Source organism: Acinetobacter sp. YH12112 (assembly GCF_013418945.1).
Classification (GTDB): Bacteria; Pseudomonadota; Gammaproteobacteria; order Pseudomonadales; family Moraxellaceae; genus Acinetobacter; species Acinetobacter indicus.
The window spans coordinates 57,305-99,034 of the sequence record NZ_VPBA01000009.1 but is presented as its reverse complement, the minus strand read 5'-3'; the positions used below and the strand labels follow the sequence as shown (position 1 = coordinate 99,034).

39 protein-coding genes, 1 tRNA gene and 1 pseudogene (1 of these 41 running past the window's edge) are annotated in these 41,730 nt (G+C 46.3%); 11 read left to right on the top strand and 30 right to left on the bottom strand.

Annotated elements, in window-relative coordinates; genetic code table 11:
• Nucleotides 1-189: 189 nt before the first annotated feature.
• Together FTU50_RS05300 and FTU50_RS05295 are read right to left on the bottom strand one after the other, a co-directional pair.
• Nucleotides 190-1,722, bottom strand: coding sequence for an aspartate aminotransferase family protein (locus tag FTU50_RS05300; RefSeq protein WP_180069549.1), 1,533 nt, complete (start codon nucleotides 1,720-1,722; stop codon nucleotides 190-192).
• A gap of 3 nt (nucleotides 1,723-1,725) precedes the next feature.
• Nucleotides 1,726-3,099 (bottom strand): diaminobutyrate--2-oxoglutarate transaminase, encoded by a 1,374-nt coding sequence (locus FTU50_RS05295; RefSeq protein WP_180069546.1) that lies wholly within the window; start codon nucleotides 3,097-3,099, stop codon nucleotides 1,726-1,728.
• Between the two features lie 468 nt (nucleotides 3,100-3,567).
• Here FTU50_RS05295 and FTU50_RS05290 point away from each other — a divergent pair, with 468 nt between their 5' ends.
• The gene (locus tag FTU50_RS05290) at nucleotides 3,568-4,272 is read left to right on the top strand and encodes an SIMPL domain-containing protein (RefSeq protein ID WP_016660052.1); all 705 of its coding nucleotides are present in this window, start codon (nucleotides 3,568-3,570) and stop codon (nucleotides 4,270-4,272) included.
• Between the two features lie 83 nt (nucleotides 4,273-4,355).
• On the opposite strand, the gene proB is transcribed toward FTU50_RS05290, so the two are convergent.
• Together proB and cgtA are read right to left on the bottom strand one after the other, a co-directional pair.
• Entirely contained in the window at nucleotides 4,356-5,489 is a 1,134-nt protein-coding gene (gene proB / locus FTU50_RS05285; RefSeq protein WP_005176735.1) for a glutamate 5-kinase, read from the bottom strand.
• A gap of 29 nt (nucleotides 5,490-5,518) precedes the next feature.
• Nucleotides 5,519-6,730, bottom strand: a complete 1,212-nt coding sequence (gene cgtA, locus FTU50_RS05280) for an Obg family GTPase CgtA (RefSeq protein ID WP_016660051.1) — start codon at nucleotides 6,728-6,730, stop codon at nucleotides 5,519-5,521.
• A 266-nt stretch (nucleotides 6,731-6,996) separates the two neighbouring features.
• Between cgtA and FTU50_RS05275 the strand changes: the two genes are divergently transcribed.
• Nucleotides 6,997-8,184: an MFS transporter gene (locus FTU50_RS05275; RefSeq protein WP_180069541.1), complete on the top strand. Its 1,188-nt coding sequence runs from the start codon at nucleotides 6,997-6,999 to the stop codon at nucleotides 8,182-8,184.
• 501 nt (nucleotides 8,185-8,685) lie between these two features.
• Here the strand turns inward: FTU50_RS05275 and FTU50_RS05270 are convergent.
• Nucleotides 8,686-9,060 carry a helix-turn-helix domain-containing protein gene (locus FTU50_RS05270; protein ID WP_016660049.1) on the bottom strand — a complete coding sequence of 125 codons (375 nt, stop codon included), beginning with the start codon at nucleotides 9,058-9,060 and terminating at the stop codon, nucleotides 8,686-8,688.
• A gap of 115 nt (nucleotides 9,061-9,175) precedes the next feature.
• Between FTU50_RS05270 and FTU50_RS05265 the strand changes: the two genes are divergently transcribed.
• On the top strand, nucleotides 9,176-10,027 hold the full coding sequence (locus tag FTU50_RS05265; RefSeq protein ID WP_075174753.1) for an SDR family oxidoreductase: 852 nt from the start codon (nucleotides 9,176-9,178) through the stop codon (nucleotides 10,025-10,027).
• A 13-nt stretch (nucleotides 10,028-10,040) separates the two neighbouring features.
• On the opposite strand, the gene FTU50_RS05260 is transcribed toward FTU50_RS05265, so the two are convergent.
• From FTU50_RS05260 to uvrB, 6 genes are all read right to left on the bottom strand, one after another.
• Nucleotides 10,041-10,715, bottom strand: coding sequence for a hypothetical protein (locus FTU50_RS05260; protein WP_075167800.1), 675 nt, complete (start codon nucleotides 10,713-10,715; stop codon nucleotides 10,041-10,043).
• Between the two features lie 13 nt (nucleotides 10,716-10,728).
• Nucleotides 10,729-11,439: an MFS transporter gene (locus FTU50_RS05255; protein ID WP_373685469.1), complete on the bottom strand. Its 711-nt coding sequence runs from the start codon at nucleotides 11,437-11,439 to the stop codon at nucleotides 10,729-10,731.
• 172 nt (nucleotides 11,440-11,611) lie between these two features.
• Entirely contained in the window at nucleotides 11,612-13,069 is a 1,458-nt protein-coding gene (locus FTU50_RS05250) for a glyceraldehyde-3-phosphate dehydrogenase (protein ID WP_075167798.1), read from the bottom strand.
• 268 nt (nucleotides 13,070-13,337) lie between these two features.
• Nucleotides 13,338-14,267, bottom strand: coding sequence for an EamA family transporter RarD (rarD, locus tag FTU50_RS05245; RefSeq protein WP_005176706.1), 930 nt, complete (start codon nucleotides 14,265-14,267; stop codon nucleotides 13,338-13,340).
• Nucleotides 14,268-14,400: 133 nt separating this feature from the next.
• Nucleotides 14,401-14,988: a lipocalin family protein gene (locus FTU50_RS05240; RefSeq protein ID WP_005176705.1), complete on the bottom strand. Its 588-nt coding sequence runs from the start codon at nucleotides 14,986-14,988 to the stop codon at nucleotides 14,401-14,403.
• Between the two features lie 124 nt (nucleotides 14,989-15,112).
• Nucleotides 15,113-17,134, bottom strand: a complete 2,022-nt coding sequence (gene uvrB, locus FTU50_RS05235) for an excinuclease ABC subunit UvrB (RefSeq protein ID WP_045795108.1) — start codon at nucleotides 17,132-17,134, stop codon at nucleotides 15,113-15,115.
• A gap of 309 nt (nucleotides 17,135-17,443) precedes the next feature.
• Between uvrB and FTU50_RS05230 the strand changes: the two genes are divergently transcribed.
• Together FTU50_RS05230 and FTU50_RS05225 are read left to right on the top strand one after the other, a co-directional pair.
• Nucleotides 17,444-18,223 carry a hypothetical protein gene (locus FTU50_RS05230; protein WP_045795109.1) on the top strand — a complete coding sequence of 260 codons (780 nt, stop codon included), beginning with the start codon at nucleotides 17,444-17,446 and terminating at the stop codon, nucleotides 18,221-18,223.
• A 159-nt stretch (nucleotides 18,224-18,382) separates the two neighbouring features.
• Nucleotides 18,383-19,832 (top strand): annotated as a pseudogene (locus tag FTU50_RS05225) (diguanylate cyclase domain-containing protein).
• A gap of 46 nt (nucleotides 19,833-19,878) precedes the next feature.
• On the opposite strand, the gene FTU50_RS05220 reads toward FTU50_RS05225, so the two are convergent.
• A complete protein-coding gene (locus tag FTU50_RS05220) occupies nucleotides 19,879-20,061 on the bottom strand; it encodes a hypothetical protein (RefSeq protein ID WP_005176699.1) in 183 nt (60 codons plus the stop codon).
• A gap of 219 nt (nucleotides 20,062-20,280) precedes the next feature.
• Here FTU50_RS05220 and FTU50_RS05215 point away from each other — a divergent pair, with 219 nt between their 5' ends.
• Nucleotides 20,281-21,516 (top strand): pyridoxal phosphate-dependent aminotransferase, encoded by a 1,236-nt coding sequence (locus FTU50_RS05215; RefSeq protein WP_005176698.1) that lies wholly within the window; start codon nucleotides 20,281-20,283, stop codon nucleotides 21,514-21,516.
• 96 nt (nucleotides 21,517-21,612) lie between these two features.
• On the opposite strand, the gene FTU50_RS05210 is transcribed toward FTU50_RS05215, so the two are convergent.
• Nucleotides 21,613-22,071, bottom strand: coding sequence for a hypothetical protein (locus tag FTU50_RS05210; RefSeq protein WP_180069538.1), 459 nt, complete (start codon nucleotides 22,069-22,071; stop codon nucleotides 21,613-21,615).
• A complete protein-coding gene (locus tag FTU50_RS05205) occupies nucleotides 22,049-22,315 on the bottom strand; it encodes a hypothetical protein (protein WP_143217969.1) in 267 nt (88 codons plus the stop codon). Before FTU50_RS05205 ends, FTU50_RS05210 begins: the two co-directional genes overlap by 23 nt.
• On the opposite strand from FTU50_RS05205, the gene FTU50_RS05200 reads away from it, so the two are divergent.
• A tRNA-Asn gene (locus FTU50_RS05200) sits at nucleotides 22,308-22,383 on the top strand. The genes FTU50_RS05205 and FTU50_RS05200 overlap by 8 nt on opposite strands.
• A 274-nt stretch (nucleotides 22,384-22,657) precedes the next feature.
• On the opposite strand, the gene FTU50_RS05195 is transcribed toward FTU50_RS05200, so the two are convergent.
• The 11 genes from FTU50_RS05195 to FTU50_RS05145 form a co-directional block, all read right to left on the bottom strand.
• Nucleotides 22,658-23,311: a tRNA-(ms[2]io[6]A)-hydroxylase gene (locus FTU50_RS05195; protein WP_005176696.1), complete on the bottom strand. Its 654-nt coding sequence runs from the start codon at nucleotides 23,309-23,311 to the stop codon at nucleotides 22,658-22,660.
• Nucleotides 23,312-23,326: 15 nt separating this feature from the next.
• Nucleotides 23,327-24,052, bottom strand: coding sequence for a pyridoxine 5'-phosphate synthase (pdxJ, locus tag FTU50_RS05190; RefSeq protein WP_075167797.1), 726 nt, complete (start codon nucleotides 24,050-24,052; stop codon nucleotides 23,327-23,329).
• Between the two features lie 13 nt (nucleotides 24,053-24,065).
• A complete protein-coding gene (gene recO, locus FTU50_RS05185) occupies nucleotides 24,066-24,776 on the bottom strand; it encodes a DNA repair protein RecO (protein WP_075167796.1) in 711 nt (236 codons plus the stop codon).
• A gap of 17 nt (nucleotides 24,777-24,793) precedes the next feature.
• Nucleotides 24,794-24,982, bottom strand: a complete 189-nt coding sequence (locus tag FTU50_RS05180; RefSeq protein WP_005176688.1) for an NF038104 family lipoprotein — start codon at nucleotides 24,980-24,982, stop codon at nucleotides 24,794-24,796.
• 21 nt (nucleotides 24,983-25,003) lie between these two features.
• Nucleotides 25,004-26,032, bottom strand: coding sequence for a GTPase Era (gene era, locus FTU50_RS05175; RefSeq protein ID WP_016660033.1), 1,029 nt, complete (start codon nucleotides 26,030-26,032; stop codon nucleotides 25,004-25,006).
• Nucleotides 26,029-26,730: a ribonuclease III gene (gene rnc, locus FTU50_RS05170; protein ID WP_005176685.1), complete on the bottom strand. Its 702-nt coding sequence runs from the start codon at nucleotides 26,728-26,730 to the stop codon at nucleotides 26,029-26,031. Before rnc ends, era begins: the two co-directional genes overlap by 4 nt.
• Nucleotides 26,702-27,073, bottom strand: a complete 372-nt coding sequence (locus FTU50_RS05165; protein ID WP_005176678.1) for a DUF4845 domain-containing protein — start codon at nucleotides 27,071-27,073, stop codon at nucleotides 26,702-26,704. The genes rnc and FTU50_RS05165 overlap by 29 nt, the downstream gene beginning before the upstream one ends.
• A 25-nt stretch (nucleotides 27,074-27,098) precedes the next feature.
• Nucleotides 27,099-27,926 (bottom strand): signal peptidase I, encoded by an 828-nt coding sequence (gene lepB / locus FTU50_RS05160; RefSeq protein ID WP_075174748.1) that lies wholly within the window; start codon nucleotides 27,924-27,926, stop codon nucleotides 27,099-27,101.
• Nucleotides 27,927-27,949: 23 nt separating this feature from the next.
• On the bottom strand, nucleotides 27,950-29,767 hold the full coding sequence (gene lepA / locus FTU50_RS05155; protein WP_005176673.1) for a translation elongation factor 4: 1,818 nt from the start codon (nucleotides 29,765-29,767) through the stop codon (nucleotides 27,950-27,952).
• 174 nt (nucleotides 29,768-29,941) lie between these two features.
• Nucleotides 29,942-30,403 carry a thioesterase family protein gene (locus FTU50_RS05150; RefSeq protein WP_005176672.1) on the bottom strand — a complete coding sequence of 154 codons (462 nt, stop codon included), beginning with the start codon at nucleotides 30,401-30,403 and terminating at the stop codon, nucleotides 29,942-29,944.
• 117 nt (nucleotides 30,404-30,520) lie between these two features.
• Nucleotides 30,521-31,906, bottom strand: coding sequence for a Do family serine endopeptidase (locus FTU50_RS05145; protein WP_104469870.1), 1,386 nt, complete (start codon nucleotides 31,904-31,906; stop codon nucleotides 30,521-30,523).
• 228 nt (nucleotides 31,907-32,134) lie between these two features.
• On the opposite strand from FTU50_RS05145, the gene nadB reads away from it, so the two are divergent.
• Complete coding sequence (gene nadB, locus FTU50_RS05140) at nucleotides 32,135-33,781, top strand: L-aspartate oxidase (protein ID WP_005176669.1); 1,647 nt, start codon at nucleotides 32,135-32,137, stop codon at nucleotides 33,779-33,781.
• Nucleotides 33,782-33,886: 105 nt separating this feature from the next.
• On the opposite strand, the gene mtlD is transcribed toward nadB, so the two are convergent.
• From mtlD to pabC, 5 genes are all read right to left on the bottom strand, one after another.
• Entirely contained in the window at nucleotides 33,887-36,031 is a 2,145-nt protein-coding gene (gene mtlD / locus FTU50_RS05135) for a bifunctional mannitol-1-phosphate dehydrogenase/phosphatase (protein WP_180046705.1), read from the bottom strand.
• Nucleotides 36,032-36,399: 368 nt separating this feature from the next.
• The gene (locus FTU50_RS05130) at nucleotides 36,400-36,819 is read right to left on the bottom strand and encodes a PaaI family thioesterase (RefSeq protein ID WP_005176662.1); all 420 of its coding nucleotides are present in this window, start codon (nucleotides 36,817-36,819) and stop codon (nucleotides 36,400-36,402) included.
• A gap of 61 nt (nucleotides 36,820-36,880) precedes the next feature.
• A complete protein-coding gene (gene tmk, locus FTU50_RS05125; RefSeq protein WP_005176660.1) occupies nucleotides 36,881-37,492 on the bottom strand; it encodes a dTMP kinase in 612 nt (203 codons plus the stop codon).
• Nucleotides 37,493-37,494: 2 nt separating this feature from the next.
• A complete protein-coding gene (gene mltG / locus FTU50_RS05120) occupies nucleotides 37,495-38,553 on the bottom strand; it encodes an endolytic transglycosylase MltG (protein WP_180046703.1) in 1,059 nt (352 codons plus the stop codon).
• Between the two features lies 1 nt (nucleotide 38,554).
• On the bottom strand, nucleotides 38,555-39,367 hold the full coding sequence (pabC, locus tag FTU50_RS05115) for an aminodeoxychorismate lyase (protein ID WP_180046702.1): 813 nt from the start codon (nucleotides 39,365-39,367) through the stop codon (nucleotides 38,555-38,557).
• Between the two features lie 161 nt (nucleotides 39,368-39,528).
• Here pabC and FTU50_RS05110 point away from each other — a divergent pair, with 161 nt between their 5' ends.
• From FTU50_RS05110 to cysT, 3 genes are all read left to right on the top strand, one after another.
• Nucleotides 39,529-40,539, top strand: coding sequence for a sulfate ABC transporter substrate-binding protein (locus FTU50_RS05110; RefSeq protein WP_104491649.1), 1,011 nt, complete (start codon nucleotides 39,529-39,531; stop codon nucleotides 40,537-40,539).
• Between the two features lie 47 nt (nucleotides 40,540-40,586).
• The gene (locus tag FTU50_RS05105; RefSeq protein ID WP_104472953.1) at nucleotides 40,587-41,192 is read left to right on the top strand and encodes an alpha/beta hydrolase; all 606 of its coding nucleotides are present in this window, start codon (nucleotides 40,587-40,589) and stop codon (nucleotides 41,190-41,192) included.
• Between the two features lie 83 nt (nucleotides 41,193-41,275).
• Nucleotides 41,276-41,730: the 5' portion of a sulfate ABC transporter permease subunit CysT gene (gene cysT / locus FTU50_RS05100; RefSeq protein WP_005176654.1), read on the top strand. Its footprint extends 379 nt past the window's final position; only the first 455 of its 834 coding nucleotides appear in the window; the start codon lies at nucleotides 41,276-41,278; its stop codon lies beyond the right edge, outside the window.

Genomic DNA, 41,730 nt, shown 5'->3' with positions numbered 1-41,730 from the left:
AATCCTGTCGCACAACAGGTTTAATTAGCTCATGAAATACGGTATTCTGATGTGACAAAACCTGAATCCTGGTCGTTAAAGTGTTTGTTTGCACTCATATTTTAACTGTTAGGACTCAGGTTTTTTTTATTTAAAGCAAACTATGGGACAGCAGTGCCCTGTAGGCCTCTCTTTCTTTGCAGCATGCGATTAAGCGATTGGTGGTGTATAAGTACCATCTGCAATTGAAGCTTTAATACGCTCTGCTTCTGCCAGCACAAGTGCCAATAGGTTTTTCACGTTATCTAATGTTGCAACCGGGCTTAACGTAGTCATTTTCAATGACTGAACCTGACCCACTTTGGTTACACCAATATTGGCTTCACCACGCGCAAACAGTTCATCTGCGACGTTCTGGTTCAAGGCATCGACAAATTCAGCCGGATAGCCTTCAGGCACCACACGGAACAACACCGATGCAAATTGCGGCTCTACCAGCAACTCAAGACCATCTGTTGCTTTAATATAAGCGGCAACATCACGGGTTAAATCCACACCATGATCAATCATTGAACCATAAAGCTCTTCGCCCAAGGCTTCAACCGTCATCCACAATTTCAAGGCATCAAAACGACGCGTGGTTTGCAGTGACTTCGATACCAGGTTTGGTACGCCGTGCTCTTCATCATATGCAGAGTTCAAGTACTCGGCTTCATAATGCATGAAACGGTAGTTGGCTTCGTCTTTTAACAAGAACGCACCGCATGAAATGGTCTGGAAATAATGCTTGTGGAAATCAAGCGTCACAGAATCCGACAATTCAATGCCATCGAGCATAGAACGATAGTCATTCGACAAAATCAGTGCACCACCCCACGCCGCGTCAATATGCATCCACGCGCCATATTTGTTGGTGATTTCACGAATTTCTTTTAATGGATCAATCGCACCCGCATCGGTTGTACCTGCGGTTGCCACCACACATGCCACAATTTTGCCTTCAGACTGAAGGTGTGCCATGGTTTTCTCAAGTGCAACCACATCCATCTGTGCATTGTCATTCACAGGAACGGTCACCACAGACTGGAAGCCCATGCCCATCATCGCCATGTTCTTTTGCACAGAGAAGTGTGCATTTTCAGAACAGATGACTTTGACATTACGCATTGCATCTACCGGTACACCATCACGCTGCACTGACCACGGCTTGCCGTTTTCGTCTTTCCAGTTTTTCGCGATGCAGGCATCACGCGCCAGCAGTACACCCATCAGGTTAGACTGCGTACCACCTGAAGTGAATACACCGGCCTGACCTGAACCGTAACCGACTTTTTGGCGTAACCAGTCAATCAGCTGCACTTCCATTAATGAACCGGCCGGGCTTTGATCCCATGAGTCCATGGACTGGTTAGTGGCGTTAATTAACACTTCTGCGATCTGGCTGGCCACCATGGTTGGACAGTGCAAATGCGCCAGTGAATGCGGATGGTGAACTTTCAAGCTCTTGTTCAGGAACAGCTCGACCATACGCTCTAAAGATTTCTGTACACCCAGACCTTCTTTCGATGGATTGAATGAAATGGCACTGCGTAGCTCTTTAATGCTACCACCGGTGTACATTTTATCGTTTTGCAACCATGCTGCGACGGCTTTTGTCGCCTGGTCCATTGCTGACTCATAGTCAGCAATAGATTGAGCATCATTGCAGAGTAAGGCTTTACGATGTTCTGCAAAATCTACCATGTATTATGCGCCTCGTACTGCTTTCAGTGCTTCAGCCACAGCTTTCTTGAAGCGGGCAATCACTTCTACACATTCTTCCTGATTAATGATCAGCGGGCAAAGTAAACGGATTACCGTACCACCACGACCGCCTTTTTCTAACAACAGTTTGTTGTCAAAACATGCAGCCTGAATTGCAGCAGCCAGTTGTGAATCTGCAGGATAAGCACCTAAACGGTCTTTTTCCTGACGTTCATCTACAATTTCAACACCAATCATTAAACCGCGGCCACGTACGTTACCGATACATGGGAATTCAACTGCCAGTTTTTTCAGTTCAGCTTGCAGGAAGTCGCCACGCTCTTGCGCATTTTGCGCCAGGTTTTGTTCTTTAATGGTGTTGATTGTCACCAGACCAGTACCCATTGCCAGCTGGTTACCACGGAAAGTACCGGTATGACCTGCTGGTTGCCAAGCATCAAACTTACGTTTAATCCCTAACACTGCCAGTGGCAAGCTACCACCAACCGCTTTCGACATAACCACTACGTCTGGTTCAATACCTGCATGTTCATAAGCAAACATTTTGCCTGAACGCGCAAAGCCTGCTTGAACTTCGTCAAGAATCAACACGATGTTGTGTTTTTCAGTCACTTCACGGATTTTTTTCAGCCATTTGGTAGGCGCAGTAACCACACCACCTTCACCCTGAATTGCTTCAAGAATTACAGCAGCCGGTTTGGTAACACCGCTTTCCACATCTTCAATGAAGTTTTCGAAATAGTAAGTCAGTGCATCCACACCTGCTTCACCGCCAAGACCCAACGGGCAACGGTATTCATGTGGATATGGCATAAATTGTACGCCCGGCATTAAACCGTTTACGGCATTCTTGGCAGACAGGTTACCTGTCATTGCCAGCGAACCGTGAGTCATACCGTGGTAGCCACCTGAGAAGCTGATTACAGAGCTACGGCCGGTAAATGTTTTTGCAAGCTTGATTGCTGCTTCTGTTGCATCTGCACCAGATGGACCACAGAACTGCAAGCAATACTCTTCTTTGCCACCTGGCAGGTAAGCAAGAAGCGCTTCAGTAAATGCATCTTTTAAAGGTGTAGTTAAATCTAAAGTATGTAAAGGAAGACCACTCGCGATGGTGTCTTGAATACTTTGAATCACCGCAGGATGATTATGGCCCAAAGCCAATGTACCTGCCCCAGCTAAACAATCCAGGTACGTCGTACCCTCAACATCGGTAACCCAGCAACCTTGTGCCTTCGCTATCGCTAACGGTAATTTACGAGGATAACTACGCACATTCGATTCCATCTGACTTTGGCGAGTCAAGTAGTATTCGTTTGTGGAATTGGTGGCAGGGTTTACAGAAGTAACGCTCATATCGAATTACCATCTCTGATATGGGTTGAAGAAATAAGTCGGGTGACTTGTGGTCCTTTGACTCGGTGCTTTATAAAAATCTAGTTAGATGATCTAGATAATATTCAATAACTAGGAGCGCGATGATACCTAATTTTTCGGGAAAATAAACCGCTTTTGGCATTTTATCGAGCTAATTTTATCGAAAAGTTCTATCGGTCTAACCATTAGATTGAATTATCATCTTACAATGTGACAGCAGAAAGAAAACCGCATTCTTGATATTTTTTTTAACCCTATGTAAGTTACACGCAGAATTAAACCCACTATTAAATATAACATACTGTTTTTAAATAAATAATCAAGCCATTCCTAGTCAGCAGATTTTATTATTTTTTTACAATCCCACCACAAACTCTGCAAAAATTAGCCATATTGCTTGGCTAAAATGCTTTGATAGATAAACACCTATAAAAACAGGACAAAATCATGCGTTTTATTACTCTCTCTAGTTGCCTATTGGCTGCTGCAGTTTCAGGTAGTGCCTTGGCGCAGACCACCGAAAAACTGAACTACAATCTGATCAATGTTCAGGCAGAAGCCAGCCGTCAGGTATCCAATGACCAGATGAACGCAGTGCTGTATATCGAGCGCAGTCATAAACAGCCTTCTGAACTGGCCAATCAGATCACCCAAATTATGAATCAGGCGATGGCCACAGCGCGAAAATATCCAACGGTTAAAGTAGAAAGTGGTTCACAGTCGACTTATCCGGTTTATGACAATGACAGTCAGAAACTGAAAGAATGGCGCGGTCGTGCCGAAATTCATCTGGAAAGTACCGATTTTAAAGCCGCCAGCCAGCTCATTGGTGAGCTGCAGCAGAGCCTGCAAACTCAATCGGTACATTTTAGTGTGTCAGATAGCCAGCGTAAGAAAGTCGAAAATGAGTTACTGGTCGAAGCTTCGAAAAACTTCCAGCAACGCGCGCAGTTATTGACCCAGGCCTGGAATAAATCAGGCTATCAGCTGGTCAATCTGAACATGAATACCAATAACTATACCCCGCGCCCGATTGCAATGCGCGCCAATACCGCCAAGTTTGCGGTGGCTGAAGCCGCACCTGCACCGGATATGGCTGCCGGTGAATCGAAGATGACGGTGAATGCCAACGGGACGATTCAGTTTAAGTAAATTGCTCGTTACCTCTATTTCCCAAATAAAAAATCCCGCTCGAAAGCGGGATTTTTGTATATCTTAAGTTGAATCTGTATGACTTAGTAAATCGCCATATGATTGCGATGAATCATCTCAAGCGAACGTGCTTCACCCAATACCTGATGCACTTTGTCCGAGGCCAGACCTTTAATAATGTCTGCTGAACGCGAGCTAAAGTTCACCCGCCCGACAGCCACTCGATGGCCTTGGCGATCTACGCATTCCACCACATCACCACGTTCGAAATGCCCTTCCACGGCGCGTACACCGACCGGTAACAGGCTACGATGATTTTCCTTGATGGCTTTTACCGCGCCTTCGTCCAGTACCAGACGGCCTGCGGTTTGCAGATGCGCCGCTAGCCATTGCTGATGGGCAGTGATACGGTCATTGTCGGTAATAAACAGCGTACCGAGCATTTCGCCATCCATCAGACGGGCCAGTACATTGTCACTTTCACCGCTGGCAATTAAGGTTGGACAGCCCGATTTGGCCGCTAAACGCGCAGCACGGACTTTGGTCAGCATACCGCCACGACCAAACTTGCCACCGCCACCGGCCATATCGAACAGGCTTTCATCTAAAGCACGTACGGTATGGAACAGTTTGGCATCTGGATTAGAGCGCGGATCAGAATCAAACATGCCTTGCTGATCGGTCAGGATAATCAACAGATCCGCATGTACCTGTCCGGCCACCATAGCCGCCAGGGTATCGTTATCACCAAAACGGATTTCGTCAGTGGAAACCGTGTCATTTTCATTAATCACCGGAATCACGCGCCAATCAATCAGGTGCTGCAGGGCATCACATGAATTGAGATAACGGCGACGATCTGCCAGGTCATCATGAGTTAATAACACTTGCGCAGTTTTAATGTCGTGTTTTTCCAGCACGCTGGACCAAGTTTGTACCAGGCCCATTTGACCAATGGCCGCACAAGCCTGAAGACTGGGTAGATCAGTGGGTCGATTCTCTAGTTTCATTCGAACCATGCCTTCAGCCACAGCACCGGAGGACACCAGAATAATCTCGTGTCCTGCATTATGCAGATCTGCAATCTGATTCGCCCAATGCGAAATTGCATCCAGATCTAAGCCTTTCCCGTTTGCTGTGAGTAAAGATGATCCGATTTTAACAACGATTCGTTTACAACCCTGGAGCTGACGTTGCCCATCTACCACTTCTATCATCTTGTCCTCAGTTACTCTTCATCAAGAGCTTAACGTACGTAATATACTTCCATTTCGCCATCATCTTCATCGTCATCATCGAAGTCATCGCCCTGACCCGCCAGACGTTGCTGACGACGCATTTCACGATAAGCTTCTTTAGCGGCGATGGTTTGCTCGCGTGTTTCAGCTTCAAGCTGGTCACGGAAGGCTTTCATTTCTGCTGCATAGTCTGGATCTTCAACTTCGCGTTCGCGTTGCTGTTCAATCTGATCCATCAGGTAGTACACCACTTCTTTGGTACCTTCAGACATTAGGCCCGAGGTCTGGAATACCGGACCCTCCCATTGCAGTTCTTCCAGAATATGTTTACACCATTCTTCGCGTGAATCTTCCGGTAATTGGTCGAGCTTGTTCAGCACCAAGACTACTGGCAGTTTGGCCAGCGTTGGCGAGAATTTTTCCAGCTCGTTCAAAATGGCACGGGCATTGTGTGCCGGATCTGAACCATCAATTGGCTGTACATCGACAATGTGCAGCAGAATACGGGTACGCGCCAGATGTTTCAGGAAGCGAATCCCTAAACCGGCCCCTTCTGCAGCGCCTTCAATCAGACCTGGAATATCGGCCATCACAAAAGAACGATGACGATCGGCATCGACCACACCCAGGTTTGGCACCATAGTAGTAAACGGATAGTCTGCAACTTTTGGTTTTGCGGCCGATACTGCACGAATAAAGGTTGATTTACCGGCATTTGGCATGCCTAGCAAACCAACATCTGCCAGAACTTTCAGCTCTAAACGGATTTCGCGGAATTCACCTTTCACACCTGTGGTAAATTTACGCGGGGTACGGTTGGTCGATGATTTAAAGTGAGTATTCCCCAAACCACCATCACCGCCCTGGGCAACCAGTACTTTCTGACCGTCTTCGACCAGGTCAGCAATAATGTCACCAGAATCTGTATCTACAATCGTGGTGCCTACCGGTACTTTCAGCACCACAGATTCACCACCACGGCCAGCACAGTTTGCGCCTGCACCATTTTTACCGCGCTCAGCACGGAATTTACGGGTATAACGATAATCTACGAGTGTACTGGTGTCGTCATCGGCCTGAATATAAATGCTGCCGCCACGACCACCATCACCACCATCTGGACCACCAAATGGTACGAATTTTTCACGGCGAAAACTGGCTACGCCATTGCCACCGTCGCCAGCCTCTACGGTAATGACTGCTTCATCAACAAAGCGCATCTTGCCAATCCTCTAAAAACTTTAAAACCGCCTATTCTGCCATATTTTAAAGGATTTCTCGAATAATTTATGCAGCAAATCTATTGCGCTCACAATTCTTTTTACAATTTGTGTGTCGCCACCTAAAAAGTGCAATCTAGCTAAAACCCGGCAGCGCTTATTTTTTCCCAAGCATGATATTCAGCAATCAAATGATTGTTTTTTCTTATTTCTATTTTCAGTCCACAACACCTATAGTGTGCTACTCGCCGACTTGAGAAATTGTTATGTCCTCCCCAACCGCCACGCCAGTGCTGTCCCCTCAATTTGTATTACTGATGGCGTTGGCCTGTGGCCTTTGTGCCGGTTCTGCCTATTTTAACCAGCCACTCATTTATTCAATTGAAAAAAGTCTGGGCATTAGCACCAGTCAAGCCGGCTTTGCTGTAGTGGTCGCGCAAATTGGTTATGGTTTAGGACTTATGCTATTGGTGCCACTGGGTGATTTACTCAATAAACGCAAGCTAATTGTTAGCCTGATGGTCTTCGCAGCAATTTCACAAATCCTACTGTCTTTGAGCAGCAGCCTGTCTGGACTATATTTCTTTACCTTATGTGCCACTTTTGGTGCGATTTCCGCGCAGGTGTTAATTCCGTTTGCCTCGACCATTAGTCCGCCGGAATCGAGTGCCGCGATTGTCGGTAAACTAATGAGTGGTCTGGTGATGGGGATTATTCTGTCGCGCACCTTTGCCGGTTTTGTATCGACCTACTGGTCTTGGGAAGGTGTGTATTTATCCAGCGGAATACTAACCTTAGGCTTTGCCCTGCTGATGTGGCACAAACTGCCGAATACCCAGCCACAACCCGGTTTAACGGTGACAGGGATTTATCGTTCCTTATTTAAACTGGCGCGGCATCATCCGCATTTAATTCGCCGTGCCTGTGCCGGCGCCTTAGGCTTTGGCATTTTGTCGATGGTCTTTACCTCAATGACCTTTGTCTTGGGCAGCACGCCTTATCATTTTAGTGATTTTGAAATTGGCCTGTTTGGCTTACTTGGCGTGATCGGGATTTATTCGGCCAGCTGGTCGGGGAAAACCGTGGGACAAGGCAAGGAAAATCTGGTTGCAACGCTATGTATTTCCCTGATGCTGTTGTCCTGTATTCCGCTGTTTTTTGCCCAGCAGAATATTGTGGTCTACGCGATTGGGGTACTGATGAGCTATTTTGGCCTGACCGCATTTCACGTATTAAACCAGAACCTGGTCTATCGGATTGATATTAAAGCGCGTTCAAGAATTAATGCGGTATATATGACCATTTACTTTTCAGGGGCAGCCATTGGTTCACTCGGCGCGGTGTATGCCTGGGAACATTTTGAATGGATTGGCTGTGTGGCACTTGGACTAGTCTTTGCGCTTGGTATTTTAGTGATTGACCGTTTTGATTTTAAGCAGATGAAACAGGCTTAAAATATTTTGATTCATCACTGCTCATGACTCATTCATAAGATGAATCCTACAAGTTCCTTCTCCCTTTGGGAGAAGGCTAGGATGAGGGGCTGTTATGCTGAATGAGAAGTTTAGAATGACTTATAAAAATATTTCTTTTTATTATTTTTGATCAAGTGCATAGCGCATTAACTTCTGACCTAACGCGATAAAAGTATGACCCATTTCTTTTCCAAGCCTAGGTACTCGATAATCAATAAACTCAATATTTTTCGACGTTAACCCCCCGAATAGCTTGAATATAATCCTAAGCTTTTATGATTAAATTGCTTAATCCTATCCTTTAAGCTTTGATCTCCAGTCGTGTCTTCCAGAAATTGAAAATGAGCCCAACATGTTTGTGCTTAAGTTATAAAATTCATCTATGAAATAAAAGTCAAAATAATGGCATAGACCACTAAAAGTGACGCGGCCAGATGTTCAGAGGGTTTCATTATTGCTTCCCCACCCGCAACTTAATGTCTATTTTGAAACGCGCGCTTTATTCTCTAAAATCTCAGGCAAACTACGCTCTACCCATCCAATCAAGTAATTTAACTTTTCAGACGCTTGCGAACCCAAAATCGTCAGCTGATATTCTACTTTTGGTGGCACAACTGGATAAACCGTTCTTAAAATAAAACCATCTTGTTCCAGCATTTTTAAAGTCTGCGCTAACATTTTCTCGCTTACCCCTTCAATGCGCTGCTTTAACTCGCTAAAACGATGTACACCATCACTTAAACAGCGCAGAACCAATACCGACCATTTATTGGTTAAGTGTTCCAAAATTTCACGCGATGGACAATCTGTGGATAAAACCTGACCAAGCAATTTACTGGTTTCATAAGCTGACATAAAAATCTTTCCTGTGGGTAATAGGCTTACTTTTTGGTACGTACTTACATTTAGTAAGTTATCAGATTAGTATTTAACCATCAAGATTATTTTTCAAACAATGTTGGAGTGAGATATGAATATTGCGATTACAGGTGCAACTGGTCAGTTGGGTCAATTGGTGATCCACCATCTTTTCAATTTAAGTTCAGAACATCACCTTATTGCATTAGTCCGTAATATTGAAAAAGCCCAGGCACAATTACCGAAAGGCATCGAAATCCGCCATTTCGACTACGACAAGCCTGAAAGTTTAACGACTGCGTTATTGGGCGTGGATAAGTTACTTTTAATTTCAGCCAATGAAATTGGCCGTCGTACGGCACAACATCAGGCTGTGATTGAAGCCGCCCAGGCGAGTCAGGTTCCCTATATTGCCTATACCAGTTTGTTAAATGCAGATCACTCCAGTTTAGGCTTGGCGCAGGAACATCGTGAAACTGAAAAATTGATTCAAGAAAGTGGATTGAGCTATACCCTGCTTCGCAACAACTGGTATATCGAGAACTATTTGGGTGCGTTAACCCAAGCAATCCAACATGGCGCAATATATGGTGCAAGTGGTGATGGTCAAATTAGTGCCGCGTCTCGTGACGAATATGCTGAAGCAATTGCACGTGTATTACTCACGGATACCCATCTGAATAAAACCTATGAGTTAGCATCAAACCAAAGCTTTACCAAGGCTAATCTTGCTCAAGCCATCTCCGAAGTGAGTCAACAACCAGTGCAGTACAATAACTTAAGCCCTGAGGCCTTTGAGCAACTGTTGCTACAGGTGGGCTTAGATGAGGGTTTTGCCAGTTTCTTGGCAGATGTCGATGCTCAAACCCAAGATGGCGTTATGTATAGCCAAAGCCAGGATTTGCAAACATTACTGGGTCGTCCAACGGCAAATATCACAAGCATTTTACAAAAACTGATCTAAAGTCAGCTTCAGTTTATGGGTGGATCTGACTCAGTTTCAGATCCATTTTCATGTCTAAATTGGCTTGTGTGCGTCGTTCAACATTACGCATCGTGGCATTAAATCCGGAAACTTTCTGCAAGGTCATTGGATCATTCAGATTTAATTGCGGCGCAAATTGATGTAGCAAGCGAACCTTTAACAGCTCATGAAATTCCAGACCGGCCGGGCCATTAAATAAAATCTTCACTGGCAGCCGATAGGTGCGCTGCAAATGAAACGGCACACTCATTTTAATTGGAATATCCAGCTGTAACGGCAATTTGGGCAATAACGGATTCTGATAGATTAAATCGGTGCTGGTTTGTAGCGGCATCAGCTGATCAATTTGAATATGGGTTTTATAGTCCACTTTTACATCAATCGGTGTGGTGACTACAAATTGCAGATTGGCCGGATATTTACCTTCCAAAGGCAATTGCACCTGCTGATCCAGCTGAATTTCAGTATCTAAATGGCCTTGGGTATGGGCCTGTAAATAATTGCCGACCTCAATATGAGTAGGTAAATCTTCCGGTAACAACAACCGTGCTTTTTGGGCATTGACATACATCGAGGCCTGAATATTTAAATACAGCCAGAACAGAAGTGCGACCAGCGCAGCCACAATCAAGCCCAACACAAGCTGATGGCGAAGTGAAGAAAACATCTTGCACGCTCCTCTACTCGACCATTTGTACAGTAGTCTGTGGCTGCGCCGTTTCGGCCGTCGCCAGACGAATACTGTTTAAAGGAATATTCAGCTCACCCTGCTCAATCTTAATTGGCAAGGTATTTTTTACATCCACCGAGGCCTTCAGCGCGGTTTGAATTGGCACATTTAAATGACCTTGTACCGGAATCTGGGTATTCAGTGTGGTTTTTAATGGAATATTCAGGTTTTCTTTTAATACCGTTTTTACCGGCGCATTAAATTTCAAATGGACTTTTTGCGCGAGTGGCACATCCATATGAATGGGGACATCCAGCACAATGGGAATGGTGCCTTTGAGCGGCAAACTGATGTCTTTACCCATCAACCTGACTTTGACCTGGGTATCGACTGCCAAAGGCTGGTTAATTTTTAAGGTTTCCCGCACCGGAATGGTGGTACGGATTGGCACATGCGTATCAAAATACACCCGTGGATTTAAGGTTTGGGTCAGCGGAATATCCAGATTTTCCTGAATGGGAATAACCGCATTGACCCGGCCACTGACATCGACATCCAGTGCATCATGAATTTTAACTTCGACTTGGAGTGCTTCCTGCAAATCAATATTGACCTGCTGGTTTTCGAGCGGAATATAAATCTGAAAATGCCGAAAAATCCATAAGGCAATTGCTACACCTACCATGGCTGCCAGCACCATCAAGATTATGCCGCGGAGCATCAATCTGTTTGGCAACGGTTTATCCTATCTGTCATTTTTGTTTTTCTCGACAGAAATTGTGCCCAAAAACCGTGATACGGTTTGCAATTTTTTGTATAGCGTCTTTGCTTATTATTTTAATGAAAGATAAAAAAGAGCCTCAAATGAGGCTCTTTCTGGTCTGCATTACAAATTAAGCATTTGTTTCAGCAGGAACTTTTGGATAGCTTACGCCGCCCATCTGTTCAGCGATACGCAGTACCTGGCAGCTATAGCCCACTTCGTTGTCGTACCATACATAAGCCGTTAAACGGTTACCTGAAGTGATGGTTGCTTGCGCGTCAAATACACCTGCAGTACGTGAACCGATGAAGTCAGAAGATACCACTTCAGTCGAGTTGGTATAACCGATCTGACCTTGCAGGTTCGAGCTGATTGAGATTTGACGGATGTATTCGTTCACTTCGTCACGCTCAACTTCTTTCTCAAGCGTCAGGTTCAGAATCGCCAGTGATACGTTTGGTGTTGGAACACGTACAGAGTTACCGGTTAACTTGCCTTTCAGCGCTGGAAGTGCTTTCGCAACTGCTTTCGCTGCGCCAGTTTCAGTAATTACCATGTTCAATGTCGCAGCACGGCCACGACGGTCAGCTTTGTGGTAGTTGTCGATCAGGTTCTGGTCGTTAGTGAACGAGTGAACTGTTTCAACGTGACCATTAAGCACCTTGTATTTGTCGTCTAACACTTTCAAGGTTGGCGTGATTGCGTTTGTAGTACAGCTTGCTGCAGAGATGATGGCATCTTCATCAAGAATGTCGCCCTGGTTTACACCATAAACAACGTTCTTCATGTCACCTTTACCAGGTGCAGTCAGAATGACACGTGCTGCGCCTGGGCATTGCAGGTGCTGAGCCAGACCGTCAGCATCACGCCATTTACCAGTGTTGTCGATTACCAGTGCATTGTTAATACCGTATGCAGTGTAATCTACTTCAGACGGGTTAGATGCATAGATCACTTTAATGAACTGACCGTTCGCAATAATTGCTTCGTTTTCTTCATCAACAGAAATGGTGCCAGAGAATGGACCATGGATCGAGTCACGACGTAATAAAGACGCACGTTTTTCCAAATCACCATCTGCAGATTTACGCACTACGATGGCTTTTAAGTTCAAGCCACGGCCAAGACCAGACTGACCAATCATTAAACGTGCCAGGATACGACCGATACGACCGAAACCGTAAAGTACAACATCACGGCCTTCTACAGAAGTTGGACGACCTTCAACCGCTTTGACTGCCGCTGCTACAAATGCATCTGCATCGCCGCCTTGCTCTTTAAAGGCAACCGCAAGTTTACCCAGGTCGATTTCAGCAGTACCAATGTTTTCAACTTTTGCTAATGCTTCAAGAATCGGGAAAGTGTGTACAACTGAAAGCTCAACGTCCATCATACGCGTGAAACGGTGTGCTTTTAAAATCTGAATCACTGAACGGTTAACTAAAGAACGTCCAAATACTGAAACAACAATATTTTTCTCACGGTACAGCTTACCGATCAAAGCGATCATTTGTTCCGCGATTTCTTCACGGTTTTTCCAGCGACCTTGGTGCTCTGCGTGTAGGGCGATGATAGTCTCTTTGCTCACAGATACGTCCTCTAATTAATTGTATATCTAGGCATAAAATTCAAAACCCGACAATTGTAATGGAATTGGCGGCAAGATTGAATCAAAAGCTGTCTAAGACCGCTCTATTTTGCTATATATTCAGTATAAATTTGCAAAATAGTTGTAATTATTTTTATGATTTCGCACCTAAATCTTTAAAAAACACTATTTTCCATATAAAAAAGAGCAAGTTATCTGTTTGTTGCTTTATCAGACAAATTTTACCGACTGATAACAATATTTTTTGCTATTCCAGCCGGTCCTGATAGTTCTGGACATTTTTTTGCAAGGCCCGCTCCTGCCGTTTCTGTTTCAGTACATGCAGTACACCTTCAATCACCAGCAGCAATACCGCCAGCCAGATTGGAATGTAGGTCAGCCATTCATCGGCTTCAACACGCTCGCCCAGCATCATCGAGGCGAAAGCCAGCAACACCGGTTCCAGATAGCTAAGCAAACCAAAAATCACAAAAGGCAAATAACGGCTGGCCAGAATATAACTGCCCAAACCTAAGGCACTTAAAAAGCCCAGTCCCAGCACAGCCCAGATCAGATGCGAGTAATTCAACAGCAATGCCATGCTGTCGCTATAGACAAAGCCCAGATAAAACGCGACTGGTAAAATCAGGAACAGATCCCACCAGAAACCGCCTAAATTGTCGGTTTTAAACTGACGGCGTAAAAAGAAATACAAAGGATAAGCCAGCGCCACATACACAGTTTCCCAGGCCACACTGCCAATGCGCCAGATTTCATGTCCAACGCCCAGTACGGCTAGCGCCACCGCCAGCATTTGCCAGCTGGACAGTTTTTCCTTATACAGCACACAGCCAACCAACACCATCACCAGTGGCAACAGGAAATAACCGAGCGACACTTCCAGACCACGGCCGTTAATTGGCCCCCATAAAAACAGCCACAGTTGCGTGGTACATAAGAACGAACTGATCAGCAGCCACAGCAATAAAAGCGGCTGTTGTAGCACCCGCCTGAAAATCTCGGCCACATGCTTTAAATCACCACTCCACCACATAAACAGGGTGATAAAAGGCAAGGTGGACAGCATGCGCCAGGCAAAAGTTTCTTCACTGTCTAAAGGTTGCAGAAACTGGGTATAGAAATACAGCACACCAAAAGTGATGGATGCCAATACAGACAAAGCAACGCCTTTATACATCTTTCACTCCTGATCTTTGCCGAGCGCTGATTATACTCAGTTCATCTCCGAAAAACTCTGTTCGTGCATGAATTATTGACCGAAAAATAAAAAACCATGCCGGAGCATGGTGTATTTTTAGTAGGAGATTGCTTTAACGGGCTGTCTGTTTGGTGTGAATAATATCATCCAGGTTATAGCCTAAAGATTTGGCATATTCGAGATATTCATTGATCACTTCGGGATTGGCCTGCGGGGTACGCGACAACACCCACATATATTTGCGATGTGGCTCACCGACCAGCACGGTCTGATAATCTTCATCCAGTTTTAGCACCCAGTAATCACCGCGACCAATTGGCATCCAGCGGATAAATTCTGGCAGGAAGCTGACTTTCAGTTTGGTATTAAACGGCGCATTTTGTACAAAGGCTTCACCAATAGAGACGGTTTGTTCGCCATTTTTGGTAATACAGCGATTATCGACCTTGATATTGCCATTTTCATTTAAGGTATAGGTCGCCGTGACATCCCGATCACATTTATTCTGGAAGGACATCGGTTTACGTGCCACCTCATACCAGACCCCTAGGTAACGATCCAATTCCACTTTTTCAACGGTGGGTAGTGGCTCTTTCTGGGCATAAGCCATGGTGGCCAGCCCTAAACCGACCAGCACTGCCCCGCCTACGGCAATTTTTGCTAATTTATAACTCGCTTTAGGGAGATTATTCGTTTTCATCAGGTCACCTTATAGCTTCAATATTGTTCTGGAGTTCTCAGCATACTTGGCTAAATTAACGGTAAATTCAGGTATTTACTGTTGTGTTATGTAAGGAGTTTTTTAACAGTTCCCACACTTTTCTTTACTGCAGCATTTGTGCCTTCAAACGAATAATTTCATCACGCAGACGTGCGGCCTGTTCAAACTGCAATTCTTTTGAGGCTTTGAGCATCTCTTTTTCCAGCTTGGCCACATGCTTGGCAAACAGTTTCGGGTCCGACACGATATGCCGTTCATCCGCGGTTAATGCCAAGGTTTGTGCTGCCATCTGCTCATCAATTACGTCTTCTTCCAGCACCTCGCCGGTATCAATTTCTTTAATAACCTGACGCACAGCACTGCGCGGAGTAATCCCATGCAACTGGTTAAATTCAATTTGCTTGGCTCGGCGACGTTCAGTTTCATCAATGGCTTTTTGCATGGAATCGGTTATCCGGTCAGCATATAAAATCGCCTTACCGGCAATATTCCGCGCAGCACGACCAATAGTCTGAATCAGCGAACGTTCGGAACGCAGGAAGCCTTCCTTGTCGGCATCCAGAATCGCCACCAGCGAGACTTCTGGCATATCCAGACCTTCACGCAGCAGGTTAATCCCCACCAGCACATCATAAATCCCGGTGCGCAGCTCATGAATAATCTTGACCCGCTCGACCGTATCAATATCGGAGTGCAGATAGGCCACTTTAATGCCGTATTCTTTTAAATAGGAACTTAAATCTTCGGCCATGCGCTTGGTTAAGGTCGTGACCAGAACCCGTTCGTTTTTATCTTTACGCAGGTTAATTTCCGACAGGACATCATCGACCTGGGTCAGCACCGGACGGATTTCAATTTCCGGATCAATCAGACCGGTTGGACGCACCACCTGCTCGACAATCTGCTCGGCTTTTTCCAGTTCATACTGCGCCGGTGTGGCACTGACATAAATGGTGCTTGGAATAATCCGTTCCCATTCTTCAAATTTCATTGGCCGGTTATCCAGCGCGCTTGGTAAACGGAAACCATAATTGACCAGGTTTTCCTTACGCGAACGGTCCCCTTTATACATGGCACCAATTTGCGGCACGGTAACATGCGACTCATCAATAATCAGCAAGGCATCATCCGGCACATAATCAAACAGGGTTGGTGGCGCTTCACCGGCCGGACGACCGGATAAATGACGGGAATAGTTTTCAATGCCGTTGGTATAGCCGAGCTGCTGCATCATTTCCAGATCATAACGGGTACGCTGCTCGATGCGCTGTGCTTCCAGCAGCTTGTCATGTGCACGGAAAAAGCCTAAACGTTCTTTCAGTTCTTCACGAATAGTTTCAATGGCGCGCTGCAAATGGTCTTTGGGCGTCACATAATGGCTTTTCGGGTAGATGGTGACGCGTGGCACTTTGCGGATCATTTTGCCGGTCAGCGGATCAAACCAGCGGATCGAATCGACTTCATCATCAAATAGTTCAATCCGGATGGCATTCTGCTCTGATTCTGCCGGGAAAATATCAATAATTTCACCGCGAATCCGGTAGGTCCCGCGCAAAAATTCCAGTTCATTGCGGCTATATTGCATTTCTACCAGCCGGCGGATGATATCTTCACGTTGAATCCGGTCGCCCTGCACCACATGCAACAACATGCTCATATAGGCATTCGGATCACCCAGACCGTAAATAGCCGATACCGATGCCACAATAATCGAGTCACGACGTTCCAGTAATGCCCGCGTCGCCGACAGTCGCATCTGGTCAATGTGATCATTAATGGCGGCATCTTTTTCAATAAAGGTATCGGAAGATGGCACATAGGCTTCCGGCTGATAGTAGTCATAATAACTGACAAAATATTCAACCGAGTTATGCGGGAAAAAGGCTTTAAATTCGCCGTAGAGCTGGGCCGCCAGAGTCTTGTTATGCGCCATCACAATAGTTGGCCGCTGTAACTGGGCAATCACGTTGGCCATGGTATAGGTCTTGCCGGAACCGGTTACCCCCAGCAGCAACTGATCATGCATGCCCTTTTGAATTCCCCGCACCAGCTTTTCAATGGCCTGCGGCTGATCTCCAGCAGGTTGATAATGGGTAACCAATTCAAAAGGTTGATGATCACTCACGGATAGCGTACTCATACAGATCGAAAAAAATAGTCTAACAGATTCAGCCTATTATCTGGCTTCAGATTGTAATTTTTGTACACTTTCTTGTCACCGGCAGCATCGGCAAGGTTCTGTTTTTAGTCCGCAGTGCAACTGAAATAAAGACCTTCACCCGCTGCTGTTTGGCACACTCTCACCAGACATACCCAGATCAAAGCAAAATCTTCATGTGAAACAGAAAAACACCCTCGTCTTGTGCTTTTTCACTTGATTCTGCCCCGCTTCACGGGCAACATGAACACAAAGGATCACATAGATTTAATGACAATGACTTACCGATATCATGATGAAAGTATTATTAAAAGCTTGCCTGAAGATACGATTTTTGTCTTTGGCAGTAATCTGGCGGGTGATCATGCCGGCGGTGCAGCGCGCACTGCCCTGCAACACTTTGGCGCCGTGCGCGGCGTAGGTCGTGGCTGGGCCGGACAAAGCTTTGCCATTCCAACCATGAACGAGCATTTGCAGCAAATGCCACTGTCGCAAATTCAGCACTATATAGATGACTTTAAAACCTATACCAAAAATCATCCGAAAATGAAGTATTTTCTGACTTCAATTGGCTGTGGTATTGCCGGTTATAAAGTCGAGGAAATTGCCCCGATGTTTAAAGGCATTTCCCACAATGTGATTTTCCCGGCCTCCTTCCGGCCTTTTGTCGAGAAATCTTTACCGAAACTGAATCAGCATTTTCTGCATACCATTTTTCGTGATCCGGTAATTTTTGCCAGCAATCCGGATGAGCTGATTGAAGTGCTGGCTTTAAATGACAATGAAAAAAGTCTGGCTAAAATTTTGCTGAATACCCAGATGTACCCGACCGACAGCAATGGCCGTGACCGGATTTTTGAAATTGAAGATATTTTATATGGCCTGAAAGACAAGGTCTTTGAATGGCAAAGCAACTCTGAAGGTTCCATGCTGTTTGGCGGGGTGATTCTAGCCTTACTGGAACTGTATAGTATTAATGAACAGGATTTTGCCGAAGTCTGGCATGGTCAACGTGAAATTACCCCACCGCGTCCGGCGCATCGGGCCAAAAAATAATCCCTCTTTTTAATACCAGAGCAGCCGGCCATTGAGCCGGCTGTTCTGTATTTTGGTGATATAAATCACATTTATAAAAATAAACACAATTTTTATCACATAATAAAAACTTGATTATAATTCTATTTTTCATTCACTAGAATAATCGAGCTTCAGACTATGACAATACTGGACACGCCTGTTTTTACCCTTGCGCCGATTGCCCTGTGGCTGGAAGACTTTAGTGAAATTAAAAAGCAGTTTGAGCTGTGGCGTGCACAAGGCATTCAGGATTTACGTGGCTATTTACTGGAAGATCTAAGCCGTGTCATTGAATGTGCCCGTAAAATTAAAATTCTGAGCGTAAACCAGAAAACCCTGGAACTGTATGAAGCCCAAGATCTGCAGCATTTAATTAGCAACCTGGAGCAGATTTTTAAAGGTGAGATGGCCAGCACCCATATTGATGAGCTGATCAGCTTGTGGGAAGGTCAAACCGAATTTTCCAGTCAGGCCGTCAATTACAGCCTGAACGGGAAACGGCTGGATATCCAGTTACGCGGCACCGTGGTGCCCTCGCATGAGCATGACCTGTCTTTGGTGCTGGTCAGTACCAAAAACATCACCCCATATACCGCGGCGCGCCGGCAGGCAGATCAGCAGCGTTTACTGGCTGAATCGCGCTTTGTCTATTCACCCACCTCCTTGTGGGTGGAAGATTTTAGCCGGATTAAAAGCCGCCTCGATCAGCTGCGCCATTTGGGCATAGATGATTTCAATACCTTTTTAGATGTGCATCCGGATTTTATCCAGCAATGTATCCGGGATGTGCTGATTATTGATGTCAATCAGGCCACGCTGGATTTATTTGGCGCCCCGGACAAAAACACCCTGCTGCAAAATATTCATAAAATTTTTGCCGGAGAAATGCAGCATACGTTCAGGGAACAGCTGATCGAGCTCTGGAATGGCAATATTCACCATCAGCGTGAAGCCATCAATTATGCGCTGGATGGCAGCATCCGCCATGTATTGCTGCAATTTACCGTATTTCCCGGCTATGAAGAGGACTGGAGCACAGTTCAGGTGGCCTTGACCGATATTACCGCACGTAAAAAAAGCCGAAAACTATCTGGAATATCTGGGCAAGCATGATGTGCTGACCAAGCTTTTGAATCGCTCGCATTATACTGAAGAAGTGAATCGTTTAGAGCGCAGCAGTCTGCGGCCTGTGTCCAGTATCTATATTGATATGAATGGCTTAAAAGTCGTGAATGATGCCTTTGGCCATGATAGCGGTGATGATCTGCTCAGACGCACCGGTGAACTGCTGAATCAGCTTGTCCAGAATACCCAGTACAGTGCCTGCCGTATTGGCGGTGATGAATTTGTGGTTTTGCTACCAGGTGCCGATGAGATTGCCCTGCACAACTGTCTGGCGGGCTTGCAGGAACTGCTGTTAATTGACAGTCAGTTTCATGGCAATCAGATGCTGAATCTGTCGATTGGGTCTGCGACCACACTGCCGCAGGAAAGCATTGAAGAGATGCTGAAACGCGCCGATCAGGCTATGTACACCCAAAAACGCGCCTATTATGTCCAGTTTGACCGGCGTGAAACCCAGGATTAAACCCATCAAGCGCCCATAAAAAATGCCACAGAACGTGGCATTTTTCTTAGCGTTTACCCATAGATTTACGGGTCCCACGTGGTGGTGGAAACAGCTTGTCGGCATAACCTTCGTCTTTAGGACGAACCTGATTATGCAAGGCATCCATCTGGGCTTTTTCTTCCGCAGATGGCATTGGGAATGGGAGTTTTACCACAGGTTTTTTTGAAGTAGGCTGCTGCTTACTCATGACGATAACTCAAATCAAATTAGCGCTATTTTAAGGTTTTTTGCAGTCAGAAGCGAGCCTCCGGCTTTTTATTCTCAAAAATGCCTTATTTTGAGGCGTAGAAGCACAAATTTCGTGATTTTTTATTAATTTGTTGAGATTTTAAACGACGAAGTGACTATTTTTGAGCTAAGATAGTGTGCTTTTTATTTTTTAATCCCTATAAGAAGGAATACTGCCGTGGACGTACGTCTCTCTGATCGTGTAAATGCCATCAAACCGTCCCCAACGCTTGCTGTGACAAACAAAGCTGCCGAATTGAAAGCTGCTGGTCATAACGTAATTGGCTTGGGTGCAGGCGAACCGGATTTCGATACACCACAACACATCAAAGATGCAGCAATTGCAGCGATTAACAACGGTTTTACCAAATATACCGCTGTTGACGGTACGCCAGGCCTGAAAAAAGCCATTATTGCGAAACTAAAACGTGACAATAACCTTGACTACCAAGCCAACCAGATTCTAGTGTCTTGCGGTGGTAAACAATCATTCTTTAACTTGGCACTTGCACTGTTAAACAAAGGTGATGAAGTGATCATCCCTGCACCATTCTGGGTAAGCTATCCAGATATGGTCATCATCGCTGAAGGCGTGCCAGTGATTGTGAAATGTGGCGAAGAACAACGCTTCAAAATCACCCCTGCTCAGTTAGAAGCAGCCATCACAGACAAAACCCGTTTAGTGGTACTGAACAGCCCGTCTAACCCGACAGGCATGATCTACACCAAAGCTGAACTGGAAGCTCTGGCTGAAGTACTGCGTAAATACCCAGAAGTGTATATCGCATCTGACGACATGTACGAACCAATCCGCTGGGATGACGAGTTCTACAACATCGCTACTGTTGCACCAGACCTGTATGACCGCACTATCGTGTTAAATGGTGTGTCTAAAGCCTATGCCATGACTGGCTGGCGTATCGGCTATGCAGCGGGCCCTGCTAAACTGATCGGTGCGATGAAAAAAATCCAGTCTCAGTCAACCTCTAACCCGACGTCTATTTCACAAGTGGCTGCAGAAGCTGCATTGAACGGTCCTCAAGACGTTCTACAACCAATGATTGAAGCGTTCAAACGCCGTCATGACCTGGTGGTAAACGGCCTGAACGACATCAAAGGGATTTCTTGCTTACCTGCAGATGGTGCGTTCTATGCTTACGCCAACATCAAACCACTGATTCGTGCTAAAGGCTTAAAATCTTGCACAGAATTCTCTGCATGGTTACTGGAAGAAACTGGCGTGGCCGTGGTTCCAGGTGATGCATTCGGTTTAGGCGGTTTCATGCGTATCTCTTATGCAACGGCTGATGAAGTGCTGGTAGATGCGTTAGCGCGTATCAAGAAAGCGGCGGATTCAATCGAAGGCGTTGATGAAGCGATTGCGTCGATCGAAGCTGAAAAAGCTGCTCAATAATCTCTTCTGAGCAATAAAAAAACCGCGACCTGTTCGCGGTTTTTTTATGGCCTGATTTAACTCTAAACGCTCAATTCAGCGGACCATAGATAACGGTTAGATGGCCTTTTTCAGCGCCTGAATGAGCTGACTGCGTGAGATGTCAGGACGGTCTGTACCCTTATAAATACAGTAATATTTAAAGGCACTATCCAGACTCACCCGCAGTTCTTTTTGTTCAGAAGCCGACCAGACCCGGCAGCGGTTACTACCCGACAAGGAACTGCCGGCAAGCTGATACAGGTATAAATCCTGGCTGCGCTGTAATGGCGTGCGGGTCGCATGATCCGGATGCTCTGAAAGCTGGAAACATGGCTCATTGATCAGCCATTTTTCACTAAACCACAGCTGCAGCAAATCGCCCAGATACAGATCGACATGCCCGACTGGCCATATGTTGATATAGGCCGAAGCAACAGGCGTATAATAATCTGCTGGATTGCTGATAAGAGAAAGGTAGTTGTCTTTGTAAAAATTGAGATTTGCAAAAATTTCAGGGATGCTGAGCGTATTCATTCGCTGTCTCCGATTTAGCCATTTTTGTGCTGGCAAGTTGGTTTAAATCCACACTGTTTAACCATTTGGTCAAACGACTTTCTGGATTTAATCTAACAACAGATTTTTTGCTTTGCAAGATTTTTTCGTGTTTTATTTTATTTTGCACAAATAAAAAGCATATAAACTTTAAATGTAAAAAAGATGACAGTTTTCGCTTGACCCCTGCTGAAATCCCTCTATAATCGCATTCAGATTCTCCCATAGCTCAGTCGGTAGAGCGACGGACTGTTAATCCGCAGGTCCCTGGTTCGAGCCCAGGTGGGAGAGCCAAATTCAAGAAAGCCCAAGCATTTAAGACTTGGGCTTTTTTATTGCCAAAAATTTATAGATTTTAATCTTTTTTAATTCCTACAGCGATTCACATCTGAAGGTTATAAAAAAAGAAGATTAGGATCTTCCCGAGCGATCTAATGGCGAGACGTCAATCGCCAGATCAGCAGAGCATCTATCTTCAAAAACAGGTAAATCAGCCCTGATTCCCCTTCTCGCAGCCATAAAAAAACGGAACCGAAGTCCCGTTTTCTCTCAAAAAATATTGACTGTTTCAAGCCGCTTGGGCCGGTACACCGCTATGAAAACGGAAAGTATCATCGGGGCTTAAAATCAGATTTTTTTCGACTTCACGAATATGCTGAATCCGGCCCTGAATATCTTCTTCTGGATTTTTTAGCTTGGCAGTTTTAGCAACATCCAATGCCAATGCCAGGTAATCTTCATAATGACGCGATTCAGATTTCAGCAAATAGCGGTAGTAACGCCCCAGCTCTTCATCAACATGCGGTGCCAAGGCATAAAAACGCTCGCAGGAACGCGCTTCTACAAAGGCACCAATCACCAGTACATCAATTAACGCTTCTGGCTCATAGGTACGGATTTCTTTGCGTAAACCGCCGGCATAACGGCCTGCGCTTAAGCCTTTCCACTCCTGTCCGCGTTTGTTCATGAATTCCAGCACCTGTTCATAGTGCAGCATTTCTTCACGAACCAGTTGCGCCAGCTTGACCTGCAAATCGGTAAAGAAGCTATAGCGGAACATCAGGTTCATGGCCGTGCCCGCGGCTTTTTTCTCGCAGTTGGCATGATCCTGCATCAGGATTTCCAGATTGTTCAGCGCTTCATCCAGCCAGGCTTGCGGGGTTTCACAGCCCAGGAAGCCGATCACCGGCTTCATGAGCTCATCATAATTGATTGTCGACATACAAAAACTTCAGGATTATCGTGCAGCTTTGATCGCTGCTTTCATTTGCTGTACAGCTTGTGCCAGACCCACAAACACCGCATCGGCAATGAGCGAGTGACCAATATTCAGTTCATGAATTTGCGGAATTGCGGCAATCGGCGTCACGTTATCTAAATTCAGGCCATGGCCGGCATTCACCACCAGACCTTTGGCCGCGGCATATTCGGCACCTTTCACAATACGTTCCAGCTCGGCCTGCTGCGCCTCTGTGGTTTCAGCATCGGCGTAGGCACCGGTATGAATTTCAATGGTTGGTGCACCACAAGCAACTGCGGCATCAATCTGGGCAAAGTCAGCATCAATAAACAGGGATACATCACAACCCAGAACAGAGAGAGCCTGCGTTGCCGCTTTTACCGCCGCAAAATTACCGACCACATCCAGTCCACCTTCAGTGGTGACTTCCTGGCGTTTTTCCGGGACAAAGCAAACATGATGCGGTTTGATTTCTTTGGCGAACTCGACCATTTCATCAGTCACCGCCATTTCCAGATTCATGCGGGTTTTCAGCAATGGACGCATACGACGCACATCATCATCCTGAATATGACGACGATCTTCACGCAGATGCAAGGTAATACCCTCTGCACCGGCCTGTTCACAAATCAGTGCGGCATTGACCGGATCTGGGTAAGTGGTGCCACGTGCTTGTCGCAATGTTGCAACATGGTCAATATTTACACCAAGTAATGCAGCCATACTCTTTTCCTAATTACGATTGTGTTTGGGAGTTCTGTATCCACAATTGACGACTTTTTAACGGCCGATCTCCCAGCAGGGAGCTGATCATCTGCCGATATAATTTAGACAGTAATTGTAACTGTTCTGGATTAAAATCCCTACTCTTTTCATGGTCACGCATACTCAAAATCTGCGCGCCATTTAAACTGGAACGGGAAGCCTGCGCCGTTGGCATAAAGCCTTCATTTAATAAAAACTGATACTGCTGCATTGCACCAATCGGCTGCTGGTTGGCATCCACTTCAAAGTCGATGGCATAACCCAGCTCTTGTAGCAATACATGCTCAAACTGGCGCAGAATCTGTCTTAAAAAGCTGTTCGGCTGCGGATGGCTCGACAGCTGCTGCAATTGCTGCAAAGTCGTGGCATATTGCAGAAAAGTCTCGGGCATCTCGACTTCGAGCGGACACAGACGCAGCAAAATTTCATTCAGATAAAAACCGGAGAAAAAGGCATCGCCAAAGAAAAATACGGGCTGGTTGATAATTTCCAGTTTGGTAAAATTTTTCAGTTCAGATTTACCCGAGGCCTGCAGGCTAATCGGTTGATATTGTGGTGGCGGGGTTTGTCTTAAAATACCATCAATCCGCCCATATTCCTGGGTAAACAGATGCACAATATGACTACGCTCGCGGTATTTACGATGATGGATCAGGTAGCCATGCAAGACTTCATTACGCATGTGGGCAGGATATCAGCCTAATCATCTTTCTTTTTGCTTTCATCTTCTTCATCCCCATCGGGAATGACTGCACCGACCACAGCGGCCGTGCCTTTGACCACGCCTTTGGTGGTTTTATAGGCCACTTTAACCGGAACTGTAACCACCTTATGAATACAGCCCTGCAGCATGAACATGCAGGCTAAAATCACAGCAATTTTGGTCATTACAGTTCCTCGTTTCATGGCTTAGATATCGCTATATCCCAAGCTTTTTAATGCACGTTCATCATCTGACCAGCCACCTTTGACTTTCACCCAAAGCGTGAGCATGATTTTCTGTTCGAACATTTTTTCCATATCGACACGGGCATCCATCCCGATTTTTTTCAGCTTAGCACCTTTTTCACCAATCACAATGGCTTTTTGGCCCGGACGGTCTACGAAGATGGTGGCGTCAATATAGGTACAGGCCGGTTTCATACGACCGGTTTTTTCATTTAAAGCCGGCTCTTCGGTTTTAAATGATTCAATCTGTACGGTTAAATCGTATGGCAGTTCTTCACCGAGCTGACGCATGATTTTTTCACGAATAATTTCAGAGGCCAGGAAGCGCTCGGAACGGTCGGTAACCTGATCAAATGAATATAGCGGTGGCTGGAATGGCAGATACTGCTCAATGGTGTCACGCAGATGTTCCAGATTGGCACCACGCAGCGCAGATACCGGTACAATTTCTGCGAAGTTCATCAGCTTGGCACGCTCCTGAATCAGCGGCAGCGCCTGATTTTTATTCTCGAAGGTATCCAGTTTATTGATCACCAGAATGACTGGCATGTCTGCATTTTTCAATTTCTCCAGTACGAGTTCATCGTTCTGGGTCCATTTTTGTGCATCGACGACGAATAATACCAGGTTCACATCACGCAGCGCCGAGTGCGCGGCACGGTTCATCATTTTGTTGATGGCACGCACTTCTTTTTTGTGCATCCCCGGAGTATCAACATACACTGCCTGAGATTTTTCACGCGAATCAATCCCGACAATTTTATGACGGGTGGTTTGTGGCTTACGCGAGGTAATAGACAGTTTTTGACCCAACAGGTGGTTCATCAGGGTAGATTTACCCACGTTTGGCCGGCCCACAATGGCCACAAATCCGCTACGGTAATCCGATGGAATTTCCTGACCTTGTGAACTGAAGAATTGATTGATTAAATCGTGGCTGTCGCTTTGCGACTCGTGATCAGCATCGTTGTGATCGGAATGGATTGTCATTGAGACGTTTGCTCCAAGAGTTTTAAAATTTCCGCGGCAACTGCCTGCTCGGCAAAGCGGCGGCTAGAACCTTCACCTTTCATTACCGGCAAAGCATCGACCCGGCATTCCACCTTGAAATGCTGGTTCGGGGCATCACCCTGAATATCTACAACCTCGTAAACTGGGAGAGGTTTTTTACGTGCTTGTAAATACTCTTGCAGGCGTGATTTTGGATCTTTGAGCTGATCGGTCGGCTCAATATGATCCAGATAAGGCACGTACCATTTTAACACAATCGTCTGTAGCAGGTTTAAATCCCCACAGTCGATATAAATCGCACCAATAATCGCCTCGACTGCATCTGCAAGTATAGACTCACGATGATGACCGCCTGATTTCAATTCACCGGTACTGAGAATTAAATTTTGACTGAGTTTTAAATCATTGGCGATTTTACCCAGTGCTTCCTGACGCACCAGTGTTGCGCGCATACGGGTCAGCCGCCCTTCATTTTCCTGCGGATAGGCGGTGTAGAGATAATTGGCAATAATCATCCCTAAAAGTGAATCGCCTAGAAATTCTAGGCGTTCATAGTTGTGTTTGTGACTGACCGAACGATGCGTCAGCGCCAGCTTGAGCAGATCCGGCTGTTTAAACTGGTATCCGATGCGGCTGGCCAAACGCGTTTCATTGAGCTTGGACTGAGCTTTGATCAAAACTTTTCTCGAATTTCATGACAATATCAATATTCAATAAGAACGGTTTTCTTATCTCATAGTCTTTCTTCACCTGTAGACCATCTACATTGGTGACCTGGGCAACATCCGCAAATTTAATATCACGAATGTTGTTCATACTTAAACGCTTATCCATTTCCCCAATGAATTTTTGCGGACTCAGGTTTTTGGGTCCATGAATCAACTGCTCTTTAATCTGGTTATCCAGCATTCGATCATCGAAATACGGTCCCCAAACCGCAACTGCAATTTTTGCCATAAAAGCAAAACCAATAATTGCAACCAGAATTGCAATATACGATGCCCCTTGTTGATGACGCATTTTGTTATTTTCCTAATGGATGATTTTAATCTATGCTGCCGTTTCGGCTAAAAGACGGCAATTTAAAACCAGGCTCTTTGTGCATCCAGATATAGACGGCACGGCCGGTCAGGTTTTCTTCAGGTACAAAACCCCAGAAACGGCTGTCAGCACTCTGATCGCGGTTATCCCCTAACGCGAAGTAATGACCTTCTGGAACTTTGACTTCCCAATATAAACCATTTGTAGAAGCATATTTACCATTTTCGACATAATTAATAAAGGGTGCCTGACGCGCCACGTTTACGCCTTCCAGTTCACGCATGGTAAAAGTATGCGTGCCTAAAGTTTCCTGATGGTAAATCGAGTTGGGTGTATCGAGGCTGTCTTTTTCACGGCTAAATTCCAGTGCAACTTTCTGCACCTTTTCGCCGTTAATGGTAAATTGGCCATGATCATAAACAATATGATCACCCGGCAAACCCACAATCCGCTTAATGTAGCTAATGCTTGGTTGTGGCGGATAACGGAACACCGCCACATCACCGCGTTCTGGCGAACCGGTATCAATAATTTTGCTGTTGACGATTGGCAAACGCACGCCATAGTCAAATTTATTTACCAGAATAAAATCCCCGGTCTCCAGGGTTGGCACCATTGAATCTGACGGGATGTTAAACGGCTCATATAAAAACGAACGCAGCACCAGCACAACGGCCAGTACCGGCCAGAAGTCATACGCCCATGTGATAATGAAATTTTCATTGCCCCGCCCTTTGGTCTGTCTTTGCTTGAAGACAAATTTATCCAGCAACCACACAGCAATAAAAAACAGCGTGGCAGGAACGAGGATCAAATTAAAATCAAAATCCATGGGCGTTTATCCTTCTAATCTTATTAGCGTTCGACTTTTAATACAGCTAAGAACGCTTCTTGTGGGATTTCAACGCTACCCACTTGCTTCATACGTTTCTTACCTTCTTTTTGCTTGGCCAGCAGTTTCTTCTTACGCGACACGTCACCGCCATAACATTTGGCCAATACGTTCTTACGCATGGCTTTTACTGTCGAACGGGCAATAATTTGCGCACCAATGGCCGCCTGAATTGCGACATCAAACATCTGACGTGGAATCAGGTCTTTCATTTTTTCAACCAGCGCAATACCACGGTGACGGGCATCCTGACGGTGACAGATCATTGCCAGCGCATCGACTTTTTCACCATTAATCAAGACATCGACTTTTACCAGCGATGAACTTTCAAAACGCACGAAGTTGTAATCTAGTGATGCAAAACCACGTGAGCAGGATTTCAATTTATCAAAGAAATCCATCACCACTTCGGCCATTGGAATTTCAAAGGTAATGGATACCTGATTACTCATGAATTTCATGTCTTTTTGCACACCACGACGCTCGATACACAAGGTCATGACGTTACCCAAGTATTCTTGCGGCACCAGAATGTGACATTCGGCAATCGGTTCACGTAAGTCTTCAACGGTGGAACCGTCTGGCATTTTCGATGGACTGTCGATGTACACGGTCTGGCCATTTTTCATTACGGCTTCATAAATAACCGTAGGCGCAGAAGAAATCAGGTCCAGATCGTATTCACGTTCTAAACGTTCCTGAACGATTTCCATGTGCAGCATACCAAGGAAGCCACAGCGGAAACCAAAACCGAGCGCATCCGAACTTTCTGGTTCAAAGAACAGCGCCGAGTCATTAATTTGCAGCTTTTGCAGTGCTTCACGGAACGGTTCAAAATCGCTGGCATCAATCGGGAACAAACCGGCATAGACCTGCGGTTTTACTTTCTTGAAGCCCGGTAACACTTCCACTTCTGGCGTGGTTGCCAAAGTGATGGTATCGCCGACTGGTGCACCAAAAATGTCTTTAATGCCGGCAATCACGAAGCCGACTTCGCCCGCTTCCAGAATATCGGTTTCAGTATGTTTCGGATTGAAAATACCCACAGAGGTAATGATGTGCGTTTGACCGGTTGATTTCATCAACATCTTGTCGCCTTTACGCACACGTCCCTGCTTCACACGCACCAGAGACACAACGCCCAGGTAGTTATCAAACCATGAGTCGACGATTAAAGCTTGCAATGGCGCATCACGATCACCGGTTGGTGCTGGAATGACATCGACCAGACGCTCTAACACACCCGCAATCCCCAGACCGGTTTTGGCTGAACAGGTCGGCGCATCGGTTGCTTCAATGCCAATAATATCTTCAATTTCCTGAATCACGCGTTCAGGCTCTGCTTGCGGCAGGTCAATCTTGTTCAGAATTGGTAAAACTTCCAGACCTTGCTCAATCGCGGTATAGCAGTTGGCGACCGATTGTGCTTCTACGCCCTGGGCAGCATCAACCACCAGTAATGCACCTTCACACGCTGCCAGTGAACGTGAAACTTCATAAGAAAAGTCAACGTGTCCCGGGGTGTCAATGAAGTTCAACTGGTATTCCTGACCATTCGGATGGGTATAGTACAAGGTCACCGAAGTCGCTTTAATGGTAATCCCACGTTCACGCTCAAGTTCCATTGAGTCCAGTACTTGCGCCTGCATTTCGCGATCCTGCAAACCGCCACAGGTCTGAATGAAACGATCCGCAAGGGTCGACTTGCCATGATCGATATGTGCAATGATCGAGAAGTTACGAATGTTTTTAATATCAACAGATTTTTTAGCTTGCGCCATGGGCTACCTTAAAAAATAACGCGCTATGCAAACCAGATTCAGTGCACAGCAAAAGCCGAATAGAAATTGCGAAGGATTATAGCAGATGGATTTTTTAAAGTATCCAAAATAATGCAAAGCTTTTCGGCCCGGCCGGTTTTAGATCATCCGATACAAACCGGCCAGTGACGATGCTTATGCCGGCTGTGGCGGATACTGGTTAAAATCCATCGGATTCAGATCGGCTGGAATAGGCTGATACGCCTGGGAAAAACTTGGCGACATGCGTTTTGGACGGCCGCTGTCAATTTCCACACAGGCCCATTTGGTCTGCGCGACAAACAGCACGCTCTGGTCCTGCGGACGATAAAACACATACTGGCGAAACAGGTACAACGCATTAATTTCACTGAGCCAGGTTCTTAAAATCAGCTCTTCACCGGCAAATGCAGCCTTGCGATACTGCACATGATGCTCCACCGCCACCATGGCATGTTTCATTTCCAGAAACTGCGCCATGCCCAGGCCCAAGGTTTCAATATGGGCGCTGGCCACATCCTGCATCCACTGCACATAAACCACGTTGTTGACATGGCCCAGACTGTCGATATGCTCGGGTTGAACCTGAAGTTTTAAATCAAAAAATGTACTGCTCATGCTCTGTTACTGTACTGCTGCATCGGCTATTGAGGCCCCTAGTCTACTGAAAATTGGCCCCGGATAAATTGAAAAATAAAAAAACCACAGCAGGCTGTGGTTTTTAACTGGCTCAGATCAGGAAATTCGCATGCCGACAATAGCACGTTGTCCCTGACGGATTAAGGTCACACGCGCCACGCTGCCCTTTTTCAGCTGCGAAACCGCCTGAACAAAGCTGTTGCTGTCGGTGACTGGGCTATTGTTCAGCTGTACGATGACATCACCCGGTAAAATTCGCGACTGCGCTGCAATACTGCCCGGACGGACTTCCTGAATCAGCACGCCGCCTTTAATTTCCAGCTGACGCATTTCTGCTGCTGACAGGTTCCGGATTGCGACCCCAAGTACCGGGCCTTTATTCTGGCTTGGCGTAACATTGCTCTTGGCCGGGGTGTCATCCGGTGCAGTACTTAAAGTAGCCGAGATATTCCGGCGACGGTCATCGCGTAAAACTTCCAGCTGGATGGTCTGTTTAGGTGCAGTACGGTTCAGATAATTGAGTAATTCGCTGGTGCGCGAAATTGGGGTACCGTTGTATTTTAAGATCACATCACCCGCACGCAAGCCGGCTTTGGAGGCTGGAGAATCCGGTGCCACCTGGGTAATTAAGGACCCTTCCGGTTTATCCAGTCGATACGATTCTGCCAGCGTCCGGTCAATATCCTGCAGGCTCACACCTAAATAGGAACGGGTGACTTTACCATGCTGTTTTAACTGGTCTGCCACTTCCATCGCCACATCAATCGGAATCGAGAAAGACAGGCCCATATAGCCGCCCGTTCCACTAAAGATGCGCGAGTTGACCCCAACCACTTCACCGCGCTGGTTAAATAGCGGTCCACCCGAGTTACCCGGGTTTAAGGCAACGTCAGTCTGAATAAACGGTACCGAGGTTTCCCCCATCATGTTACGCATTTTGGCACTGACAATACCAGCAGAGGCGGAATAGTCAAAACCAAATGGTGAACCAATTGCCAGCACCGGCTCACCGACTTTCAGGCGATCAACATTACCGGTACGCAGTTCAGGGAAATTGCTGCCAGATACTTTCAGCAAGGCCACATCAGTCCGTTCATCACTGCCGACCACGGTGGCATCAATTTCACGGCGATCATTCAGGACAATGGTGACTTTGGAGGCATTTTCAATCACATGGTGGTTAGTGAGCAGGTAGCCATCTTTGCTAATAAAGAAGGCACTGCCATAACCGGTTTTTTCTTGTGGTGCCTGACGCTGCGGAATCACCACCCCATCGCCAAAGAAACGGCGTAACAGTTCCGGAACCTGTTGTTGTAACAGCTCTTCCTGGCTTAAACGTTTGACCACATTGACACTGACAACACCGGGGCTGACCTGTTCAACCAGGTTGGAAAAATCTACTGAAGTAGAGGCCTGTGCTTGAACAGATGCCATAGTGAACACAGCTGCATAGAGACCCTTCTGTAAGTAGCGATTATTCATATATAGCATTCACTCAATTTGTTTATAAAAATGTGATGTTCTGTTTTTAACATAACGCTTTTTAAGATTTCGTAATAATATGTTCAATTCCTCAACAGGATACAAGTGCTTATGCCATTTTTTATAAAATGGAGTTTTATTGCTTTTTCTCATCATTAATAAGCATCTTGACCCTTGCCTTTTGTTTTAAAAAGCGTTGTCATTACCAGACTTTTTTCAAATTAGCTGATGGACATGTCTAATTTACATGCAACTCATCATTTTGATGTGATCATTGTGGGTAGTGGCGGCGCAGGTTTAAGTCTGGCACTGTCATTACCAGCTCATTTTAAAATTGCCGTGCTGGCCAAGTCGGCCCTGACTGATGCCAGCACCTTTTATGCCCAAGGTGGGGTCGCAGCCGTACTGGATGAAACCGACTCTATTCAACAGCATATAGATGATACAATGATTGCAGGCGCGCATTTATGTGAACTGAATGCCGTGCAGCAAACTGTAGAGGGCGGTAAACCTTCGGTCGATTTCCTGCTTGAACATGGCGTTCAATTTACCCTCGATGAACAGGAACAACTGCATTTAACCCGTGAAGGCGGCCACTCCCAGCGCCGGATCATTCACGCGGCAGATGCCACGGGACGTGCCATTTCAACGACACTGGTCCAGCGGGCCAGAGAAAAACAGAATATCCAGATTTTTGAAAACTTTGTTGCCATTGACCTGATTACCACACAGAAACTCGGTCAAACCGGTGACAATCGTGCATTGGGCCTGTATGCCCTGGATGAAAACACCGACCAGATTGATACCTTCCTGGCGCCCTTTACCGCCCTAGCCTGCGGCGGTGCCATGAAAGCCTATCTGTACACCTCTAACCCGGATATTGCCACCGGTGACGGGATTGCCATGGCCTACCGCGCCGGTTGCCGCGTCGCCAATATGGAATTTAACCAGTTCCATCCGACCTGCTTATACCATCCGCAAGCCCGTTCCTTCTTGATTACCGAAGCCATGCGTGGCGAAGGCGCCTATTTACGCCTGCCAGATGGGGAACGCTTTATGCTACGTTTCGATGAGCGTGCCGAACTGGCGCCACGTGATATTGTGGCACGTGCGATTGACTTTGAAATCAAGCGTCTGGGGATTCGTCATGTCTGGCTAGACATCACCCATAAACCGGCCGAATTTGTTAAAGAACACTTCCCGACCCTGTATGCGCGTTTACTGGAACTGGGCATCGACATCACCAAAGACATGATTCCGGTGGTCCCGGCGGCGCATTATACCTGTGGCGGTGTAGTGGTTGATGAACACAGCCAGACCGATATTGCCGGCCTGTATGCCATTGGTGAAACGTCTTATACCGGCCTGCACGGTGCGAATCGTATGGCCAGTAACTCACTTTTAGAATGTTTTGTATATGGCATGAGTGCCGCTGAACACATTCAGGCTGAATTCAAGCCCGATTATCAATCACCAAATGTGCCGGCCTGGGATGATTCTCAAGTGACCCATCCCGATGAAGATGTGGTAATTCTACAAAACTGGGATGAACTGCGCGCCACCATGTGGAACTATGTCGGGATTGTCCGCACCACCAAGCGTTTACAACGTGCCCTGCACCGTATTGAAATGCTGAAACGTGAAATTACCGAGTATTATCAGGACTACAAAGTCAGTAAAAACCTGATTGAACTGCGTAATCTGGTGCTGGTTTCAGAAATGATTGTGCGCTGTGCCATGCAGCGTAAAGAATCGCGTGGCCTGCATTACACCCTGGATTATCCAGAACTGGCAGATGAGCTGCGTAAAACTGTCCTCACGCCGCCAAACTTCCAGGTAGAAACGCCATTGGTGAATGAGGATGTGCCGGCTTAAAACGCTTATGCCATCTTCAGTTCTGAAAGATAAAAAACCGAATCGCAGGATGTGATTCGGTTTTTTATTGGGATCAGCCAAAAATGGTTTCAGCCGGATGGTTCCTCAAGTTGAAGCATATTGCGCTGCACTCGAGGTTGGCTTTAATAATGGCAACTGCTCAGGTTCTAGCACTCCGGACAGCAATTGCGGCAGATAGGTCTGCACATAATTACGTAAAGTCAGTGCCACTTGTGCCGAGAAATGTGGCTGCTGCAATTGTGTCTGTAAATGTGCCAAAGCCTGCGCCTCGGTCAGCTGATGGGTTTGCACCGCATAGACATAGCCCAATAAAGCACCTTGTGCCAAAAACTGATACGGCAACCCAGCCTGGGCATTGCTAGCAATTGAACCTAACACCCGCTCGGACGCACTGAGCTTGCGTAGCGGATCACGCGCCACCCGTGCACATGGGTCTTTATAGGCATGGACACAGGAGTTTGCAAAACTTTGTGCCAGTGCATGCAGGTCGTGTTGCCGGTGTGGTAACACCACCGCCAGTCCCTGCTGAACCTGCTGTAACAACTGCTGCATGAACTGTTCAATCTGCGGGTCGGCCAGAGCCACACCAATGGTTTGATGACCACGCAGGCTGGCATACCAGGCAAGCATGGCATGCACCCCGTTCCAGAGCCGGTTTTTAATCAGCTGGATTTCACTGATGTCTTCGACAAGAATCATCTGCCGCATTTTTTGCAGTAACGGACTGGCATTTTCCACATAAATCGGCATGTCGATTTCTGCATTAAACAGAATAAGATCCATGGTCTGTAGAATATGACTCGGCTGGAAATTACGGCGCAAATCTTCCACATACAGACTGGCCTGACGTTCCTGCTCCGGCTGCAAACGGGTGTTATCCTCAATTTCAACCGGCTCGGCTTCATCTTCTGTCTGCGACTGCTTGAAGATGTTGTATTTAATCCGTAGCTGGCGGTACAGGTTCTGGTCAGTCAGTTTGGATACCATACGGTTGACCACGGTATCGCAGAAATAATGCTGCGCTAAAATGGCTTGTGCGGTCTGCACATCACTTAAGGCCACCAGGGCTTTACGGATATGCTCCAGCAATAACTGCTTGGCACCGACTTTATTTAAAATAATCAGCACGGTTAAAGGCGCAGCCGGCTGGTCCTGATGGGCCAGATAACGTGCATACAGGCCTTGCGCAATCACCTCAGCTTCGCTGCTCAGCGCTTTTTCTGGCAGACATAAGGCAATCAAGCTGGATTCGATATACATCTCCTGCATGTGCTGCAGGTTATCTGCATCAATAATGCTCATGTTTTCAATACGCTCATCATAGGACATTTGTCCATAACGAATGCAATAGGTGCCAAAAGCATTCACCGCAGAGCGATACAGCTGGTTACGGGTAGAGGCATAAATCCGTTTCGGACGGGTATAACCATCCCAATGCGATAACACCTGTGCCAGATAACCGCCGCCAATCGCACCAAAGCCATGGATTCCGACGGTTAGCTGGTTCAAGGTTTGTGGAAAAGCTTCCTGCAGACTAGGCATCCCCAAGGCCGGAATATACAGGTTTAAATCTTCCAGATAATCTTCCATGCTTTCATAGTAGTAATGCGCCTTAGACAGCATCTGTTCATTTGGTGCTTTAATGTCCCGCAGCAGCACGGTAATGCCCTGCGCTGCATAGGCCGAGGTCACACCATTGTCTGAATCTTCAAACATGAAACAGTCACTGGCGGAGAGATTCAGCTTTTGCGCAGCGGTCAGGAAAATTTCCGGATGCGGTTTGCCACGTTGGACTTCATCTCCGCACACCAGTACATCAAAAAATTTATAGACATTGGCATTAATTAAATATTCTTCGGCAATGGCACGGCGACTGGACGTCGCCACTGCCATGCGCAGCCCGGATTTACGCAAGCGCTCCAGCACCTGTAGCAAACCGGTTTTAATCGGCACGCCAAACTGACGCACACTTTCCAGTTCCAGCTCATCGGCACGCTGGCGAATTTCGGTATAGGGAATATCTTCACCATATTCAGCCTGTGCCAGCTGTTTGGCACTCCGCGCACTCAAGCCCAGACAACCCATTAAATAGTCATCGCTGAACTCGACTCCAATCAATTCCCGAGATGCCTGTTTCAAGGTTTGAAACCGTAAACGCTCAGTATCAAACATTGTGCCATCCATATCGAAAATTGCGCCCTGGATCATTTTATTTTTAAATTTAAGCATTTCCCCCCTCATTTGATCATTTTTCAACAGGCCTAGAGCCTAGAGCAATTTTTGAGGGAACAACACCTTAGACAAAGAATGAAATATTTAAGGTTAAAAATTAACCACTTGATTGGAGTAAGATTTAAGATATGTAACTTTGAGTAATTAATAAGTAACATCATGTAAATCAATAAAGCGATTTTGCTGAAATATAAGGATAAGTTTTAAATAATTCGGAGGGTGCTTTTCGGCGAATTAAATAGGCTTCAAAAAATAAAAAGCTGGAAGCATCAGATTGGCGAAGAAACTGAAGCAAGCAAAATTAAGACGAGTAAGAAAAGGATAAAATCAAGCGAGCCAGATCAAAAGAACAAGTGACCTGAGAATCAAGCCACTTGGGGTGGAATTGAATAGGTTCCGGTCACATGCGCCACCGGTTCCTCCTGCCCGACTGAATAAATCCAGACTTCACCCACGGCCAGACTTTTACCCAGTTTCATGAGCCGGCATTCCGCCCGCAGGTTTTTTCCACCAGCGGGTTTGCGTAAAAAATTGATATTCAGGTTGGTGGTGACCGCCAACCCGACAATCCCAATCTGGCCCAGAATGGCTACATATAAAGCCAGATCTGCAGCCGTCATCATGGTCGGACCAGAGATCGTGCCGCCCGGACGTAATTCACTTTCCCCAACCCGATAGGTCAAGCAGGCACCCATTGGCGTGACCGCATCAATCTCGCATTTTTCCAGACTCTGGGGAAATTCTTGTTGTAAAAATTCAATAATTTCAGCACGGTTACTTTTCATTGTGATCAAAAAATCCTCTATCATCACGCTACTATAGAAGATTTTTAGTCTTGACCCAAATTTAAGCAGCAACTGTCTGTAAATATTTGAGCGCCTCGGCAAAGACCAGATCCGGACTTTGGGTGGCATCTAAACGTTTAATCCGTTCTGGTTCTGCCTGCCACAACTCCTGATAACCAGCACGCACCTTTTCAAAAAAGGTGACTTTTTCCTGTTCAAAACGGTCCAGCGCACCACGTTCACGCGCACGGGACATGCCCAGTTCAATCGGTGCATCCAGCCAGAAAGTCAGAGCCGGCATGTGCGAAACAAAATTCTGGTTCAGCAATTGCAACTTTTCCCGGCTTAGGCCACGCCCAGCACACTGATAGGCAAAGCTGGCATCAGTAAAGCGGTCACAGAGTACCGTTTTGCCAGCTGCCAGTGCAGGCAGAATCACCTGCGCCAGATGCTGGGCGCGCGCTGCGTACATCAGCAGTAATTCAGTATCATTACACATCTGCTCGTCATGATTGACTGAAAGCAGCAGACTGCGAATCTGCTCGGCCATCGGGGTGCCACCCGGTTCACGGGTTAGCACTACTTCACTGCCTTGAGCCTGCAAATGTTCATAAATACGACGGATGAGCGTGGTTTTACCTACCCCTTCGGTGCCTTCAAAGCTAATAAACATGCTCACTCCTTGTTCTTCGCACGAATGACCGCCAGATATTCCTGAACTGCGCGGTTATGATCTTGCAGATTGGTACTGAATTTATGTCCGCCATCACCGGTGGCGACAAAATAAAGATTGTCGGAATCATCCGGATGCATTGCTGCTTCAATCGCGCGTTTGCTTGGCAGTGCAATTGGTGTTGGCGGCAAACCATAGATGGTATAGGTATTGTACGGGGTTGGGGTACGTAAATCCTTACGGGTAATATTGCCCTGATATTTGTCGCCCATTCCATAAATGACGGTTGGGTCAGTTTGTAAACGCATGCCTATCTTTAAACGGCGCACAAATACGCCAGAGACCTGACGCAGTTCGCTATCGACATGGGTTTCTTTTTCAATAATCGACGCCATCACCAGCGCTTCATATTTATTCTTGTACGGTAAATCTGCTGCACGGTTGGCCCAGGCTTCATCCAGTGCTTTCATCTGACGCTGATATAAATCGGTCAGAATTTTACGATCCGATTCGCCCTTGGCAAAGAAATAGGTATCTGGCGCAAACAGGCCTTCTGGATGCTCAAACGGAATATTCAGCGCTTTTAATAATTGATCGGTCGGAAGATGGCTGACTTCTTTAGTCACCAGTTCATCCTTTTGCAGACGCTGTACCAACTGTTTAAAGGTGGTGCCTTCAATGACCAGAATCCGGTTCATCTGCGCATTTTCCGCATTGGAGATCATTTCCATGACTTCACGGATGCTCATGCCCTGCTGGATTTCATAAACCCCGGCTTTCATCGAATCATGAATCATGATTTTCTGATACAGCTTCAGAATAATCGGGAAACTGACCTGATCATTTCTTTCCAGACGATCAATAAAACCGGAATAGGTATCGCCATCGCTAATGGCCAGTAATTCTTTCTGGCCTTTTACCGGATAGTCTTTAAACAGGCTGGACCAGAGCATCACCACGACAATGAGGAGTGCGCTCAATAACAGGGTTAAAATGCCTTTAATCGGCAATGGGGAACGAGGCTTGTTTTTCTTTTTCGTTTTAGAGCGGGATGAAGACATATTAATGCATCTGATTCAATTGAAGACGATTAAACAGTTCAATACAGGCTTGAACATCTAAAGGGCGCGCATCGAGCTGGGTCACGATTTTCATCGGACTGAGCGCATTACAGAAAAACAGACTCTGGAACTGCGCGATTTCTTCCATATCGACATAACGCTGGCGACAGGAAATGCCGTGCTGCTGCATACGGGCCAGAATTTCAGCCCGCATCACGCCGTGGACGCCATTATAGCGAAGTTCCGGTGTAATCCATTCATTGTTTATAAGAATAAAACAATTACTGCTCACCCCTTCAACAACCGAGCCTTGCACATCAGTCACCAAAGCTTCTGGCCAGCCCTGCGCATCGGCTTCTTTTTTCAGTATCACCTGTTCTAAACGGTTCAGGCTTTTAATACCGACCAGCTGCGGCATACTCAGTCCCATCGCTTGTTTCAACACACCACTGGCGATTTTTTCATAGTGGAAATCATCCACTGCTTTAGGATAAAAAAAGACCCAGACATCAGCCTCTTGTGCGGGCAGGCTATAACCGCGCTGTCCATCTCCCCGACTAATGATGATTTTTAAGGTGCCGTTAACCTGCGGATAGCGCTGCTGCAGCTGTTGAATCGACTGCTGGATAAACGCCAGATTGGCATGTAAATACAAACGCTCACAGCCGCGTTGTAGCCGCAGCAGATGTAAGGCCTCCAGTTCAATCTGGCCATTGCGGATGCGCGCGGTGCTAAAGCAGCCATCGCCATAATGAAAGGCACGGTCCAGCACTGAAACGGCCGATATTTCCTCAGCATTCTTAAAACATTGCATACAACAAGTATCCATTTGAGCTGGCTTTAGTGTAAGAATGGAAGATCTATTTATATTTCTTTTTTATTCATATAAAATTCATTTTTTATTATTTTTTTAGGAATAAGACTAGCGCTATTCTTGCCTCATGTTACAAAACAGCGAAAAATTTGAGGTTAGTCATGAGTTTTACAAAATTAAAAATTGGGGTACTGGCCGCATTAATTTCGGCATCCTCCTTTGGTGTTGCTGCAAAAGATTTTCTGAACGTGTCGTATGACCCGACCCGTGAATTATATGATGATGTGAATAAACAGTTTGGCAAATACTGGGAAAGCCAGACCGGACAAAAAATTAATTTTAAACAGTCACATGGCGGTTCAGGCAAACAGGCCCGTGCCGTAATTGATGGCCTGAGTGCCGATGTGGTGACGCTGGCTTTGGCTGCCGATATTGATGTAATTGCGGAAAAAGCCAAACTGTTTCCGGCAGACTGGCAAAAGAAATTACCACATAACTCGACGCCTTATACCTCGACCATTGTATTTTTAGTGCGTAAAGGTAATCCGAAAGGGATTCAGGACTGGGGCGATCTGGTCAAGCCGGGTGTGGGCATTATTACCCCGAACCCGAAAACCTCAGGCGGTGCACGCTGGAACTATCTGGCCGCCTGGGCTTGGGCTAAACATCAGCCGGGTGGCAATGATCAAACTGCACAGGAATTTGTCCGTAAAATTTATAAAAACACCAAAGTTCTGGATTCAGGCGCCCGCGGTTCAACCACCACGTTTGCCGAGCGTGGCATTGGTGATGTACTGCTGGCCTGGGAAAATGAAGCGCACTTAGCCATTCGTGAGCAGCCGGGTAAATTTGAAATTATTACCCCAAGCCTATCGGTACTGGCAGAACCGCCGGTGGCCATTGTTGAGAAAAATGCCGAAAAACACGGCAACAAATATTTGGCCCAAGGCTATTTAAACTTTCTGTATTCCCCACTCGGACAAGATTTAGCCGGCAAACATTATTATCGTCCTCGTAGCGAAGCAGCATTAAAGAAATACAGCCAGGTGTTTAAACCATTAAAGCTGGTCACGGTGGATCAGGAATTTGGGGGTTGGGCCAAAGTCCAGTCTGCACATTTTGAAAATGGCGGCATTTTCGACCAGATCGTAAAAGCCAATAGCGCGAAATAATTCAGCTATAGCATCAGCAACTGTAGGGTAAGCAAAGGAGCATCGACATGATTCATACCGTAATTGTTCCGGGCGTGGGTGGCAGTGAATATGGCCACTGGCAATCCTGGTTACAACGACAACTCATGTCCTGCTCCCGCGTCGAGCAGCAGGACTGGAATGCCCCGGTACTCAAAACTTGGGTAGAACAGTTCCGAAGCACCGTGGCGGCTATTGATGCACCGCTGCAAATTGTGGCGCATAGCTTTGGCTGCCTGACTACCGTAGCCGCTCTGGCGCAATACCCGGCGCTGCAACGCAAGGTCAAGAATCTGGTACTGGTGGCGCCGGCCAACCCGGGCCGTTTTGGTGAAGCCGGTTTTGCCCGTGACAGCCAGCATGACTATCAGGATTATTTTCATCAGCTGCAAGTGCAGGTTCCGGCCAGCATGCTAATCAGTGAAAATGATCCCTGGTTAAATGCCGAACATGCACTGGAACTGGCGCAGTCCTGGCAATTAGAGCCAGTGAGCTTGGGCCATGTCGGGCATATTAATGTCGCCTCTGGTTTTGGTCCTTTTCCTGAACTCTGGAACTACCTGATTTCAGAAAAGGCTATGCAGCATATCAGTATTACTGATGACAGCAAGTATTTATTTAAATTTGCAATTTAACCCTCGCAAATTATGCTTGTGCCGAAATTTATTTATTTTTCGCTGGCTGATTTCAGCCCGCATTCTCTCTTTGAGGAGTAATCATGTCGCAGCGGTCCCGAGTGCTGCCAGGATTTGGTCTTTCTCTAGGCTTTACCCTAGCGTATTTATCATTAATCGTTCTGATTCCTTTGTCTGCCGTATTTTTAAAATCGCTAGACATTGGCTGGGAAGGTTTATGGGAAATTTTAAGTTCTGAACGTATCTTAAAATCTTTGCAGTTAAGTTTTAGTGCTGCGCTGATCGCAGCACTGGTGAACGTCGTTTTTGGTTTATTGCTGGCCTGGTGTCTGGTGCGTTACCGCTTCCCGGGCAAACGCCTGATTGATGCGCTGGTCGATTTACCTTTTGCCTTACCAACCGCCGTGGCCGGTATTGCCCTGACCTCTTTATATGCACCGACCGGCTGGATTGGTCAGTATCTGGAACCTTTAGGCATTCAGGTGGCCTATACCCCAATCGGGATTACCTTGGCCCTGATCTTCATTGGTATTCCATT

Coding starts and splice junctions, on each gene's coding strand:
- era (WP_016660033.1), bottom strand. CDS start 26,032: ATGACAATCCATTCCGATCACAACGATGCTGATCACGAGTCGCAAAGC.
- FTU50_RS05300 (WP_180069549.1), bottom strand. CDS start 1,722: ATGGTAGATTTTGCAGAACATCGTAAAGCCTTACTCTGCAATGATGCT.
- FTU50_RS05180 (WP_005176688.1), bottom strand. CDS start 24,982: ATGACCAAAATTGCTGTGATTTTAGCCTGCATGTTCATGCTGCAGGGC.
- FTU50_RS05130 (WP_005176662.1), bottom strand. CDS start 36,819: ATGAAAAGTAACCGTGCTGAAATTATTGAATTTTTACAACAAGAATTT.
- pabC (WP_180046702.1), bottom strand. CDS start 39,367: ATGCAATGTTTTAAGAATGCTGAGGAAATATCGGCCGTTTCAGTGCTG.
- FTU50_RS05240 (WP_005176705.1), bottom strand. CDS start 14,988: ATGAAAACGAATAATCTCCCTAAAGCGAGTTATAAATTAGCAAAAATT.
- mltG (WP_180046703.1), bottom strand. CDS start 38,553: ATGTCTTCATCCCGCTCTAAAACGAAAAAGAAAAACAAGCCTCGTTCC.
- FTU50_RS05145 (WP_104469870.1), bottom strand. CDS start 31,906: ATGAATAATCGCTACTTACAGAAGGGTCTCTATGCAGCTGTGTTCACT.
- FTU50_RS05265 (WP_075174753.1), top strand. CDS start 9,176: ATGAATATTGCGATTACAGGTGCAACTGGTCAGTTGGGTCAATTGGTG.
- cgtA (WP_016660051.1), bottom strand. CDS start 6,730: ATGCGCTTTGTTGATGAAGCAGTCATTACCGTAGAGGCTGGCGACGGT.
- FTU50_RS05195 (WP_005176696.1), bottom strand. CDS start 23,311: ATGTCGACAATCAATTATGATGAGCTCATGAAGCCGGTGATCGGCTTC.
- proB (WP_005176735.1), bottom strand. CDS start 5,489: ATGATAGAAGTGGTAGATGGGCAACGTCAGCTCCAGGGTTGTAAACGA.
- FTU50_RS05150 (WP_005176672.1), bottom strand. CDS start 30,403: ATGAGCAGTACATTTTTTGATTTAAAACTTCAGGTTCAACCCGAGCAT.
- FTU50_RS05295 (WP_180069546.1), bottom strand. CDS start 3,099: ATGAGCGTTACTTCTGTAAACCCTGCCACCAATTCCACAAACGAATAC.
- FTU50_RS05230 (WP_045795109.1), top strand. CDS start 17,444: ATGACTTACCGATATCATGATGAAAGTATTATTAAAAGCTTGCCTGAA.
- FTU50_RS05210 (WP_180069538.1), bottom strand. CDS start 22,071: ATGAATACGCTCAGCATCCCTGAAATTTTTGCAAATCTCAATTTTTAC.
- FTU50_RS05255 (WP_373685469.1), bottom strand. CDS start 11,439: ATGCTCCGCGGCATAATCTTGATGGTGCTGGCAGCCATGGTAGGTGTA.
- FTU50_RS05275 (WP_180069541.1), top strand. CDS start 6,997: ATGTCCTCCCCAACCGCCACGCCAGTGCTGTCCCCTCAATTTGTATTA.
- FTU50_RS05220 (WP_005176699.1), bottom strand. CDS start 20,061: ATGAGTAAGCAGCAGCCTACTTCAAAAAAACCTGTGGTAAAACTCCCA.
- FTU50_RS05110 (WP_104491649.1), top strand. CDS start 39,529: ATGAGTTTTACAAAATTAAAAATTGGGGTACTGGCCGCATTAATTTCG.
- FTU50_RS05105 (WP_104472953.1), top strand. CDS start 40,587: ATGATTCATACCGTAATTGTTCCGGGCGTGGGTGGCAGTGAATATGGC.
- tmk (WP_005176660.1), bottom strand. CDS start 37,492: ATGTTTATTAGCTTTGAAGGCACCGAAGGGGTAGGTAAAACCACGCTC.
- recO (WP_075167796.1), bottom strand. CDS start 24,776: ATGCGTAATGAAGTCTTGCATGGCTACCTGATCCATCATCGTAAATAC.
- FTU50_RS05290 (WP_016660052.1), top strand. CDS start 3,568: ATGCGTTTTATTACTCTCTCTAGTTGCCTATTGGCTGCTGCAGTTTCA.
- lepA (WP_005176673.1), bottom strand. CDS start 29,767: ATGGCGCAAGCTAAAAAATCTGTTGATATTAAAAACATTCGTAACTTC.
- pdxJ (WP_075167797.1), bottom strand. CDS start 24,052: ATGGCTGCATTACTTGGTGTAAATATTGACCATGTTGCAACATTGCGA.
- FTU50_RS05165 (WP_005176678.1), bottom strand. CDS start 27,073: ATGCGTCATCAACAAGGGGCATCGTATATTGCAATTCTGGTTGCAATT.
- mtlD (WP_180046705.1), bottom strand. CDS start 36,031: ATGCTTAAATTTAAAAATAAAATGATCCAGGGCGCAATTTTCGATATG.
- lepB (WP_075174748.1), bottom strand. CDS start 27,926: ATGGATTTTGATTTTAATTTGATCCTCGTTCCTGCCACGCTGTTTTTT.
- FTU50_RS05270 (WP_016660049.1), bottom strand. CDS start 9,060: ATGTCAGCTTATGAAACCAGTAAATTGCTTGGTCAGGTTTTATCCACA.
- FTU50_RS05205 (WP_143217969.1), bottom strand. CDS start 22,315: ATGGGAGAATCTGAATGCGATTATAGAGGGATTTCAGCAGGGGTCAAG.
- rarD (WP_005176706.1), bottom strand. CDS start 14,267: ATGTATAAAGGCGTTGCTTTGTCTGTATTGGCATCCATCACTTTTGGT.
- nadB (WP_005176669.1), top strand. CDS start 32,135: ATGGACATGTCTAATTTACATGCAACTCATCATTTTGATGTGATCATT.
- FTU50_RS05260 (WP_075167800.1), bottom strand. CDS start 10,715: ATGTTTTCTTCACTTCGCCATCAGCTTGTGTTGGGCTTGATTGTGGCT.